The 56658-nt window shown below is 68.7% G+C and carries 48 protein-coding genes, 1 tRNA gene and 6 pseudogenes (1 of these 55 only partly in view); 31 read left to right on the top strand and 24 right to left on the bottom strand.

Features of this window, described 5'->3' with window-relative positions; genetic code table 11:
- Positions 1 to 791, bottom strand: the 5' portion of a protein-coding gene (locus MKL11_RS18000) for an RluA family pseudouridine synthase (RefSeq protein WP_243945774.1). 190 nt of this gene lie to the left of the window's left edge; 791 of the gene's 981 nt are visible here — the first part of the coding sequence; it begins with the start codon at positions 789 to 791; its stop codon lies beyond the left edge, outside the window.
- 106 nt (positions 792 to 897) lie between these two features.
- On the opposite strand from MKL11_RS18000, the gene MKL11_RS17995 reads away from it, so the two are divergent.
- Positions 898 to 973: transfer RNA gene (locus MKL11_RS17995), tRNA-Glu, on the top strand.
- Positions 974 to 1533: 560 nt separating this feature from the next.
- Here MKL11_RS17995 and MKL11_RS17990 read toward each other — a convergent pair.
- The 7 genes and pseudogenes from MKL11_RS17990 to MKL11_RS17960 all read right to left on the bottom strand — a co-directional run.
- Positions 1534 to 1617, bottom strand: a pseudogene (locus tag MKL11_RS17990) (hypothetical protein); the annotation flags it as partial.
- Positions 1614 to 2276: a recombinase family protein gene (locus MKL11_RS33420; RefSeq protein ID WP_243945772.1), complete on the bottom strand. Its 663-nt coding sequence runs from the start codon at positions 2274 to 2276 to the stop codon at positions 1614 to 1616. The gene MKL11_RS33420 and the pseudogene MKL11_RS17990, both read right to left, overlap by 4 nt.
- Positions 2218 to 2553, bottom strand: a complete 336-nt coding sequence (locus MKL11_RS17980) for a hypothetical protein (RefSeq protein WP_243945770.1) — start codon at positions 2551 to 2553, stop codon at positions 2218 to 2220. Before MKL11_RS17980 ends, MKL11_RS33420 begins: the two co-directional genes overlap by 59 nt.
- Positions 2554 to 2631: 78 nt before the next feature.
- Complete coding sequence (locus tag MKL11_RS17975; protein ID WP_243945768.1) at positions 2632 to 3531, bottom strand: NAD(P)-dependent oxidoreductase; 900 nt, start codon at positions 3529 to 3531, stop codon at positions 2632 to 2634.
- A gap of 783 nt (positions 3532 to 4314) precedes the next feature.
- A pseudogene (locus MKL11_RS33595) lies at positions 4315 to 4929 on the bottom strand (FAD-binding oxidoreductase); the annotation flags it as partial.
- A gap of 52 nt (positions 4930 to 4981) precedes the next feature.
- Positions 4982 to 6358, bottom strand: coding sequence for an MFS transporter (locus tag MKL11_RS17965; RefSeq protein ID WP_243945765.1), 1377 nt, complete (start codon positions 6356 to 6358; stop codon positions 4982 to 4984).
- A gap of 230 nt (positions 6359 to 6588) precedes the next feature.
- Positions 6589 to 7206, bottom strand: a complete 618-nt coding sequence (locus tag MKL11_RS17960) for an RraA family protein (protein ID WP_243945763.1) — start codon at positions 7204 to 7206, stop codon at positions 6589 to 6591.
- A 178-nt stretch (positions 7207 to 7384) separates the two neighbouring features.
- On the opposite strand from MKL11_RS17960, the gene MKL11_RS17955 reads away from it, so the two are divergent.
- The gene (locus MKL11_RS17955) at positions 7385 to 8125 is read left to right on the top strand and encodes a GntR family transcriptional regulator (RefSeq protein WP_243945759.1); all 741 of its coding nucleotides are present in this window, start codon (positions 7385 to 7387) and stop codon (positions 8123 to 8125) included.
- Positions 8126 to 8651: 526 nt separating this feature from the next.
- On the opposite strand, the pseudogene MKL11_RS17950 reads toward MKL11_RS17955, so the two are convergent.
- Positions 8652 to 9861 (bottom strand): annotated as a pseudogene (locus MKL11_RS17950) (IS91 family transposase).
- A gap of 13 nt (positions 9862 to 9874) precedes the next feature.
- A complete protein-coding gene (locus MKL11_RS17945; protein ID WP_243945758.1) occupies positions 9875 to 10783 on the bottom strand; it encodes a tyrosine-type recombinase/integrase in 909 nt (302 codons plus the stop codon).
- 873 nt (positions 10784 to 11656) lie between these two features.
- Between MKL11_RS17945 and MKL11_RS33590 the strand changes: the two are divergent.
- From MKL11_RS33590 to MKL11_RS17920, 6 genes and pseudogenes are all read left to right on the top strand, one after another.
- A pseudogene (locus MKL11_RS33590) lies at positions 11657 to 11841 on the top strand (IS3 family transposase); the annotation flags it as partial.
- A gap of 11 nt (positions 11842 to 11852) precedes the next feature.
- A pseudogene (locus MKL11_RS33585) lies at positions 11853 to 12089 on the top strand (IS3 family transposase); the annotation flags it as partial.
- 112 nt (positions 12090 to 12201) lie between these two features.
- Positions 12202 to 13287, top strand: coding sequence for an efflux RND transporter periplasmic adaptor subunit (locus MKL11_RS17935; protein WP_243945757.1), 1086 nt, complete (start codon positions 12202 to 12204; stop codon positions 13285 to 13287).
- Complete coding sequence (locus MKL11_RS17930) at positions 13284 to 16391, top strand: efflux RND transporter permease subunit (RefSeq protein WP_243945754.1); 3108 nt, start codon at positions 13284 to 13286, stop codon at positions 16389 to 16391. Before MKL11_RS17935 ends, MKL11_RS17930 begins: the two co-directional genes overlap by 4 nt.
- 220 nt (positions 16392 to 16611) lie before the next feature.
- Entirely contained in the window at positions 16612 to 17154 is a 543-nt protein-coding gene (locus MKL11_RS17925; RefSeq protein ID WP_243945752.1) for a TetR/AcrR family transcriptional regulator, read from the top strand.
- A gap of 130 nt (positions 17155 to 17284) precedes the next feature.
- Positions 17285 to 17563: a beta-ketoacyl synthase N-terminal-like domain-containing protein gene (locus MKL11_RS17920; RefSeq protein WP_243945750.1), complete on the top strand. Its 279-nt coding sequence runs from the start codon at positions 17285 to 17287 to the stop codon at positions 17561 to 17563.
- A gap of 67 nt (positions 17564 to 17630) precedes the next feature.
- On the opposite strand, the gene atzF is transcribed toward MKL11_RS17920, so the two are convergent.
- Positions 17631 to 19454 (bottom strand): allophanate hydrolase, encoded by a 1824-nt coding sequence (gene atzF, locus MKL11_RS17915; RefSeq protein ID WP_243945747.1) that lies wholly within the window; start codon positions 19452 to 19454, stop codon positions 17631 to 17633.
- An 80-nt stretch (positions 19455 to 19534) separates the two neighbouring features.
- Positions 19535 to 20887 carry a nucleobase:cation symporter-2 family protein gene (locus tag MKL11_RS17910; RefSeq protein ID WP_243945745.1) on the bottom strand — a complete coding sequence of 451 codons (1353 nt, stop codon included), beginning with the start codon at positions 20885 to 20887 and terminating at the stop codon, positions 19535 to 19537.
- 161 nt (positions 20888 to 21048) lie between these two features.
- Here MKL11_RS17910 and MKL11_RS17905 point away from each other — a divergent pair, with 161 nt between their 5' ends.
- Positions 21049 to 21708: a GntR family transcriptional regulator gene (locus tag MKL11_RS17905; protein WP_243945743.1), complete on the top strand. Its 660-nt coding sequence runs from the start codon at positions 21049 to 21051 to the stop codon at positions 21706 to 21708.
- A 45-nt stretch (positions 21709 to 21753) separates the two neighbouring features.
- On the opposite strand, the gene MKL11_RS17900 is transcribed toward MKL11_RS17905, so the two are convergent.
- The 3 genes and pseudogenes from MKL11_RS17900 to MKL11_RS17890 all read right to left on the bottom strand — a co-directional run bounded on the left by MKL11_RS17900 (position 21754) and on the right by MKL11_RS17890 (position 24290).
- A complete protein-coding gene (locus tag MKL11_RS17900; RefSeq protein WP_243945741.1) occupies positions 21754 to 21996 on the bottom strand; it encodes a hypothetical protein in 243 nt (80 codons plus the stop codon).
- An 81-nt stretch (positions 21997 to 22077) separates the two neighbouring features.
- Positions 22078 to 23418 (bottom strand): annotated as a pseudogene (guaD, locus tag MKL11_RS17895) (guanine deaminase).
- A gap of 176 nt (positions 23419 to 23594) precedes the next feature.
- The gene (locus tag MKL11_RS17890) at positions 23595 to 24290 is read right to left on the bottom strand and encodes a cysteine hydrolase family protein (RefSeq protein WP_243945739.1); all 696 of its coding nucleotides are present in this window, start codon (positions 24288 to 24290) and stop codon (positions 23595 to 23597) included.
- Positions 24291 to 24690: 400 nt separating this feature from the next.
- Between MKL11_RS17890 and MKL11_RS17885 the strand changes: the two genes are divergently transcribed.
- From MKL11_RS17885 to MKL11_RS17865, 5 genes are read left to right on the top strand one after another with little or no spacing between them, the layout of a single operon-like run.
- Positions 24691 to 25698 (top strand): hypothetical protein, encoded by a 1008-nt coding sequence (locus tag MKL11_RS17885; RefSeq protein ID WP_243945737.1) that lies wholly within the window; start codon positions 24691 to 24693, stop codon positions 25696 to 25698.
- Positions 25699 to 25728: 30 nt separating this feature from the next.
- Positions 25729 to 27327 carry an ABC transporter ATP-binding protein gene (locus MKL11_RS17880; protein ID WP_243945734.1) on the top strand — a complete coding sequence of 533 codons (1599 nt, stop codon included), beginning with the start codon at positions 25729 to 25731 and terminating at the stop codon, positions 27325 to 27327.
- Positions 27328 to 27342: 15 nt separating this feature from the next.
- Positions 27343 to 28419, top strand: a complete 1077-nt coding sequence (locus MKL11_RS17875; RefSeq protein WP_243945732.1) for an ABC transporter permease — start codon at positions 27343 to 27345, stop codon at positions 28417 to 28419.
- Positions 28416 to 29342: an ABC transporter permease gene (locus MKL11_RS17870; RefSeq protein WP_243945730.1), complete on the top strand. Its 927-nt coding sequence runs from the start codon at positions 28416 to 28418 to the stop codon at positions 29340 to 29342. Before MKL11_RS17875 ends, MKL11_RS17870 begins: the two co-directional genes overlap by 4 nt.
- Before the next feature lie 33 nt (positions 29343 to 29375).
- Positions 29376 to 30437 carry a BMP family ABC transporter substrate-binding protein gene (locus MKL11_RS17865; protein WP_243945728.1) on the top strand — a complete coding sequence of 354 codons (1062 nt, stop codon included), beginning with the start codon at positions 29376 to 29378 and terminating at the stop codon, positions 30435 to 30437.
- Between the two features lie 69 nt (positions 30438 to 30506).
- Here the strand turns inward: MKL11_RS17865 and MKL11_RS17860 are convergent, their stop codons facing one another.
- Entirely contained in the window at positions 30507 to 30773 is a 267-nt protein-coding gene (locus MKL11_RS17860) for a hypothetical protein (protein WP_243945726.1), read from the bottom strand.
- A 366-nt stretch (positions 30774 to 31139) separates the two neighbouring features.
- Positions 31140 to 32024, bottom strand: coding sequence for a 2-oxo-4-hydroxy-4-carboxy-5-ureidoimidazoline decarboxylase (gene uraD, locus MKL11_RS17855; RefSeq protein WP_243945845.1), 885 nt, complete (start codon positions 32022 to 32024; stop codon positions 31140 to 31142).
- 194 nt (positions 32025 to 32218) lie between these two features.
- Between uraD and MKL11_RS17850 the strand changes: the two genes are divergently transcribed.
- The 9 genes from MKL11_RS17850 to MKL11_RS17810 all read left to right on the top strand — a co-directional run bounded on the left by MKL11_RS17850 (position 32219) and on the right by MKL11_RS17810 (position 42116).
- On the top strand, positions 32219 to 33622 hold the full coding sequence (locus tag MKL11_RS17850) for a nucleobase:cation symporter-2 family protein (protein WP_243945724.1): 1404 nt from the start codon (positions 32219 to 32221) through the stop codon (positions 33620 to 33622).
- Positions 33623 to 33654: 32 nt separating this feature from the next.
- Positions 33655 to 34497, top strand: coding sequence for a factor-independent urate hydroxylase (gene pucL / locus MKL11_RS17845; RefSeq protein ID WP_243945722.1), 843 nt, complete (start codon positions 33655 to 33657; stop codon positions 34495 to 34497).
- 364 nt (positions 34498 to 34861) lie between these two features.
- Positions 34862 to 35119 (top strand): hypothetical protein, encoded by a 258-nt coding sequence (locus MKL11_RS17840; RefSeq protein WP_409565877.1) that lies wholly within the window; start codon positions 34862 to 34864, stop codon positions 35117 to 35119.
- 437 nt (positions 35120 to 35556) lie between these two features.
- The gene (locus tag MKL11_RS17835) at positions 35557 to 36669 is read left to right on the top strand and encodes a BMP family ABC transporter substrate-binding protein (RefSeq protein WP_243945720.1); all 1113 of its coding nucleotides are present in this window, start codon (positions 35557 to 35559) and stop codon (positions 36667 to 36669) included.
- 61 nt (positions 36670 to 36730) lie between these two features.
- On the top strand, positions 36731 to 37888 hold the full coding sequence (locus tag MKL11_RS17830) for an ABC transporter permease (protein WP_409565875.1): 1158 nt from the start codon (positions 36731 to 36733) through the stop codon (positions 37886 to 37888).
- Positions 37889 to 37898: 10 nt separating this feature from the next.
- A complete protein-coding gene (locus MKL11_RS17825; protein WP_243945718.1) occupies positions 37899 to 38822 on the top strand; it encodes an ABC transporter permease in 924 nt (307 codons plus the stop codon).
- A gap of 11 nt (positions 38823 to 38833) precedes the next feature.
- Positions 38834 to 39862 (top strand): formamidase, encoded by a 1029-nt coding sequence (locus MKL11_RS17820; protein ID WP_243945716.1) that lies wholly within the window; start codon positions 38834 to 38836, stop codon positions 39860 to 39862.
- Entirely contained in the window at positions 39859 to 40572 is a 714-nt protein-coding gene (locus MKL11_RS17815; protein ID WP_243945714.1) for a cysteine hydrolase family protein, read from the top strand. Before MKL11_RS17820 ends, MKL11_RS17815 begins: the two co-directional genes overlap by 4 nt.
- Before the next feature lie 5 nt (positions 40573 to 40577).
- Positions 40578 to 42116: an ABC transporter ATP-binding protein gene (locus tag MKL11_RS17810; RefSeq protein WP_243945712.1), complete on the top strand. Its 1539-nt coding sequence runs from the start codon at positions 40578 to 40580 to the stop codon at positions 42114 to 42116.
- Between the two features lie 174 nt (positions 42117 to 42290).
- Here MKL11_RS17810 and MKL11_RS17805 read toward each other — a convergent pair whose 3' ends face one another.
- On the bottom strand, positions 42291 to 43277 hold the full coding sequence (locus tag MKL11_RS17805) for a GlxA family transcriptional regulator (RefSeq protein WP_243945704.1): 987 nt from the start codon (positions 43275 to 43277) through the stop codon (positions 42291 to 42293).
- A gap of 171 nt (positions 43278 to 43448) precedes the next feature.
- Here MKL11_RS17805 and solA point away from each other — a divergent pair, with 171 nt between their 5' ends.
- From solA to MKL11_RS17780, 5 genes are all read left to right on the top strand, one after another.
- Positions 43449 to 44618 (top strand): N-methyl-L-tryptophan oxidase, encoded by a 1170-nt coding sequence (gene solA / locus MKL11_RS17800; RefSeq protein WP_243945702.1) that lies wholly within the window; start codon positions 43449 to 43451, stop codon positions 44616 to 44618.
- Between the two features lie 71 nt (positions 44619 to 44689).
- A complete protein-coding gene (locus tag MKL11_RS17795; protein ID WP_243945701.1) occupies positions 44690 to 45523 on the top strand; it encodes a transporter substrate-binding domain-containing protein in 834 nt (277 codons plus the stop codon).
- Positions 45524 to 45560: 37 nt separating this feature from the next.
- On the top strand, positions 45561 to 46310 hold the full coding sequence (locus tag MKL11_RS17790) for an amino acid ABC transporter permease (protein ID WP_243945699.1): 750 nt from the start codon (positions 45561 to 45563) through the stop codon (positions 46308 to 46310).
- Positions 46307 to 47182, top strand: coding sequence for an amino acid ABC transporter permease (locus MKL11_RS17785; RefSeq protein WP_243945697.1), 876 nt, complete (start codon positions 46307 to 46309; stop codon positions 47180 to 47182). The genes MKL11_RS17790 and MKL11_RS17785 overlap by 4 nt, the downstream gene beginning before the upstream one ends.
- Positions 47183 to 47187: 5 nt before the next feature.
- Complete coding sequence (locus MKL11_RS17780; protein WP_279600568.1) at positions 47188 to 47964, top strand: amino acid ABC transporter ATP-binding protein; 777 nt, start codon at positions 47188 to 47190, stop codon at positions 47962 to 47964.
- Between the two features lie 44 nt (positions 47965 to 48008).
- Here MKL11_RS17780 and glnT read toward each other — a convergent pair whose 3' ends face one another.
- The 6 genes from glnT to MKL11_RS17750 all read right to left on the bottom strand — a co-directional run bounded on the left by glnT (position 48009) and on the right by MKL11_RS17750 (position 53413).
- Positions 48009 to 49316 (bottom strand): type III glutamate--ammonia ligase, encoded by a 1308-nt coding sequence (gene glnT / locus MKL11_RS17775; protein ID WP_243945695.1) that lies wholly within the window; start codon positions 49314 to 49316, stop codon positions 48009 to 48011.
- Between the two features lie 72 nt (positions 49317 to 49388).
- Positions 49389 to 50717 carry an FMN-binding glutamate synthase family protein gene (locus MKL11_RS17770; protein ID WP_243945692.1) on the bottom strand — a complete coding sequence of 443 codons (1329 nt, stop codon included), beginning with the start codon at positions 50715 to 50717 and terminating at the stop codon, positions 49389 to 49391.
- Between the two features lie 14 nt (positions 50718 to 50731).
- Positions 50732 to 51418, bottom strand: coding sequence for a GXGXG domain-containing protein (locus tag MKL11_RS17765; RefSeq protein WP_243945690.1), 687 nt, complete (start codon positions 51416 to 51418; stop codon positions 50732 to 50734).
- Positions 51419 to 51454: 36 nt separating this feature from the next.
- The gene (locus tag MKL11_RS17760; RefSeq protein ID WP_243945688.1) at positions 51455 to 52363 is read right to left on the bottom strand and encodes a class II glutamine amidotransferase; all 909 of its coding nucleotides are present in this window, start codon (positions 52361 to 52363) and stop codon (positions 51455 to 51457) included.
- 103 nt (positions 52364 to 52466) lie between these two features.
- A complete protein-coding gene (locus MKL11_RS17755; protein WP_243945686.1) occupies positions 52467 to 53150 on the bottom strand; it encodes a helix-turn-helix domain-containing protein in 684 nt (227 codons plus the stop codon).
- A 65-nt stretch (positions 53151 to 53215) separates the two neighbouring features.
- On the bottom strand, positions 53216 to 53413 hold the full coding sequence (locus tag MKL11_RS17750) for a hypothetical protein (protein WP_243945684.1): 198 nt from the start codon (positions 53411 to 53413) through the stop codon (positions 53216 to 53218).
- Between the two features lie 73 nt (positions 53414 to 53486).
- Here MKL11_RS17750 and MKL11_RS17745 point away from each other — a divergent pair, with 73 nt between their 5' ends.
- The 3 genes from MKL11_RS17745 to MKL11_RS17735 all read left to right on the top strand — a co-directional run bounded on the left by MKL11_RS17745 (position 53487) and on the right by MKL11_RS17735 (position 56365).
- Positions 53487 to 53654 carry a hypothetical protein gene (locus MKL11_RS17745; protein WP_243945682.1) on the top strand — a complete coding sequence of 56 codons (168 nt, stop codon included), beginning with the start codon at positions 53487 to 53489 and terminating at the stop codon, positions 53652 to 53654.
- A gap of 427 nt (positions 53655 to 54081) precedes the next feature.
- Positions 54082 to 55629, top strand: a complete 1548-nt coding sequence (locus MKL11_RS17740; RefSeq protein ID WP_243945680.1) for an integrase family protein — start codon at positions 54082 to 54084, stop codon at positions 55627 to 55629.
- Between the two features lie 175 nt (positions 55630 to 55804).
- Positions 55805 to 56365: a metallophosphoesterase gene (locus MKL11_RS17735; protein WP_243945678.1), complete on the top strand. Its 561-nt coding sequence runs from the start codon at positions 55805 to 55807 to the stop codon at positions 56363 to 56365.
- Positions 56366 to 56658: the final 293 nt, after the last annotated feature.

The following is a 56658-nucleotide window of genomic DNA, read 5'->3' as shown; positions in this document are numbered from 1 at the left end:
CCATAGACCGGGTCTCCGAGAAGCGGATGGCCGCGATGGGCGAGATGGACCCGGATCTGGTGCGTCCGCCCGGTCTCGAGGCGGCAGCGCACCAGGGAAGCCTCCGGATAAGCCGCGGCGACGGCATAATGCGTCACCGCGTGCCGCCCGGACTCGTCGGAGACCACCGCGATCTTCTCGCGGTTGTGCCGCGAGCGGGCGAGGCTGGCCCGGATCATGCCAACGCGCGGCTGCGGCTCGCCCCAGACCACGGCCGCGTAGGCGCGCTCCAGCGGACCCGTCCGGCCGTGATCGGCGAATTGTGCCGTGAGCCCCTGATGGGCCGCGTCGTTCTTGGCGACGACGATCAGGCCACTCGTGTCCTTGTCGAGCCGGTGAACGATGCCTGGCCGGCGCACGCCGCCGATCCCCGACAGGCTCGCGCCGCAATGGGCGATCAAGGCGTTGACCAAGGTTCCGCTCTCGTGGCCCGGCGCCGGATGGACCACTAGGCCCGCCGGCTTGTCGATCACGATGAGGTCGTCGTCTTCATACGCGATCGCCAGGTCCAGGGCCTCGGCGGCCGGTTCCGCATCCGCCGGCAGCGGAAGCTCCAGGACGATCCGTGCCCCCGCGGCGACCTTCATGGCCGGATCGCACGCAGGGGTCCCATCGCGGCGCACCCGCCCGTCGCGCACCAGATCCTGCAGTCGCGCCCGGGACAGGTCCGGGAACAGCGCTACCAGCGCCCGATCGAGCCGGATACCCCCGTCGACCACGGTCCCAACCCGTTCCACGTCGCTTGCGTCCACAACGATTCCTATCCGCGCCCCATCCGCACCGATCCATGCGAAATCTCGAGAGAAGGCCTTGCTCCCCCGGCAGTGCGTGGCTATAGCACCTGCGCGCCGCCGGAAAGCTCCCATCGTCTAGCGGTCTAGGACGTCGCCCTCTCACGGCGAAAACAGGGGTTCGATTCCCCTTGGGAGCGCCATTTCCGTACATAGCTGGGAACACTCGGCACTGCTTTCGAGCTCGCCTCAAGGATGGCCGTTTCCAGGGCTGCCTTTCCCCAACGATGCGGATGACATCCGCCCCGACCTCGACCCGGTCGACGATCGCCTGAAGCCACGCCTTCCGGAACGGGATCTCTCCCGTCGTCACGGTCTCGCGCATCAGACGGCCGAATCGTTCGATGAGCTCCAGAGTGATTTCCGCCGGCGGACGCGCGTCGACGTTGATCCGGTCGAACGCCGCGTTGGCGCGGTCCCACTCCTGTTTCAGCGCCGCAAGACGGTTCCTCAGGATGTCGTCGAGATCGGTCATCCCTTTCTCGATCATTGGGTACAGGCGCTTCAGCTTCTCCTCCGCCCCGGCGACCTCGCGGCGCAGCGCCGCCACCCGCCCGTCGACCTGGATCGCCTTCTCCGCCCTCACTGACCACAGCGAGGCGAGCGTCGCCCGCAGCCGGTCAGGCTGCAACAGCTCCGCCACGAGGTGGTCGGTGACCAGCGTGTCGAGGGTGTCCATCCGGATCGATCGGCCGGTGCAGCGGATCTTGCCTTGCCGGCCGTGGGTCGAGCAACTGTAGTAGCGGTGGACCTGGCCGGACTTCGACGTGCCGGTACGGAGCGTCATAGGGCCGCTGCAGGTCGCCAGTCCGGTGAGCAGGATCGGGCCCGGTCACGACCCGGGCCGGCCGGCGTGGTGCGTGGGTTGTGCGCCTTCAGCGTCGCCTGCACCGCCTCGAACTCGGACAGGGCGATGATCGCCGGCACAGTGATCGGGATCTGCTCCGCCTTCGGTTTCTCGGTCAGCGTCCGCGAGCAGCGCCGGTTGAGCACCCACTCGCCGACACACACGCGGTTGGTCAGGATACCGTGGACCGTCGCGACCCCGAAGCGGGCCCCGGAGCGAGCGCGGTAGCCGCGCTCATTGAGATGGCAGGTGATCGCCTTGACCCCGAGCGGACCGGAGACGTCGTCGCCATAGCGGTAAAGGCGGAACATCAGTGCGACCGTTTCCGCCTCTACGCTGTCGACCGCCAGACGCTTCTTGATCCTGGCCCCGCGCTTCTCGACCTCGACGACGGTGTAGCCGAGTGGCACCGGAGCGCCGTTGTAGAAGCCCTGACGCGCATTCTCCTTCATCGCCCGCAGCACGTGCTTGGCGTTCTCCTTCGACTGGTACGCGTCGAACAGGGCGATCACCTGCCGCATTATCACCTGGGCGGGATCGTCACCGAGTTCCTGGGTGATCGAGATCAGCCGCACGCCGGCCTTGGCAAGGCGGCGCACGCACGATCCGGCTCTGGATCTTGCGGTAGTCCTCAGGGAACGCCTCGGGGTGGAGGACCGGCGCGCCGAGGACCGTCGCCACGCGCTTGTCGAAGAAGTGCATGTGGCAATCGGTGGCGCTGGGAAAGACCGGCGTGCGAGGGCGCTCGGTCCCGGTCAAGTAGGGGTAGGCCTTGGCAGCGACGACACGCCCCGGCAGCGCCGCCGTGAGGGTCAGGCCCGCGCCGGCCGCGAGCAGCTGGCGCTGGTTGACGCCTGAGGCGTGATGAGTCGGCATGTCTCTCTCCCGATATCTTCGTTCGGTCTCAAACAGATCCTCGGTCTTCGAACCGCCTGCTCGAACGTGATCGCGTGGTCAGGCCCTGGCGAGGGCGGCCGCGATCGCATCCATCGCCTCCCTGTGGTTGGCCGGCTCGACGCCCTGGAGCGTCTCCTTCAGCCCGAGGTCGGCCTTCCAGCGCAGGCGGGCGACGATGGCGCGGGCCATGATCGGGTCGACACCAGCGTCGGCCACCGCCTCGGCCGACATCTCCAGCTCCTCGGCCCGCCGCTTGGCGTGGATCACCCCGGAGGGGATCAGGGCCTCGACCGTGTCCATCCACGGGCGCGCCAGCGTCTTGCAGGCGGAGGCCAGCACGATCTCGTCGACGCCGTAGTGCTGGGCGGCGAGCAGCATCTCGTCGGTCAGGGCCTCGATGCCCTTGATCAGCACCGAGCGCAGGATCTTGATGCCCGAGGCCGTGCCCAGGGTCTCGCCGACGCTGGTGATCTGCATCCCGAACGGCACGAGAAGGTCGCGCACGCGCTCGCCGGCCGGGCCGCTGACCAGGATCGGCATCGCGTAGCCGTTCTTCGGCGTCCCCTCGATCGAGCCGTCGCCGAGGAGGGCGCCGCTCCCGGCCAGACGCGCGGCGACGGCCTGCTTGATCTTCGGAGTCGCCGAGGCGAAGTCGATGAAGGTGTGCCGCTCCGTGAGGCAGCCGACGAACGCGGCGGCGCTGTCGAGGGACGCGGATCCCGGCGTCACGCTGACGATCACATCCGCCGCGTCGGCCAGCTCCTGGTTCGAGCGCATCAGGGTCACGCCCGCGTCCCGGGCCCGGCCCTGGATCAGGTCGGCGAACGGGCCGTCGAAGGCGTATCTATCGTAGGCGGCGATGCTGGTGAGGCCCGCCGCGCGCAGGCCGCGCCCGAGGGTGCTGCCGATCTCGCCGTAGCCGACGAAGCCGAGGCGGAATTGCTGGTGTGCCGACATGGTTTGTTTCCCAAACGACGGAGCAGGTGCGGTGAGGCCGCCCGATCAGGCGGCGATCCGGGTCGATCGACCCGGTGGGTGCAGGCAACCGAGCAGGGCCTGGATCGGGTGGGGCAGGCCGACGCCGTCGATCAGCCTGGTTTGCGACCGGCAGGAATAGCCGTCGGCCAGGAGGTGTCCGGCGCAGCCGACATGGGCCGCCCAGCTCAGGCCGTAGATCCACTCGGAAGTGGCCCGGTGCTCGGCATCGTGGCCGTAGGTGCCGGCCATGCCGCAGCAGCCCGAGGGCAGGATCGTCAGGCGGTGGCCGAGGCTGGCGAACACCACGTGCCAATCGCGCAGGGCCGCCGCCGCGTTCGTCCGCTCGGTGCAATGGGGCAACAGCAGGTAGTCCCTGGCCGGGCCGGCGGTGGGCCGGTCCGCGAGCCGCGCGGCCAGCCATTCCTGGACGATCCGGACCGGCGCCGCCGCCCCGGCCCCGAGGGCGGCGACGTATCCTGCACGGCAGGTGAGCGTCATCGACGGATCGAGCCCGACGAGGCCGATGCCGCTCGCGGAAAGCTCCTTGAGCATCCGGGCTTTGCGGCCGGCCTGCCGGGCGAAGGCGCGCAGGAAGCCGTGGACGTGCAGCGGCTTGCCGTTCGGGAGGAACGGCGCCAGCCAGCGCCTGAAGCCGAGATCCGTCAGCAGGCCGAGGAGGGCGAGCACCAGCGGCGTCTCGTAATGCGTCGTGAAGGCGTCCTGCACGAGGACGAGGCTGCGGGCACACTCCGGTGCCGGCCATGCCGACACGACCGCCAGCTCCTCCGCGCCGAGGGGCCGGGAGGTCCAGACCTGCCCGTTGGTTAGGACGCAAGTCAGCGCGCGGACGTGGTCGCGGGTCTTGCCGTAGAGGCACGAGCCCTGGCCGCAGGCGTCGGTGGAGACCATGCCGCCGATGGTCGCCCGGTTCGAGGTCGAGAGTTCGGGCGCGAAGAACAGGCTGTGCGGGGCCAGCGCCCGATTCAGCTGGTCCTTCACCACGCCGGCCTCGACACGCACGGTCTTGGCCGCGACGTAGATCTCGAGGATGCGGTTCATGTGCCGCGAGGTGACGACCATCAGGCCGCCGCTCAGCGATTGCCCGTTGGTCCCGGTGCCGCCGCCGCGCGGGGCGATCCGCATTTCCGAGAAGCGCGGGTCGGCCAGCAGCGTGCCGATCCGGACGAGGTCGTCCCGGTCCCGGGGGAACGCCACCGCCTCGGGCCTGAGCTGATAGATCGAGTTGTCGGTGACCAGAACCGTGCGGTCCGCGATCCCGCCCGTTAGCTCGCCCGCGACCCCCCGGACCCGGAGTTTGGCCAGGAACGATGCGTAGAGCGGCGCGGAGGCGGCCAGATCGGTGAGGGCGGGGATCATGACACGTCGTTCGCTCGGGAGGGGGCCGCCGCCGGAGCGACCGCCCGGCGCGCTAACGGATCGCCGGCGTGCCGGCGGTCTCGACCGGCTCGACCACCAGCAGCATCACGGCGAGCGCCAGCAGCGACGAAGCGCCAAGGAACAGGAACACCGCGTCCCAGCTATAGGCGTCGAGGAGGAGTCCGGTGACGAACGGGAACAGCGCGCCGCCGGCTTGGCCCCCGGTGTTCACCACCGACACGGCCAGGGGATAGGCGTCCTTCGTCGTCAGCCCCGCCGGGTAGACGGTGAAGGACGAGTACCCGACGTTCAGCAGGAAGCCGGTGAGGAACAGCAGGATCGCCAGCGTCACCGGCTCGTTCGGCGCGTGGATCAGCGCGTACATCATGAACACGGTCGAGACCGTGCTGACCAGGATGGTCGGCTTGCGCCGCTTGCCGACGATCCGGTCGGAGAACAGCCCGCCCATGATGTTGCCGAGCACGCCCCCCACGAACGGGGCCGAGGTCACGAACCCGACATTCATCAGCGAGAAGTTCTTGACGCTGGTCAGGTAGGTCGGCAGCCAAGCGAGAATTACGTTGATGATGCCGGTCATCATCAGATAGCCGATGGCGAGCCCCCAGATGTTGCCGGAGCGGAAGGTTTCCCGCGCGGTGGCGATGGGCCGGACCGGCCGCCCCCGGATCACCCGGTCGAGGCGCGCAAAGCGCGGCTTGGCGGGCGCCGTCGGGATCGGGAGCGGCGCGGAACCGCTCGGCCGGCTCGCCGGCTGGCTACCGATATGGGCGGCCTCGGCCGGGGACACGAAGCGGCTGCGGGCCGGCTCGTCCACCACGAGGAAGTACCAGAGCACGGCGAAGACCAGCCCAGGCAGCGCACAGATGAAGAAGACGTATTCCCACCCGAGGGTCGCGATGATCAGCGCGCCGAGCGGCGGCACGATCACCGGGCCGAACTTGGCGGCCGCGAGGAACAGGCCGACCGCGGTGCCCTTTTCCTGGGCGGGGAACCAGCGGTTCATGGTCGAGAGCATCGTCACCGGCAGCGGCGCCTCGGCGAGGCCGAGGGCCAGCCGGTTGAGCTTCATCGCCAGCGCAGAGCCGGTGGTGCCGAGCAGCCCGGTAAACAGTGAGGTCAGGAGCATGAAGATTGGGAAGACGATCCGCGTGCCGAGCCGCTTCACCATCAGGCCCGCCGGGATCTGCATCACCGCGTAGCCCACGAAGAACAGGCTAACGACCGCCCCGGCCTCGGTGTTGGTCATCGCGAATTCCTTCTTCACGAAGGGGAGCACGATGCCGATGTTGGCCCGGTCGGCGGCGGCCAGCGTGTAGACGATGAAGATGAGACCCATGACGACCCAGCGGTATCGGGTCATCCGCTCGGTCACGGGGACCGCCCCCGCTGTGGCTGCGCCTCTGGCCATGACTGTTTCCTCCGATGGCACGCCATGCATCGTCAGAGCACTGTTTGCGTGCTCTCGACCCTTCAGTCGGGATCGTTCATTCGATATGGGCGATCGATTTTTGGCTTGATGTAAAGATTGTTTTATTTTCCGATATTGCCGGCAGATCCCAATGCATGCTTGAGATGACGATCGTTTATAAGTATCGGCCCTGAGGGCGGGAAGCTAAGGATGCATTCCCGCACGCGGAGCTATTTGGCGTAAGCTCCTTTGTACGAACCGTCGCGGACGCTCAGAAGGATTGCCTCCTCCTTTGCCTCCTGCGCTCTGATGGCTCGGATGAGATCATCGGCCACGTCAGGTGAGAACGCCACGACGCCGTCCTCGTCACCCACCACGATATCCCCCGGCTGGACGACCATGCCGCCGATCGAGACCGGCTTGCCCATTTGACCAGGTCCGTTCTTGTAGGGACCGCGATGAATCGTTGCCCGTGCGAAGACCGGAAATTCTGAGCGGGCCAGTACCGCCGTGTCCCGTATCGCGCCATCGATGACGATCCCGGCCGCGCCCCGGCTTCGTGCGATCTCGGCGATGATCTCACCGACGAGAGCTCTTGTCGTATCGCCGCCCCCGTCGATCACCAGGACTTCACCGGGGCTAAAGGCATCCAGGGCTCGATGGATCACTTGGTTGTCGCCGGCGGCGGTTCTGATGGTGAAGGCCGGCCCAGCCATGATCCCCCCGTTGTGGAATGGGCGCAGTCCGAGCGCACCGGGGAGGCGATCCAGGTTGTCGCTGATGACAGCTGTGGCCACGCCCGCAAACATCTGCGCCGGACTTGCCGCTGCGCGCTCTCGATCCGCCATGCCATCCTCCCTAAATTGCCATCAAAATACAATTAAAGTACATTGTGTCAATCTATGCCGGTCATCGCCGGCATATTTCGGGAAAGAGATACAAAAATTGTACATTCAAGTAGGTCGCCTTGCCTGCGTCCCGGATCGTTCGCTAGGGTCGGCCACACAAGCGAAGGGTTGATCGGCCATGGCGGAGGGACAGGACCGCGCGTACGATGTGCTCCGGCTGAGAGTCGTCAGCGGCCACTACGCGCCGGGTTTCCATCTCCGCGAGGAGCCGCTGGCACGCGAGTTCGGGCTGAGCCGTACGCCGATCCGGGCGGCCCTGCGCCGGCTGGTCGACGACGGACTGGCGACGGCGGATGCCGGGCAAGGCATCCATGTCGCGGAATGGAGCGATGCCGACGTCGAGGAGACATTTCGTCTGCGGATCCTGCTTGAGGCCCACGCCGCCGAACTGGCGGTGGCTCGGGGCGGCGGCGCACTGGTCGAGCAGCTGGAGGAGAGCAATCGCAGCATGGCGGCGGCCATCGCCAAGGGCGGAGACGCAGCCATCACCGAAATCCAGGCCATCAACCGCGACTTCCACCGGACCCTGCTGGCCTTCTCGGGCTCGCCCCGGCTGCGCGCGATCCTGGAGCCGATGATCGACATGCCCGTCGTGATCCGGTCCTTCTACCTCTACACGCCGGCGGAGCTCCTTCAGAGCCTCCACCACCACCAGGACATCGTTATCGCGGCCCGCCTGGGGGACGCGGGGCTGGGGCGGCAGGCGATGCAGCTTCACCTCGCCATGTCGCAGGCCCGCGTCCAGATGCATCGGGCGGCGTGGCGACAACCCGCGAGAGAGAAAGGCGGGTCTGGACACACCGAACCGCGCTCCGGACCCGCAGGCCGGCGACCATTGGCGACGATCAACGCGACATAACTGGTCGTCGCGTCGATGACGGCGTGTCGGCGGCGGCCAGGCGGCCTCACCGGCACGTCGCCGGCGACATCGACGATGGCCGGGAGAGCCTCAGCTGACGTGTGCTTCGGCGAAGCCCACGACGGACACCCGATGAATTCGATGGGCGCGAAGCAATCAACTGCTCCCACTCACGCCATGGTCCGCTTCCCCTGCCAGACGTTCCGAAAGCAGACAGTCAGAAATCCTGAAGAGTTTCGGCCGCCGCGAGGCGTACGAGAGTCGTGGATGAACGAACCCGCGGGCTGGCGGGATCTGGTCTATGGGGATTCGGGCTGAGCGTGGTCCCCAGTGGGGGAGCGATGGCGGCCCGACTTCGCCGTTTGCGTGCGTGGAGGCTCCCGGACTGCCGGGTTTCCAGGGCTTGGCGCGGCGAACCAGGGGTCGACGACCGCGTTTGTGAGGCTCATCCTGGCGGTCGGCACACGATGAGGCGTGCCCCGGAGTGCAGCTCCGTGGGTCTTTGGTGACGTCAGGCCATGCCGGGTCATGGCGTCCACGCCCGGTTCGACGTGGGGCGGAAGGGCGGCCCACGGGGCCGATGCCAGCCCGCGAAGGAGCCGAGGATCGTCATCGGACCGCCGCAGCAGGGGCAAGGCGGCCGGGCCTGGCCGGGGCCGTCCGGCGGATCGGGCGCGTCGGCGGTGGGCCGAGGCGGGGCCGGGACGCCGAGGATCGTGCGGATGTGGGCCAGGCCTGCCGTCCGGTTCGAGCCTGTGAGGAGGCCGTAGTGCCGGATGCGATGGAAGCCGCGCGGCAGGACATGAAGCAGGAAGCGCCGGATGAACTCGCTGGCCGACAGGGTCATGATCCGCGGCCGTCCGGCTTCGTCGCGCCGGTAATCCTTGACGCGGAAGCTGACGCGCACCCCGTCGAAGGCGAGGATGCGTCGGCTGGAGATGGCGATGCGGTGGGTGTAGCGCGCCAGATAGGCGAGCACCGCCTTCGGTCCGGCAAGCGGCGGCTTGGCGTAGACCACCCAGCGCTTCCGCCGCACCGGGGCGAGCGCGCGCGAAGGCCCTGGGATCCGAGAGCGGGGCCAGGGTGCCGAAGAAGGCGAGCGTTCCGGCCCCGTGGAGGGCGGCGAGCCCGTCGAGGAACAGGCGGCGGAACAGCAGGCCCAGCACCCGCACCGGCAGGAGGAAGCCGGGGCGCGCGGCGATCCAGCGGGTCCCGTCCGGTAAGAGGCTGCCGCCGGGCACGATCATGTGGACATGGGGGTGATGGGTCATGGCCGAGCCCCAGGTATGGAGCACGGCGGTGAGGCCGATACGGGCGTCGAGGTGCTTCGGGTCGGCGGCGATCCGCATCATGGTGGTGCTCGCCGCCCGGAACAGCAGGTCGTAGACGGCGGCCTTGTTCTGGAAGGCGATGGCGGCGATCTCGGCCGGCAGGGTGAAGACGACGTGGAAGTAGCCGACCGGCAGGAGGTCGGCCTCGCGCGCGGCGGGCCAGTCGCGGGCGGCCGCGCCCTGGCAGCGGGGGCAGTGCCGGTTGCGGCAGGAATTGTAGGCGACGCGCAGGTGGCCGCAGGCGTCGCAGCCCTCGACATGGCCGCCGAGGCTGGCCGTGCAGCATCGCTCGATCGCCGCCATCACCTTCAAGGTGTCCAGGCTCAGATGGCCGGCCTGATCGGCGCGGTAGGTCGGACCGGCGGCGCGGAAGACGTCGGCCAGCTCGATCGCGGCGGCCGTCATGGTGGAGCTCGTCTCAGCCTGGCGCGGGTCCCTGTCTATGGAACAGAGTGAGCCTGTCGAGCGGGCTGGTCACGGCCCGCACCGTCCGGGTGGCGACCTTGGCGGAGAGGGCGGTGGTGTCGAGCCGGCTGTGCCTAAGCAGGACCTGGATGACGCGAATGTCGACGCCGTCCTCCAGGAGATGGGTGGCGAAGGAGTGGCGCAGGGTATGGGGACCGACGCGCATGGGGATCCCGGCCGCGCGCGCCACCTCGACGACGATGCGGTGAAGCTGGCGCGTGCTGATCGGCCGTATGCAGTCCTGCCCGGGGAACAGCCAGCCTGGCGCTGCAGGATAACCCTGCCGGTGTCCCTCGACCCACCAGCGCCGCAGCAGATCCAGGCGATCGGCCGACAGCATGGCGTTGCGGTCACGGCCGCCCTTGCCGCGCTCGATCCGCAGGTGCATGCGGGTCGAGTCGATATCGTCGAACCTGAGCGCGGCGACTTCGGCCACGCGCAGGCCCGCGCCGTAGGCGACCGACAGTGCGGCGAGATGCTTCAGGCAGACCGTGGCATCGAGCAGGCGCCCGACCTCGTCGGCGCTCAGGACGTCGGGCAGGGTGCGGAAATGGTTGAGGCGGACCAGCCTGCGGGCGAGATCGGGTCGGTCGCGCGTGTGGACGACGAAGAAGCGCAGGGCGGAGACGATGGCGTTCATCGTCGGCACGCCGAGGCCGACCTCCTGCTGGGCGATCTGGAAGCGGCGCAGATCGTCGCCGGTCGCGGTATCGGGTGATCGCCGCAGGAAGGTGGCCAGCCGCCCGATGTCGCGGATGTAGTTGCGCTGCGTCGCCCGGGAGAACCAGGGCAGGCTCATGTCGTCGATCAGGCGCTGGCGCAGCGAACCGCCGGCAGCGGCGGGAACGGCATGGACGGTCATGGGATGGCTCCGCTCGAAGGGAGCCGGGATCGTCCGCGCGGGCCTGGCGACGCTCGATCGGCGCCGGGCGCTCGGGTCAATCCGAAAACCTCGGAGCTGCCACCCCTCCCGCGCGAGCGGGTTCGTTCATCCACCCAACCCAATCGTGGATCTCTGCTGCGTCGACAGTCGGGAAGCGGACCCTCCCGGGACGCACATTGGCTGGCAGACGACCGCGGAACGTCACCGTGCGACTGGTTCCGTAGCGTGCCATTATGCGAATGGGCCGCCCCAGCCGTCACGGTGAATGTCCGCTATGGAGGAGCGTCCGGGGCTCCATGGATGAACGGGATGGGGGCAAAGCCACATGTTAGGTTTCGAGTGTTTGGCTGAGGCTTGGTCAAGTCGTACAATGCTGCAAGGTTTTATCTGATGAAATCTCTTCAAAAACCATCTTCCGATTTCAACGATGTAGTTGTTCGCAGTTTCATTCCCCTTGGTGCGCCACTGGCGCGTTCTCAGCGAGCTTTGTCAAAGACTTAGCAGAAATGGGACCCAAGCCCGCATCCGCGGTGGGACCACGCTGCCTCTTGGCATGGCGCTCCCAGGCGCTGTCAGCGAGGCCTGCGCGCTGGGTTTCCCGGGTAGACCGCTCGACCTCCTCAAGCGTCTGGTGGCCGGTCACGGTCATGAGTTCGTGTGGCGTGCAGCCCCGTTCGGCCAGCCGCGCCGCGGTCGCTTTGCGCCGGCGATGAGCCGAGCAATGCGGCAGAGCATGCTTATCGCCGCAATCGGGGTGGATCCGAGCAAGTCTTTGACCCTGACCCATCAGACGGGTCCGCGCTGAGCGCGAGTTTTTTGGGCATCCTGAACCCTGAAAGAAGGTGGATGCTACAGATCCTCCGGCTCAAGCAACTTGAGGACTGGAACAGCAAGCTCAAGCAGCTGGTCGCGAACCTGACGCTGGACCGCTCGATGCTGCAAGATCTGCTCAAGGATCAGTGGTGAGGGCCGCCGCTCGCTGCGAGGTCGCCGGTCACCTGCAGGTGGCCCATGACGTCAGCGAGCTTCGGGCCTGCTGCTGCGGTGAGAAGGCTGGGAGGTGAATCACAAGCGCACCGACCGGATCTACCGCGACGAGGGGTCGTCGATCCGGTCCAAGCTGCCCAACCGCAGGCTGGCCTGGTGCTATCGACAGGGGCGACCGGCCAACGGTGGACCCAACGAGGTCCGAACCATGGACATCATGTCCGACCGCATCATCGAAGGACGTCCGTTCCGGATCCTGACAGTCGTCGACGGCAACACGCGTGAGGCGTTCAAGCTCCTCAGCCCCACGCCCGATCATAGCTCCGTTCGGCCATTGACGACCCAGTTCACGCGCAATAGATGATGAACATCATTTTTATTCCTGATGGGTTGCAGTGGGGAGCTCGGCGATGGACGCGCGATGGATGCTCGGGCTTTCCGCATTGGCCCTCGCGGGATGTTCGCCGGCAGAGACGGCAGTTCCTACGGAGCCGCCGCTGGTCCAGATCGTCGAGGTCGCCCCGGGAACGGCTGGGATCACGCGCTACACCGGCGTCGTCCGTGCCAGAACGGAGAGCAACCTCGGCTTCCGCGTCGGCGGCAAGATCTTCGAGCGCCTCGTCGACCCGGGTGACCACGTCCGGCTCGGGCAGCCGTTGATGCGCCTCGACCGAACCGACTTCACACTGGCACTCAACGCGGCGCGCGCCTCCGTCGAGGCGGCCCGGGCGCAGATGATCAAGGCCAAGGCCGACGAGGAGCGCAGCCGCAAGCTCGTCGGGGACGGCTGGACCTCGAAACAGACCTACGACCAGAACAAGGCCGCCGCGGACGCAGCCATCGCCCAGTTCGCCAACGTGGAGGCCCAGGCGAGCCAAGTCTCCAACCAGGCGGGCTATTCGGAGCTCCAGGCCGATGCCGACGGCGTCGTGATGGAGGTTCCGACCGAGCCGGGACAGGTGGTCGCCGCCGGCCAGACCGTGGTCAAGCTGGCGCGTGACGGGGCTCGCGAGGCGGAGGTCTTCCTGCCGGAGGCGAGCCGACGTCTGGCGCGGGGCTCCGCCTCGGCGACCCTCTACGCAGAGGGCGAGACGACCTATCCGGCACGGTTGCGCGAATTGTCCGCCACCGCCGATCCCGCCACGCGGACGTACCGAGCACGCTACATCCTCTCGGCCGGCGGCGAGGATGCGCCGCTCGGAGCGACCGTGACGCTGCGGCTCAGGCCGGCAGATGCTGGGCGCATCGCGGCGGTCGACGTGCCGCTCGGGGCCCTGTTCGATGTCGGGCACGGCTCGGAGGTCTGGAAGTTCGACACCGAGACCAGGACCGTCACGGCCCAGCCGGTCGCCGTCGCCCGCCTGTCCGAGGAAGGTGCCGAGGTCGTGGCCGGGCTCAGCCCGGGCGACCGCATCGTGTCGCTCGGCGCCCATCTCCTCAAGGCCGGCCAGACGGTGCGCCAGGCCCCCCCGAGCCTGACGGGAGTCGCGCGATGACCGGCTTCAACCTCTCCGCCCTGGCGGTCCGGGAGCGGGCCGTCACACTGTTCCTGATCATCGCGGTAACGGCCGCCGGCTTCTTCGCCTTTCAGAAACTCGGCCGTGCCGAAGATCCGGCTTTTACCGTGAAGACGATGGCCGTCTCCGCCGCGTGGCCCGGCGCCACGACCTCGGAGATCCAGCGGCAGGTCGCCGACCCGCTGGAGAAGCGCCTGCAGGAACTCGTCTACTACGACCGCGTCGAGACGACGGTCCGGCCCGGCCTCATGCTGATGAAGGTTCACTTCAAGGACAGCATGCCGCCGGCCAAACTACAGTCGGAGTTCTACCAGGCACGCAAGAAGTTGTCCGACCAAGCCTCCACATTGCCGCGCGGGGTGATGGGACCGCTGTTCAACGACGAGTTCTCGGACGTCTATTTCGCGCTCTATGCACTCCAGGCCCGCGGCCTGCCACAACGGCATCTCGTTCTGCGGGCCGAGGACTTGCGCCAGCGCCTGCTGCGTGTCCCTGGCATCGAGAAGATCAACATCCTCGGCGAGCAGGCGCAGAAGATCTTCGTCGAGATCTCCTACCAGCGTCTCGCCACCCTCGGCATCACCGGTCAGCAACTGCTGTCCGCCCTGGCGAACCAGAACGACGTGACGCCGGCCGGTTTCGTCGAGACCGCCGGCCCCCGGGTCTACCTGCGCCTCGACGGTGCCATCGATGGCCTGGACGCGATCCGGAACCTGCCGGTGGCGGTCGGCGACCGCAGCCTCAAGCTCGGCGACATCGCCGAGGTCAAGCGCGGCTATGAGGATCCGAAGGTCTTCGCGATCCGCAATGACGGCGAGCCGGCGCTGATGCTCGGCCTCGTGATGAAGCCCGGCTTCAACGGCCTGGCGCTCGGCGAGGCCTTGAACGCCGAGGAGGTGGCGATCCACCACGAACTGCCGACGGGCATCGAGTTCACGAAGATCACCGATCAGGCCAAGGTGATCGGCGACGCCATCCACGAGTTCATGGTCAAGTTCTTCACGGCGCTGTCCGTGGTGATCGTGGTCAGCCTCGTCGCCCTCGGGTTCAGGGTCGGCATCGTCGTGGCGCTCGCGGTCCCGATCACCCTCGCGGCCGTGTTCGTAGTGATGATGGTCACCGGCCGCGACTTCGACCGCATCACCCTCGGGGCCCTGATCATCTCCCTCGGCCTTCTCGTGGACGACGCCATCATCGCCATCGAGATGATGGTGGTGCGCATGGAGGAAGGGGCAGACCGCATCGAGGCGGCCACCCATGCCTGGAGTGCCACCGCCGCGCCGATGCTCACCGGCACGCTCGTCACCATCGCGGGATTCCTGCCCGTGGGCTTCGCCGCTTCGACGGCGGGCGAATACGCCGGCAACATCTTCTGGGTGGTCGGCTTCTCGTTGATCATCTCCTGGATCGTGGCCGTGACCTTCACGCCCTATCTGGGCGTCAAGCTGCTTCCGAACATCAAGCGCGTCGCGGGCGGCCACGAGGCGATCTACGCGACGAAGAACTACCAGCGCCTGCGCCGGGTCGTTCGGGCCTCTGTCGATCACAAGTGGACGGCGGCGGGCATCACCGTGGTGCTGTTCGCGCTCGCAGTGGTCGGGATGGGCAAGGTCGAGAAGCAGTTCTTCCCGAACTCGGAGCGCCCGGAACTCATCGTCGAGGTGACCCTGCCCACAGGTTCGGCCTTCGCGAATACGGAGGCCAGCGTCCGGAAGGTCGAGGCGGCCATCCGCGAGCTGCCCGAGGCGCGCGAGATCACGAGCTACATCGGACAGGGGATGCCGCGCTTCGTACTCTCGTTCGATCCCGAGTTGCCCGATCCCGCCTTCGCGCAGATCGTCGTCCAGACCCCCGATGCGGCCGCGCGCGACGCGCTCCGGCTCAAGGTCCGCAAGCTCGTGAATGACGGGCTCTTTCCCGAAGCGCGTGTGCGAGTCCTGCAGATCGTGTTCGGGCCGCCGATCCGCTTCCCCGTTGCGTTCCGGGTGGTCGGGCCGGACGCCGACGTGATCCGCGGTATCGCCGCCGAGGTCGCCGCGGCGATGGCCTCCAATCCGAACATGCGCCTCGTGCATCTGGACTGGGGCGACAAGACACCGAGCCTGCACCTCGTCCTCGATCAGGAGCGCCTGCGGCTGATCGGCCTGACCCCGAAGGAAGCCGGGCAACAGCTGCAGAGCTACCTCAACGGCACGCCTGCGACGCAGGTGCGCGAGAACCTGCGCTCGGTCGATGTCCTGCTGCGCAGCCCCGGCCCGGAGCGGCGCTCGCTCGGCGACATCGGCGACCTGACGCTCGCCACCCATGACGGCCGCCAAGTGCCGCTCTCCCAGGTTGCCCACCTGGAGAGTCGCAACGAGGACGCGGTGCTCAAGCGTTACAACCGTGAGACCTACATTCGCGTGCAGGGCGACGTGCTCGACGGCAGGCAGCCGCCTGACATCCACGCGCAGGTCGTCCCCCTGCTCGACCCGATCAAGGCCAAGCTGCCGCCGGGATACCGCATCGACACGGCCGGCGCCGTCGAGGAGAGCGCCAAGGCCATGAACGCTTTGGTGGCGGTGTTCCCGATCATGCTGATCGTGACGCTGACGGTCATCATGATCCAGGTTCGCTCATTCTCGACCATGTTCATGGTGTTCGCCACGGCGCCTCTGGGCCTCGTCGGGGCGGCGCCGACGCTGCTGTTGTTTCACCAGCCGTTCGGCTTCAACGCGATCCTCGGGCTGATCGCGCTGTCCGGCATCCTGATGCGCAACACCCTGATCCTGGTAGACCAGATCCACCACGACCGCGCCTCGGGCCTGTCCGACTACGATGCCATCGTCGAGTCGACGGTTCGGCGGGCGCGCCCCGTCATCCTCACGGCTGCCGCCGCGATGCTGGCCTTCATCCCGCTGACCCACTCGGTGTTCTGGGGGGCCCTGGCCTACGTCCTGATCGGCGGCGTCGGGGTCGGGACCCTGTTGACCCTGCTGTTCCTGCCCGCGCTCTACGCCCTTTGGTTCCGGGTGGCACGGGCGCCGAGGGCTGCCGACGTCGCATCGGGTGCCGGCAAGATGCCGCTCCCGGTCAAGTCTTGACGCCGCGTAAGTGGTTCGTGTCCCGCCCGAGGGACATCCAAGGATCGCGCGCCGGGTTGACCGGGCGCGCGGTACGACGACCGGCCTGCGCTCCAGCCCCCGTGCGCAGGCCGGTCGCCTGTCGTCTCCCGATGCTCTCGCGGGACTGCCGGAGAGGCTGCCCTTCTTTAGATGACGCAATGCATCTATATAGGATGTCGGAAGGTCGAAGGATCAGGGTATGCCGAGAGTTTCCCAGGAGCAGGCCAAGCTCAACCGTCAGCGCGTCGTGGAGGTCGCGGCGGCCCTGTTCCGTGAGCGCGGCCTGCACGGCGTCGGCGTCGCCGACATCATGGCCTCGGCCGGCCTGACCCATGGCGGCTTCTACGGCCAGTTCGCCAACAAGGACGCCCTGGCAGCCGAAGCGTTCGACTCCGCGCTCGGTGAGGATCGGCGTGGAGACGTGGACGCGATCATCGCGAACTACCTCTCCGTTAAACACGTCCAGACGCCCGGGAAGGGTTGCCCCCTCGCGGCCCTCGCCAACGACATCTCCCGGGAAGCGCCGGGCAGCCCCGTCCGAGCCCGGTTCACCCAGGGCGTCGAGCGTCTGGCCTCGATCCTCGCCAACCTCACGCCGAGGGCTTCGCGGGAGCGCCGTCGACAAAAGTCCCTCGCGACGCTGTCGACGCTCGTCGGAGCCGTCGTCCTGGCACGAGCCGTCGATGACGAGGCGCTGGCGAACGACCTGCTTCAGGCGGCGCATTCCGCGGTTGCCGGCTGACATTCCCGGGCAAGGCGCCGGACCCACGGAGCATGCACCCTGATCGACCGATCCGAGGCCGTGAGACCGCGATCCGAATGTTTCGCGCGCCGTCACGCGGCGCCCTTCACGATGCGACAGATCGATGTCGATGCGTGAGCCGATCGTAATCACCGGAATGGGCGTGGTCTCCCCACTCGGCTGCAGCGTCGAGGGGATGTGGCGCCGCCTGATCGCCTCCGAGTCCGGCCTGAGGCGCCTGCCCGACGACATCGTCCCCGATATCGAGGCCAAGGTGGGCGGGATCGTCCCGCAGAAGGACGAGAATCCCGACGGCTTCGATCCGGATGCCCTCATTCCGGCTGACGCACGGCGCAGATCCTCCTCGGTCAAACGAAGATCGAGAGAACGGACGGCGCCTCGGTGTTGAGGAAGGGCGCATCATTCGCCTGAAAAACGTCGGCTGAGGAAAAGCTATTTCCTCAGGCATGTAGTCATCACACGACCTGCTGAGCCTCGAGATAGCGACGCCATCCACCGTACTCGGTGATGTCTTGTGCTGCGCTCAGGCTCTCCGCCTCGGCCAAAAACCCCTTTGGGGTCGTTCCATCCGAGAGCCGCAAGGTCCCGATCGTGAGTGGCATCGGGACGGCCGCCACGAAGGCACCGAACCCGGCGGCGGGAAGCGCCCAGACCTCCGTCTCGATCGGTGCGCCCATACCAGGCGCGACCCGAACCAGGCCCGGCCGCGCCGGCGGACCGCCCGGAAGGGCGTGGAGCCGATACTCCGCACGCGTCCTGACTGCGCGCAGGAAGCGCGCGCCGTGACCGACGAGCTCGGCGTTCAGCGGCAGCCCGGACATATGCGCTCCGACCACGGCGATCTCGATCTCGTCATCCTGGGCACGCGCGACATGCGTCTGCCCTGCCGTCTCAAAGGACGCGGGCACGGTGCTGACCCCGAGTCTCAGGTCCGCCGCCGCGTGCAGCCGTGCGCCGAGGTCGGCGATCAGACCGTCTGCGCCGCGCGGCGCGATCAGCGTCACGCCCGAGGGGAACCCATCGCCGCGGAAGCGTCCCGGCACCGCGAGCGCGCAGAGATCCAGCAAGTTCACGAAATTGGTGTAGGTGCCCAGCTCGCTGTTGGGGCCGATCGGGTCGGCGGCCAGATCGGCGATCCTGCGGGGCCGCGGGTAGGTCGGTACCATCAGCACGTCGATCCGCGTCCAGACTCGCTCGGCCGCGCGGCGCAGCTCTGCCAAGCGGTAGAGACCCGCGAAGGCGTCGGCTGCCGAGCGCGTCGTCGCCGATGCGATGATCGCGCGCGTCGTCGGATGGAGCGCCTCGGGCTGCGCCTCGATGAAGGCGCGGATCGCCTGGTAGCGCTCGGCGACCCAGGGACCCGCGTAGAGGAGGTCCGCGACCGCCATGAACGGCGCCAGGTCGATCGGCACCGTCTCGTCGCCCAGCACGGTCCCGAGATCCGTCAGCGCGGCCACGAAGGCCGCCTCCGAGAGAGTGTCGCCGCCGAAATGCCGGCTTGCTCCGTCCGGTACGCCCACGCGCAGCCCGGGCGGGCACGCGCCAGGCCGCGGCGGGACCGGCAAGGCGCGGGAGAACGGGTCGTCGGGATCGTAGCCGAGCATCACCCGGTAGACCGCATCGGCATCCCCGACGGTCCCGGCAAACACGGACAAGGTGTCGAGGGTGCGGCAGGCCGGCACCATGCCGCGCGTCGAGATGCTGCCGAGGGACGGCTTCAGGCCCACGACGTTGTTGAGGCCGGCCGGGACGCGGCCGGATCCCGCCGTGTCGGTGCCGATCGCGAAGGTGACCAGGCCGTGCGCCACCGAGACGGCCGAGCCCGACGAGGAGCCTCCCGGGACCATGGCCGGGTCGAAGGCGTTCCTCGGGACGGCGTAGGGGGTCCGAATACCGACGAGGCCGGTCGCGAACTGGTCCAGGTTGTTCTTGCCGATCAGGATGGCGCCGGCTGCGATCAGTCGCGCGATCGCCGGTGCGGTCGCCGCCGGCAGGTAGGCGAAGGCGGGGCAGGCGGCGGTCGTCGCAAACCCGGCGACATCGATGTTGTCCTTGACGGCGAAGGGCACGCCCCAGAGCGGCTTTGCGACCGGGTCGAAGGCCCCGAGCGCCCGGGCGGCCGCCCGGGCCTGTGCCTCCGGCACGAGCGCGAGAAACAGGCCGGGATCGTCGACTTCCGCGATCCGCCGGTAGGTCTCGGCGATCACGGTCTCGGGTGCGAGACCCTCGGCATAGGCCGCATGCAGTGCGGGCAGCGTCGGGAAGGAAGGAACCGGCATGTGCGCTCTCCAGTGAAGGATGGCCTGCAGGCGTCCCCGAGACGGGATTCCGCCCCGAAGACGCTCGGAATGGTGCCCGTTCAGATGTGGCTGGCGCCCTGCGCCGCGAGCACGGCGTCCTCGTTCGCCTCGTCTTCGGTCGTGCGGTTGAAATACGCGTTCAGGAGCACGGCCGCGATCGCAGTCAGGATGATGCCGTCGCCGAAGATCGGCTTCAATTCCGCGGGGAAGATCCGGAAGAAGTTCGGCGAGACGATCGGGATCAGACCGAAGCCGATCGAAATCGCCACGACGATCGTATTGTGCGGCGCCTTGGCGTAGTCGACGCTCTTCAGGATCTTGATGCCGGTGGCGGCGACCATCCCGAACATGATGAAGCCGGCCCCGCCGAGCACGCATTGAGGCACCGAGGCGACGATGAAGGCGAGCTTGGGCACGAGGCCCAGGGCCAGCATGATCACGCCGCCCGCCGCGCAGACCCAGCGGCTGTAGACGTTCGTCACGCCGACCAGCCCGATGTTCTGCGAGTAGGACACGTACGGGAAGGTGTTGAAGAGGCCGCCGATCAGGGTGCCGAGGGAGTCGGCGCGCAGGCCGCGCTTGATGTCCTCGGGACCGACCGCACGGCCGGTCATCGCCCCCAGCGCCAGGAACATGCCCGTGGCCTCGATGAACACGATCGTCATCACGAGGCACATCGTCAGGCACGGGATCAGGTCGAAGGTCGGGACACCGAACTGGAGCGGCAGCACGATGCGCAGCCAGGGCTCCGCCTGGATGCCGGAGAAGTCGGTCCAGCCCAGCGCGATGGTGACGAGGTAACCGGCGGTCACGCCGAGCAGGACGGCCATATTGGCCAGGAAGCCGGTCCCGAAGCGGATGATCAAGAGGATCACGGCCAGGACGAGACCCGCCACCGCGAGATAGCCGCCGGCGCCGAAATCGGCCGCCGCAGCCCCGCCACCGGCCCAGTTCACACCGACGCGCATGAGCACGACACCGATCATCGTGATGATCGTGCCCGTGACCACGGCCGGGAAGAAGCGCAGCACGTGCCTGACGAACGGCGCAACGCACAGCCCGAACACACCGCCGACGATCACCGCGCCGTAGATGCCGTTGAGCCCGACGCCGGGCATGGCGGCCATCGCGAGCATCGGCGAGATCGAGACGGCGGTCACGCCCATGATGACCGGCAGGCGAATGCCGAAGGGCCCGAAGCCGATCGTCTGCACCAGCGTCGCGATCCCGCAGGCGAACAGGTCCGCGTTGATCAGCAGGGCGATCTGATCCTTGGGCAGCTTGAGGGCTGCGCCGAGGATGAGCGGCACGGCCACCGCGTTGGCGTACATGACCAGGACGTGCTGCAGGCCGAGCGCGAACAGGCGCGGCGCGGGCAGGACTTCATCGACGGGGTGCACGGGCTCGGCCATGGTCATCTCCAACGGCATGCGACCTCGCGATTTTGCATGCAGTTTTTGATTTCCGCATGCCAAAATGTTGTGCGGCATTGCACAAATCACGAATGCATGCCGTGCTTGCGTTGGGCAGGTGCCGGATCGATGATCATCCGCGACGTGAACGAGACCGTGAGATGACGTCTTCGAACAAGCAGACGCAGACGGACAAGCTGGCCGCGGAGATCGGCGATGCGATCCTCTCCGGCGTGCTCGCACCGGGTACACGTCTCGACGAGCATGGACTGGCGGAGCAATACGCGGTCTCGCGGACGCCGGTCCGGGAGGCGATTCGCTCCCTGGCCGCCACGGGTCTGGTCGAACTGAGACCGCGACGGAGCGCCGTCGTCGCCGAGATCACGCCCGCGCAACTCGAGGTCATGTTCGTCGCCATGGGCGAGCTGGAGGCGACCTGCGCCCGGCTGTCGGCGATGAGCATGACGCCGATCGAACGCAGGCGCCTCCAGAACCAGCACGAGCGCATGGGCGCGCTCGTCGAGAGCGACGATGTCGCCGGGTTCATCGAGGCGAACCTGACCTTCCACGCCCTGATCTACGCGGGCAGCCACAACGGCATCCTGGCGGATATGGCCGTCGGCCTGCGCCGGCGCCTCGACCCCTATCGTCGCGCCCAGTTCCGCAGTCCCGGACGCCTGCCGCGCTCGCAGGCCGAGCACGAGCGCATCATGCAGGCAATCGTGTCAGGCGATGCCGCGGCTGCGCATGCGGCCATGCTGAACCATGTCAGCCTGGTGGAAGACACGTTCATCGGTCTCACCGCGACGCGGGCCGCCTGATACGGTCGGGAGGACCCGGCTGCAGCAGCTTGGGAATCCAATTCCTCAGGAGTTGAGCCGCCTCGGTATCGCACGGCCGCGACAGGCGGCGCGGTATTGCTGGCGCGGCAGGCCGCGCATGTTGCGCCGGTCCGCCTCCTGCGTGCAGGCGGTCTTGCGATCGGCCTTGTTCAGCTCCCGGGTGCCGGAGGACGGCACGTCGGTCGGCGCGGGCGCGGTGTAGCTTTGCGCAAGCGCCGCACCCGGAAGGGCGACGAGAAGGGCGAGCACGAGATACAGCCGGCGCATGATCTTCCCTATGAGCGACAGCCAAGCTGAAGCAAGCGCCGCGCCAAGATGAATACTGACGGACGGAGCGCGGTCGCCCGTTCAGGCCATGGCGTCCGGCGCGGGATAGCGCAGAGGGTCGCCCGGGCGACGATTGTCGTAGACGCATTCCCCCGCCACCCAGGTGGCGCGGACCGTGCGGTGGTCCCCCAGCGTCATCAGCACGAACAGGAGTTCCTCGATGCCGCCGCAGGTGCCGGTGCGGAAGCCGAGAAGCGGTGTGGCCGCGAGGTCGAGCACGCAGAGGTCGGCGTCATGGCCTGGCGCGATCCGCCCGATCCGGTCGTCGAGGCGGAGGGCTTCGGCGCCGCCCAGGGTGGCAAGCCAGAACGCCCGGACCGCATCGAGCTTGGTGCCCCGCAGGGCCGCGACCTTGTAGGCTTCCCCCAGCGTCTTGAGCAGAGAGAGAGTGGTGCCCGCGCCGACATCGGTGCCGAGCCCGACCCGCACGGGGCGCTTCGGATCGAGGGCGTCGAACAGCCGGAACAGGCCGCTGCCCAGGAAGCCGTTCGAGGTCGGGCAATGGGCGAGCGCCGCCCCGCTGGAATGGCAGGTGCAGAAATCGGCCTCGCTCACGTGGATCGCGTGGCCGAGGACCGAGCGCGGACCGACGAGGCCGGCATGGGCGTAGACGTCGAGGTAGCTCTTCCGCTCAGGAAACAGCTCTCTGACCCAGGCGATCTCGTTGGTGTTCTCGCAGAGATGCGTCTGAAGGAAGAGGTCGTCGTGTTCCCGCAGGAGTGCGCCGGCCGCATCAAGCTGCGCCTCGGTGCAACTCGGTGCGAAGCGCGGCGTGACGCAGTAATGCTGCCGACCGCGTCCGTGCCAGCGCGTGATCAGCGCAATGCTCTCGTCGTAGCCGCGCTGGGCCGTATCCAGGAGCGCCGCCGGGGCGTTGCGGTCCATCAGCACCTTGCCGGCGATCATGCGCGTCTTGAAGCGCTCTGACTCGGCGAAGAACGCCTAGACCGAGCTGGGATGCACCGTGCAATACACCACCGCCGTGGTGGTGCCAGCGGCCAGGATCTCGCGGAAGAACAGCTTGGCGACCGCTTCCGCATGCGCCGCGTCGGCGAACTGAAGCTCGGCCGGAAAGGTGTACTTGTCGAGCCAGGCGAGCAGTTGCTCACCGTAGGAGGCGATCATCTGCAACTGCGGGTAATGGACGTGGGTGTCGATCAGTCCCGGCAGGATCAGGGCGTTCTCGTACGTCACGACCTCGACGCCGGCGGGGAGCATGCCCGCGAGCTGCGCATAGGGGCCGAAGGCCGTGATGCGCCCGTCCTCCATGAGGATGAGCGCATCGGCGACGTGTTCGAGGCAGTCCTCGCTCAGGAACGGGTTGCCCCGCAGGCTGACGGCCTGCCCGCGGATCGCTTTCATCGCGCTTCCTCCACGTGCGCCGCCGGTCCCGGCGCATGCGAACCGGACGAAAGTCGCGATCGACCGGGCCACGAGCGTCCTGTCCTGCGCTTGAGCCCTCGATCAGCGAGCCCACGCGATCCGAACGCCGCGCATCGTCCCGGCAGGCGTAGCAATATGCCTGCCGGGACGGAGGCTCATGGCGGTGCCGATCCGTCGAGGGCGGCGATGACGGCGGCGGACTCGGCGACCCAGCCGAAGATCCCGCCCTGCGCCTTGATCATCGCCAGCCCAGCGGTGTGGAAGTCCGGGATATACGAGCCGCAGGCGTCCGCGACGACGGCGCAGCGGTAGCCGCGATCGTTGGCCTCGCGCACGGTGGTGTGGACGCAGACCTCGGTGGTCACGCCGCAGACGAGGAGGGTGTCGATGCGCCGGGCGCTCAGGATGCCGGCGAGGTCGGTGGCGTAGAAGGCGCCCTTGCCGGGTTTGTCGATGATCGGCTCGCCGGGTTCGGGCCGCAGGTCCGGGATGATGTCATGGCCGGCCTCGCCGCGGATCAGGATCCGGCCCATCGGGCCCGGATCGCCGATGCGGGCGGACGGCCGGCCGCGGGCGAGCTTGGCCGGCGGGGCATCCGACAGGTCCGGCCGGTGGCCTTCGCGCGTGTGCACCACCAGTAGCCCGGCGCGGCGGGCTGCCGCGAGCACCGCCCGCGCCGGCGGGACCGCTTTGGCCAGGAGCGAGACGTCGTTACCGAGGCTCGCCCCGAAGCCCCCAGGCTGGAGGAAGTCGCGCTGCATGTCGATGATCACCAGCGCCGTGCCCGCAGGCTCGAACGCGAGCGGCGAGGGCTCGGCTGCGAGGCAGCGGGTCACCGTGGCCGTGGTCATGGAGCGTGCCCTCGGGGGAGCGCCCGAATCATCGGCGTCCCGGGGGAATGATGCTGTGTGCGGACGGGAAATGCATGCGCGTACACCAGGTCAAGCCCACCACGCGCGGATCGCCATCGCCCTGACGCCGTATCGGCGCCCTAGTCAGGGACCGTGCAGAATGGCAGCGCATGCGGAACAAGGCCGCTTCGTTGCTTGGCCGATCCTGGCAGCGAGGACCGTACGACCGCCCGGCGGACGATCACCGAGGCCCGCCGTGCCCTCGGGCGGATCGCGTCCGCCAGTCCGGCGCCTGTTGCATTTTTATGACGCGTGCGGCCGGCGGCACGCTGAGCCCGAGCGTTGGCATATCGGTTGCGGCCGCTCTCCCGATGCTTTGCGAAGCCGGGGGACCGAGACGATGTTCAGGCGCGGACTCGCGGCGGCTTTAGTGCCAGCCTTGATGATCGGGGCCGCGCATGCGGCAGACCTTGAAGCCGGGAAGAAGGATAAGGCGCCCGAAGCGGCGGCCGTGGCCGATGTGCCGTTCTTCCTCTTTGCCGACACGCAGGTCAGCTATCGCTACCAGTTCCCGACGGTCTCGCCCGGCGTCCAGATCCAGCGGGCGGACGGCAGCTTCGTCTCCCGGGAGGCGCCCAAGCAGATCCTCAACATCGCGCATGCCGATGCCTGGGCCTACGGCACCAACTTCTTCTCCCTCGACATCCTGAAGTCGGGCTCGCAGTTCCCGGCGGGCACCACCAACCCGCCGGGCAGCGTCGGCTCGCCGGCCTTCTCCGATTACGGCAATACCGAAGCCTACGGCCTGTACCGCGGCACCCTCAGCCTGAACGCGCTTACCGGCACCAAGGCGTTCACGATTCCCGGACTCGTCAAGGACGTGTCGCTCGCCTTCGGCTTCGACGCCAATTCGCAGAACGATGCGTTCGGCTCGAAGAAGCGCGATATCGTCGGCGGCCTGAACTTCTCCTTCGACGTGCCGGCGGGATTCCTCAATCTCAGCACGCACGTCTACAAGGAATGGAACCGCAACGGTTTCAACCTCCAGCCGGATCGCGACCAGAGCTTCGACGCCGTTCCGGAATTCGAGCTCGTCTACAACTTCCCGCTGACGTTCACCGGGCTGCCGCTCAGCCTGACCGGGTTCAACAACATCGTGTTGCCGAAGGGACGCGGCGTGCGCAACGTCGCGGACTTCCAGTACAACCCGCCGCGCGGCCTCGAATTCCTCTCGCGCACGAACCTCGTGCTCGATCTCGGCAAGCTGATCTACGACCAGCCGAACAAGGTCGATGTCTTCATCGGCTTCCAGTACTGGCTGAACAAATTCGGCAACGTGGAGACCACGACCTTCAAGGGGACCGAGGAGAAGAGCTTCCTGGCGGGGTTCGCCTTCCACGTCTTCTGAGGCGCTGTCTCGGCATCGCGGAGGGGCTGGATGACGATCGCGGCGACTGAGCCGACGCCCGCCTCGGGCGATCCGAGGCCGCTGTTCGGCGCCTACGGCATCGTGAAGCGCTTCGGCGCCTTCATCGCCAACGACCGCATCGATCTCGAGATCCGGGCCGGCGAGATCCATGCCCTGCTCGGCGAGAACGGGGCCGGCAAATCCACGCTGATGAAGATCCTCTACGGCCTCCTGGAGCCGACGGAGGGCGTCGTCACGCATCGCGGCGAGACGGTGAGGCTCGCCAGCCCGGAGGCGGCCCGCCGGCTCGGCATCGGCATGGTGTTCCAGCACTTTTCACTGTGCGAGAACCTGACGGTCGCCGAGAACATCGCCCTCGTGATGGGCAAGGGCCTCGGCCGCAGGGCGCTCGCTGACCGGATCGCGGCCCTCGGCCGGACCTATGGCCTGCACCTCGACCTGGATCGCCCGGTCTGGTCGCTGTCGGCGGGGGAGCGTCAGCGCATCGAGATCGTGCGCTGCCTGCTCCAGGACCCGAAGCTCGTGATCCTCGACGAGCCGACGTCGGTGCTCACGCCCGGCGAAGCGGAGAACCTGTTCGCCGTGCTGGAGCGCCTGCGGGACGAGGGCCGGGCGCTGCTCTACATCTCGCACCGGCTCGACGAGGTGCGCCGCCTCTGCGCCCGCGCCACGATCCTGCGCGGCGGCCGGGTCGTCGGCGCCTGCGATCCGCGGACGGAGAGCGCCGGCTCCCTCGCCGCCATGATGGTCGGCGAGGAGGTCCGCGCGCTGACACGCGCGGCGGCCCCCGCACGGTCGCCGCTGGCGGGACCGGAGCGCCTGCGCCTCGACCGGCTGTCGCTGCCCGCCCCCGGCCTGCACGCCACTGGCCTGCGCGACATCTCGCTCGGCGTCCGGGGCGGCGAGATCTTCGGCATCGCAGGGATCGCGGGCAACGGCCAGTCGGAACTGTTCGCGGCGCTCTCGGGGGAGGCCCGCGCGCCGGAGGACGGCGCCGTCTGCATCGACGGGACACCCGCCGGCCGCCTCGACATCAACGCGCGGCGGCGTCTCGGAGCCGCTTTCGTGCCCGAGGAGCGCAACGGCCACGCCGCGGCGCCCGGCCTGAGCCTTTCGGAGAACGCCGTGCTCTCCCGATACGCGACCGCCTCGCTCACGCGCTTCGGGCTCGTACGCCGGGCCGCGGCTCGGGCGCTGGCGGCCCGGGTGATCGAGGCGTTCGATGTTCGCAAGACCGGCCCGGACCCGGCCGCCGGCACCCTGTCGGGGGGCAACCTGCAGAAGTTCGTCGTCGGACGCGAGATCCTGGCCGAGCCCGGGGTGCTCGTGGTCGATCAGCCGACCTGGGGCGTCGACGCGGCGGCAGCCGCGCGCATCCGCCAAGCGCTGATCGACCTCGCCGCGCGCGGGAGCGCCATCCTGGTGATCAGTCAGGACCTCGACGAACTGTTCGCGATCGCCGGCTCCATCGCGGTCCTCCAGGCCGGCACCCTGTCGCGGGCCGTGCCGCGCGCCGAGACCTCCCGCGAGGCGGTGGGCCTGCTGATGGGCGGCCACCCGGTCGTCCCGCCCGGCCGCATCCGCGAAGGCGCGGCCCATGCAACGTAACCACGCGACGTAACCATGCGCCTTGACCTCGTGCCGCGCGCCGGCCGCTCGCCGCTCGCCGCCATCCTCGCGCCGGCCCTGTCCTTCCTCGCCGCCGTGCTGCTCGGCGGCGTGGCCGTCGCCCTGCTCGGCGTCTCGCCGACGGCGGCTTTTGCGGCCTACTTCATCGCGCCGCTGTCCGAGCTGTGGTCCCTGCAGGAGATCGCCCTGAAGGCCGCGCCGCTCGCCCTGATCGCGACGGGTCTGGCCTTCTGCTACCGGGCGAACCTGTGGAATATCGGTGCCGAGGGCCAGTTCGTGGTCGGGGGCCTCGCCGGCGGCTGCGTCGCCCTCGCCACCCAGGGCAGCGCGGGCTTCATCCTGTGGATCCTGCCGGCGATGCTCGTCGGCGGAACGCTCGCCGGCATCGCCTACGCGATGATCCCGGCTGTGCTGAAGGTCCGGCTCGGCGTCTCCGAGATCCTGACCAGCCTGATGCTGGTCTACGTCGCGGAACTACTCCTCGACTACATGGCCCGGGGCCCGTTGCGCGACCCGGCCGGATACAATTTCCCACAGAGCGTCCCTTTCGATGCCGCCGCGCGCCTGCCCTACCTGATGGAGGGGGAAACCCTGCATGCGGGCGTGCTCGTCGCCTTCGCGTCCGTCGTTCTGGCCACGATCGTCCTCGGGCGGACCCTGTTCGGGTTCGAGGTGCGGGTCGTCGGGGCGAGCCCCCGCGCCGCCCGGTTCGCCGGCTTCAGCGAGGCCCGCCTGACGCTCGCCGCCTTCGCCGTCTCGGGCGGGGCGGCGGGGCTCGCGGGGATCGCGGAAGTCGCCGGCAAGATCGGCCAGCTCCAGCCGACGATCTCGCCGGGCTACGGCTTCACGGCGATCATCGTCGCCTTTCTCGGGCGGCTCTCGCCCCCTGGCATCCTCGTCGCCGCCCTCGTGATCGCGCTCACCACGATCGGCGGCGAGGGCGCGCAGATCGACCTCAGGCTTCCCCTCGACCTGACGCGGGCCTTCCAGGGCTTGTTGCTCGCCTTCGTCCTGGGGGCGGACGTCCTGACCCGCTTCAAGGTCCGCCTCGTCCCGGGAGGTGCGCGATGACCCTCGACATGGTCCAGATGATCCTGGTGACGGTGCTGACGGCGGCGACCCCGCTGATCATCGCCGCGATCGGCGAGCTGGTGGTCGAGCGTGCGGGCGTGCTCAACCTCGGCGTCGAGGGCATGATGATCTGCGGGGCGGCCGTCGGCTTCGCCGCCGCTATCGAGACCGGCTCGACCCTCCTGGGCGCCCTGGCCGGCGCCGGCGCCGGATTGGGGCTGGCGGCCCTGTTCGGGCTGCTAACCGTCGGGCTCGCGGCCAACCAGGTCGCATCCGGTCTCGCGCTCACGATTCTCGGGCTCGGCCTGTCGGGGCTCGTCGGCGCCCCGTATGTCGGCCTGAAGCGGGATCCCGCACCGCATCTCGAGATCCCCGTCCTGAGCGACCTGCCCGGGATCGGCCGGCTCCTGTTCGGCCAGGACGCCTTCGTGTACGCGGGCCTGGCCCTGACCTGCGCCGTCTCGTGGTTCCTGTGGCGGACGCGGGGCGGCCTGATCCTGCGCGCGATCGGCGACGACCACACCGCCACCCACGCCCTCGGCCTGCCGGTGCGCCAGCTGCGCTTCCTGGCCGTGCTGTTCGGGGGCGCCTGTGCCGGGCTCGCCGGCTCCTACCTGTCGCTGGCCTACACCCCGTTCTGGGCCCCCGCGATGACCGCGGGCCGCGGCTGGATCGCCCTGGCGCTCGTCGTCTTCGCCTCGTGGCGGCCGGCGCGGCTGGTGGCCGGGGCGATCCTGTTCGGAGGCGCCACGGTGCTGCAGCTCCATGCCCAGGCGGCGAGCATCGGCCTGCCCGGACAGGCGCTCTCGGCGCTTCCCTACGTTGCGACGATCGTCGCCCTCGTCCTGCTGTCCCTCGGGCGGCGGCAGGGCGGTTCGCTCGCACCCGCCGCCCTGGGGCGCGACTTCACCCCGCACCGCTAGCGGTGCCGTCCACCGGAGAGGACACGAGTGACCATGCGACATTCCTTCTGCGCCGGCCTCGGCGCAATCCTTCTCCTGCTCGGCCCGGCACAGGCCGAGGGCAAGCTCAAGGTGGGCTTCGTTTATGTCGGGCCGGTGGCCGATTACGGCTACTCGTTCCAGCACGACCTGAGCCGCAAGGCCCTGGCCGAGGCTATGCCCGACACGGTCGAGACCACCTACCTGGAGAACGTGCCCGAGGCCGACAGCGAGCGGGCGATCGAGAAGCTCGCGCGCTCCGGCATGGGCCTGATCTTCACCACGTCGTTCGGCTTCATGGAGCCGACCCTGAAGGTCGCCAGGAAATTCCCGAATGTGAAGTTCGAGCACGCCACCGGCTACAAGCGCGCGGCCAACGTCTCGACCTACTCGGCCCGGTTCTACGAGGGCCGGTACGTCTGCGGGAAGATCGCGGCCAAGCTGTCGAAGACCGGGACGGTCGGCTACATCGCGTCCTTCCCGATCCCCGAGGTGGTGAGCGGAATCAACGCCTTCATGCTCGGCGCGCAGTCGGTCAACCCGAACGTGAAGGTGAAGATCGTCTGGGTGAACACCTGGTTCGACCCGGGCAAGGAGGCCGAGGCCGCCAAGGCCCTGTTGGCGCAGGGCGCCGACATCCTGACCCAGCACACGGATTCGGCCGCCCCGCTGCAGGAGGCCGAGAAGCAGGGCAAGCTCGGCTTCGGGCAATCCTCCGACCAGTACCGCTTCGCCCCGAAGGCCCAGCTCACGTCGATCGTCGACGACTGGAACGGCTACGTGATCAGCGAGGCCAAGGCCGTGCTCGACGGCTCGTGGAAGAGCCACGACACCTGGGGCGGGATCAAGGACGGCTTGGTCGTGCTCGCCCCCTTCACCAACATGCCCGCCGACGTAAAGGCCATGGCCGAGGACACCGTGAAGGCGATCGCGGCGGGCCGGACACACCCCTTCGCCGGTCCGGTGACGAAGCAGGACGGGACCGTCGCGGTCAAGGACGGCGAGACCGCCCCCGATCCGATGATCCTCGGCATGAACTGGTACGTGAAGGGCATCGACGACAAGCTGCCCCAGTAGGGCGACCGGCACCGCAGGTTCACGCCGATCCCGACGCGGCTCGGGATCGGCGCCGTTCAATGCGGGCCGTCAGCGGCTGGCGGGCGCCTCGCCGGCGCTGGGCGGCGGCATGGCCGGCTCCTCGACGGCGACCCCGCCGCGGCTCGGCGGAACCTCGACGGCGTCACCCGACCGGATCGATTCAGTCTCGTTGCGCGGTCCGGCGAGGCCTTCCGTGCCGCCCGGCGCGGTGGAGGGATCGCGCCCGGCCGGCGCGCTGTAGGATTGCGCCGAGGCGGCGCCGGCAGCGCCGAGAAGCCCGCAGAGGGCCAGTATGACGGCCGTTGTCTTTCGCATGATCGCCTCGTTCCCGATGAATTCTGTAATCGGAACGAATGGTGCAGGCGTCCGCTGGTTCCGCCGTGTCAGCGCCGATGGTATCGATGCCTATGGAAGAGGCGAAAACCGCGGCGGCGGGCCCCGCGACCGCGCAGGCCGCCGGGCGCCGTGATGCTCGGTTGCCCCGCCGGAGGTGTCAGGGTGCCCTGCGCCGCCGCCTGCGGCGGGATTGCAGGCAGGCCACCCTCGAAGCGGGCTCCCAGGCCGAGCCAGGCGCCCGCTGCCAGCACCGCGATCGCTCCCAGGCGGACGATCCGCATCCAGTCCGCTCCTGAAGTCTCGACGGGGCCCGCCGCCTCCGCCGCAAACCCCGTGCCGCGGGCCTCAGCTGCCCCGGTAGGTCTGAAAGCTCCACGGGGTCGCGACCAGCGGCACGTGGTAATGCGCCTCCGGCTCGGCCACACCGAAGCGCAGGGGCACCACGTCGAGAAAGGCCGGCCGCGGCAGGTCGATCCCGAGCCGGCGGTGGTAATCGCCGAGCGCGAAGCGAAGCTCGTAGATGGCGATCGGAACCGGGCGTCCGCCGATCAGCGGCGCGTCGGTGCGGCCGTCGGCATTGGTATGCGCGCGTGCGACGCGCGCGGCCTCCGTCTCCGAGACGATCTCGACCAGCTCGACGGCGACCCCCGCGGCCGGCTTGCCCAGCATCGTGTCGAGCACGTGGGTGGAGATCCGGCCGGTGGTGCGCAATGTACCGTCCCCCTCGACCAGGGCGCCGAGGCGGATGGCGGCGATGCGGAAGACCTCGACCTGCGCCGTGCGGAACTCGGTCTCCGGATCGGAGGCGAGGCGATCCTCGAAGGCGGCCATGAGCGAGGCGCGGCCATGGCGCTTCACGCAGAGGATGAAGGGGATGCCGAACCGGCTCCGGTAGGCGGCATTCATCGCCGCGAAGCGCGCATATTCCGCATCCGAGAGCCGGTCGAGGCCGGCCGCCGCCTGCTCCGCGACCGAGTCGGGCGCGATGGCGCCGTCGCGGGCGGCGCGGCCGGCGAGCTCGGGATGGCCGGCCAGCAAGGCGTGGCGCGTCGCCTCCGGCGCGGCTTCGACCACCGCGCACATCGCCGCGTGGAGCGCGGCGACGGTGCCGAACGGGCGCCGCGCCGCGGCGGCCCAGGCGACCCAGGGCGCGTGCTCGAACACCGCCCCCAGCGCCGCGACGAAGTCGGTCTCCGGCATGCCGTCGAGATCTGCGAGGGAAAACGTCATCGCGCCCGCACCGTCCCATTCCAGGGTGATCGTAAAGCAGGCAACGGGCCACACGCCAGAGATCGACCGGTCGCCGCCGCCGCCCTGGCGGGCGTCGAAACGGGGGCGTGGCATATGGCTTGCGCATCTCAGGTCCTGGCGCATCGGGCCGCGATCCGGCTGTCGGCCTACTGCGCCTCGGGAGAGTCTCCACGATGTCGCGCGCCGTCCGGTCAGAGCCTTCCGCAGCCTCGGGTCCCGTCCCGCTCGGGCCGGCCACCGCGCCCGTGGGCCGGGTCGGCCCTCTCGCCCTCGGCCTGCTCGGGCTCCAGCACGTGCTGGTGATGTATGCGGGCGCGGTGGCGGTGCCGCTCATCGTGGGGCGGGCGCTGAAGCTGGCGCCGGAGCAGGTGGCGATGCTGGTGAGCGCCGACCTGTTCGCCGGAGGCCTCGCCACCCTGGTCCAGAGCTGGGGGCTGCCCGGGATCGGCGTGCGGATGCCGGTGATGATGGGCGTCACCTTCGCGGCGGTCACGCCGATGATCGCCATGGGGAGCAATCCCGAGATCGGGCTCGCCGGCATCTACGGCGCGGTGATCGCCGCGGGCCTGTTCGCGCTCCTCGTCGCGCCGCTGGTCGGGCGTCTGCTGCCGCTGTTCCCGCCGGTGGTGACGGGCACCATCATCCTGGTGATCGGCATCTCGCTAATGCGGGTCGGCGTGAACTGGGCGGCCGGCGGGGTCGGAAACCCGGCCTACGGCGCGCCCGTCTACCTGGCCATCGCGGCCTTCGTCCTCTGCGTGATCCTGGCGATCACCCGATACGGCACCGGCTTCGTCAGCTCGGCCTCGGTGCTGATCGGCATCATCGTCGGCATGGTCGTGGCCGGCTTCTTCGGGCTGGTCGATCTCGGCCACGTGGCGAGCGCGCCGTGGTTCGACGTGGTGCGCCCCTTCGCGTTCGGCTGGCCGAGCTTCGATCCCGTCTCGATGGTCACGCTGAGCATCGTGATGATCGTCGTGATGATCGAGTCAACTGGCATGTTCCTCGCCCTCAGCGAGATCTGCGCCGATCCGGTCGACGAGGCGCGCCTGACCCGGGGCCTGCGCGGCGACGGCCTCGGCACCGTGATCGGCGGCATCTTCAACACCTTCCCGTACACCTCTTTCTCGCAGAATATCGGCCTCGTCGGGGTCACCGGCGTGCGCACGCACTACGTCGCGGTGGTCGGCGGGCTCATCATGCTGGGCCTCGGGCTGGTTCCCAAGCTCGCCGCCCTGGTCGAGGCCGTGCCGCAATGCGTCCTCGGGGGCGCGGGGCTCGTGATGTTCGGCATGGTCGGGGCGACCGGCACGCGCATCCTCGGCGCCGTCGATTTCGCCAACAACCGCAACAACCTGTTCGTGGTCGCGGTCTCGGTGGGCTTCGGGATGATCCCCCTGGTGGCGCCGGGCTTCTTCCGGCAGATGCCCCAGGCGCTGCATCCGCTGCTCGAATCCGGCATCCTGCTCTGCGCGCTCTCGGCGGTGCTCCTGAACCTGTTCTTCAACGGGCTCGGCAGCACGGAGGACGCGCGCGAGGCCGCCATCCGCCAAGCCAAGACCGCAGAGGCGCATTGAGAGACGCCTGCGGCCCCTTTCCGGAGATTCCCATGGCCCTGACGGCATCGCGATACGGCAAGGGCCGGGTGCGGGTGATGCGCCTGACCCGCGACGGCGACCACCACACCCCGCGCGAACTGACGCTCACGGTCCTGATGAAGGGGGGATTCGACGCCGCCTGGGCTGCGGGCGACAACCGGGCCTGCGTGGCCACCGACAGCGTGAAGAACATCGTCAACGTCACCGCAGCGAAGAACCTGTCGCTCGACAAGGAGGCGTTCGCCGAGGCCGTGGCCAAGGTCTTCCTCGACACCTATCCGCAGGTGGAGGAGGTCGCGATCGAGGCCACGGAGACGCGGTGGCTGCGCCAGGAGATCGGTGGCGCCCCGCACGGCCACACCTTCACCCTCGACGGCAACGGCTTCGGCTATGTCGGGCTCGCGGCGAGCCGGGGCGGGTCTGTGCTGCGCTCGGGCCTGCGCGGATTCACCTTCATGAAGACCACGCAATCGGGCTGGGCCGATTTCGTCGACGATGCCTACCGGACGCTGCCCGACACGACCGACCGCATCGCCGCCACCAGCATGGACGCGACCTGGACCTGGGCCCGTGAACCGATCGACTACGCCGCCGCCAACGCCAAGATTCTGTCGCTCCTGATCCAGGTGTTCGGCACCACCTACAGCCACGGCGTCCAGGACAGCATGTACCGGATGGGCGAGGCGGCGCTGGCCGCCGTGCCGGAGATCGACGCGATCGGCTTCGCGATGCCGAACAAGCATTACATACCGATCAATCTGCAGCCGTTCGGCCTGGAGAACCCGGGCAGTGTGTTCCTGCCCACGGACGAGCCGCACGGGCAGATCGAGGCGACGATCCGCCGGACGGGTTGAGGCGCCCAGCCACGCTGGACCGGGCCGAACACCGCGTCGCCCCGCAGAGCGAGGCGGCTTTCGGCGCCCACAGCATCGGCGATTGCTCGGGCCAAGCTGGTATGTGCTAGCGAAAGAACCGTGCCACCAGACCGACCGTGGCAACAAATCCGGTCTCTCCAGACAAGTCATTGCATATAAAGCTTTTTTTTCGATAGCCCGGTCGTCCGCCTGTCTGGCCGACCTCGGGGCCGGCAGCCGCGTCGTGCGCAAGCGCACAAATAGCGGACAGCCGGTGTTGTTTTATTCGGCAGCGCTGCACAGTTTTGACGCCACGGAAGGCGGCCGGGCCCCGTCCGGCACCTTCGCCATCGGATCTCGCGTCATGACCACCCGCATCCTCCTCGGAGCCGTTCTCGGCCTCACGCTGTCCACCGCCGCGTTCGCGCAGAGCTACACCGCCCCCGCCGGGATCCCCGCCACCACCGCGCCGGGCGGCCTGGAAGGGCGCGCGGCCCTACCCAATCTCATGAACGACCGCGGGCGCGCGGTCGGCATCGGTCGGTCCTACGAGACCACGGACGATCTGGTCACCGGTGCCTTGCGCCGCCCGCATCAGACCGACACGGGCGGGGCGCGCTGAGGGCAGCCGCCGACACACGACGCGACGCAGAATCCGGATACCGGGCGATCCCTTCACGGTCGCAGAGCCCGGATTCACGCGAGCGCCGCGTGGGTGGGCCTGACGGCCGCACGCCTCGCGTTGGTCCAGAAACAGGACCACTCAACGCCGCCCGATGCGTTCCCGCCTTGGTCGACGTTCGTTGTTCTCGACCGCCGTTCGACTCTACGGCAGGTCTCCAATGAAGGCTTCCCGGTTGAATCGCCGGCCAGCAACAGCAACGCACGCGTGGCGCGCGATAGCGCACGACCCGACTGATTCTTGTGCGTCCGCGCAGGTCCGTATCGGTCCGTGTAGCAGCAATCGTCGCAGCGAATGCTGAAAATATCGGCTTCACCGTCTGTCTAGCGAAGCTCTAGATTGGCTCGCGTCATCGACCGGATGACGCGAGCAAGCGGATGCCCGTGGCAGATCTTCCCTTCACGCGCAGGCGTCTTCTCGGCACGGGTGCCCTCCTGGGGCTCGGCGTCGCCACGGCGTCCCGCGCACGCGCGGCCGACCCCCTGACCGTCGGCGTCATCTATGTCGGCCCAAAGGACGATTACGGATACAATCAGGCGCATGCCCAGGCCGCGAAGGCGTTGAAGGGCCTGCCCGGCGTCGAGATCACCGAGGAGGAACGCGTCCCCGAGACGAACGCCGTCGAGAAGACCATGGAGAGCATGATCAATCTCGACGGGGCGACGCTGCTGCTCCCGACCTCCTTCGGCTATTACAGCCCCTATCTTCTGGCCGAGGCGAAGAAGAACCCGAAGATCCAGTTTCGCCATTGCGGCGGCCTCTGGACCGACAAGGATCCCAAGAACGCCGGCTCCTACTTCGGCTACATCGCGCAGGGGCAGTACCTGAACGGCGTCGTGGCCGCCCATGCGTCGAAATCGAAGACGATCGGCTTCGTGGCGGCCAAGCCGATCCCGCAGGTGCTCAACAACGTCAACGCCTTCCTGCTCGGCGCCCAGAGCGTCGACCCGGCGATGACCTGCCAGGTGATCTTCACCGGCGAGTGGTCACTCGCGGTCAAGGAGGCGGAGGCGACCAACGCCCTGATCGACGGCGGCGCCGACGTGATCACCTGCCATGTCGACAGCCCGAAGGTGGTGGTCGAGACCGCCGCGCGCCGCGGCGCCTTCGTGTGCGGCTACCACGTCGACCAGTCGCCGCTGGCGCCGCAGAAATACCTAACCGGCGCCGAGTGGAACTGGCTGCCGATCTACAAGGGCTTCATCGAGGCGATGCAGGCCGGCAGGACGCCCGAGAACTTCGTGCGTGGCGGCCTCGCCGACGGCTACGTCAAGATGAGCCCCTACGGGCCCGGCGTCGGCGACGCGGCCCGCAGGAACGCCGACGCGGTCAAGGCCGAGATGCTCAAGGGCGGCTACGCGATCATCAAGGGCCCGCTCAAGGACAATGCCGGCAAGGAGGTCCTGCCGGCGGGCAAGACCTACCCGGAGAAGGCGGCGGAGCTGGAGAGCACGAACTACCTCGTCGCCGGGGTGAAGGGCTCGGTTTGAGGCGTCCTGGCACGGTTTCTGCCGGCCGTTCGGCGCCGACCTATCCGGAGGACCCTGAGACGTGGTCGCGGACACAGCCCCATCGAGCCTGACCGTCGCGCCATCGCGCTCCTCGGCCTCCCTCTGCATCCGCGCGTGGCTGGCGCGCCGTTCGGAGGCGGTGGCGATCCCCGTCGGAGCCGCCGCGCTCGGCTTCCTGCTGTTCGGACTGTTCCTCGCGGCGCTGGGCAAGTCGCCGGTGCAACTCGTCGACATCGTCTGGCGAGGCGGGTTCGGCTCTCCCTTCGCCCTCGGCAACAGCCTGCAGCGGGCGGCGCCCCTGCTGTTCGCCGCGCTCTGCGTCGCCTTGCCCGCCCGGCTCGGCCTCGTGGTGATCGGCGGCGAGGGCGCGATCGTGCTGGGGGGCCTCGCCGCCGCCGCCGCGGCACAGCCGCTGGCCGCACTGCCGGCCCTGCTGGCGGTGCCGCTGATGGCCTGCGCCGCCGCCCTGGTCGGCGCCGTCTGGATCGGCTCGGTCGGCTGGCTCCAGGCCTATCGCGGGGTGAACGCCACGATCTCCAGCCTGCTCCTGTCGTATATCGCGATCGCGCTCGCCAACCACCTGATCGAGGGGCCGCTGCGCGACCCGACCAGCCTCAACAAGCCCTCGACCCTTCCCGTGGGCGATGCGTTCATGCTCGGGCCGATGCCGGTGATCGGCGTGCATTGGGGCCTCGGCTGCGGCGTGATCGCCTGCCTGATCGCCTATGGGCTGATGGACCGCACGACGCTGGGCTTCGCCGCGCGGATCGCGGGCGGCAACGTCCGCGCGGCCCAGATCCAGGGGCTGCCGGTCGGCCGCCTCATCGTCGGCTTCACCGCGCTGGGGGGCGCCTTCGCGGCGCTGGCGGGCTTCTTCGAGGTCGTGGCCGTCCAGGGCACCGCCAACGGCACCCTGGCCGCAGGCTACGGCTACACCGGCATCCTCGTCGCCTTCCTGGCCCGGCAGAACCCGATCGCGATCGTACCGGTGGCCTTCCTGCTCGGTGGCATCGAGGCGTCCTCCGGGCTGATCCAGCGGCGGATGCAGCTGCCCGACGCCACCGTGCTCGTGCTCGAAGGCCTGCTGTTCCTGATCGTGCTGATGAGCGAGACGCTCTACGGCCGGTTCAAGCTGTTCAACCCGCATCTCTGGGCCGAGAAGCGCGCGCCTGCGCCCCCAAGCCCGGTTCTGGCATGAGGATCGCTGAATGAGCGACGGGCTCGGCCTCTGGACGGTGCCGCTGGCGGTGGTCGGCGGCGCGATCCGCGTCTCGACGCCGTTCCTATTCGTGAGCCTCGGCGAGACGATCACCGAGCGCTCGGGCCGGATCAACCTCGGACTGGAGGGGACGCTCGTCTTCGGCGCCATGGCGGCCTATGCCACCGCCGTGATGACGGGCTCGCCCTGGGCCGGCGTCGCGGTGGCCGGGCTCGCGGGCGGCCTGTTCGGCCTGCTGCACGGCTTCGTCTGCAAGTTCCCCCGGGTCAACGACGTCGCGATCGGTATCGCGCTGATGCTGTTCGGGTCGGGGCTCGCCTTCTTCCTCGGCAAGCCATTCATCCAGCCCTCGGCCCCGCCGCTGCCGGCGATCGGTTTCGGTGCGTGGTCGGACCTGCCGCAGGTCCAGGCGGCGCTCCGCGTCAACGTGCTGTTCCTGATCGGCGCCGCGCTGTCCGTCGCCCTGTGGTGGGGCCTGCGCAACACGCGGGCCGGACTGGTCCTGCGCGTCGTCGGCGACAGCGCGGACGCGGCCCGCGCCATGGGCTACGACGTCGACCATGTCCGGCTGCTCGCCACCGGCCTCGGCGGCGTGCTGGCCGGCATCGGGGGTGCCTACCTCTCGCTCTACTATCCGGGCTCCTGGAACGAGGGCGTCTCGTCCGGCCAGGGCCTGATGGCGGTGGCGCTGGTGATCTTCGCCCGCTGGAACCCGCTGGCCTGCTTCGGCGCCGCCCTGCTGTTCGGCGGGGCGGGGGCGCTTGGCCCGGCGCTGCAATCGGTCGGCGTCTCGCAGGGCTACTACCTGTTCTACGCCGCCCCCTACGTGCTCACCCTCGCCCTCCTGGTCGCCACCTCGTCGCCCGACCGGGCCCTGGCCGGCGCCCCGGGCGAATTGTCCCTGTCGAAGTGAGGAGCGTCGCGATGAACGGGCTCGGCGGACTGAACAAGTCTCCCAACGGCGTCGTGATCGGGCTCGTCCAGCTCCAGCTGCCGCGGATCGCCACGAAGGCCGACCTCGCCGCCCAGACCGACCGCATCGTCGCCCTGGTCGCCAAGGCGCGGGCCAACCTCGCGACAATGGACCTCGTCGTTTTCCCCGAATACGCGCTGCACGGCCTGTCGATGGACACCGATCCGGAGATCCTGTGCCGTCTCGACGGTCCCGAGGTCGCGGCCTTCAAGCAGGCCTGCATCGATAGCCGGATCTGGGGTTGCTTCTCCATCATGGAGGCCAACCCGGACGGCAGCCCGTTCAATGCCGGGCTGATCATCGACGATGCCGGGGCGGTGAAGCTCTATTACCGCAAGATGCACCCGTGGGTGCCGGTCGAGCCCTGGGAGCCCGGAGACATCGGCATCCCGGTCATCGAGGGTCCCCGGGGTGCCAGGATCGCGCTGATCATCTGCCACGACGGCATGTTCCCGGAAATGGCGCGCGAATGCGCCTACAAGGGCGCCGAGATCATGATCCGCACGGCCGGCTACACGGCGCCGATCCGGGAATCCTGGCGCTTCACCAACCAGTCGAACGCCTTCTGCAACCTGATGATCACCGCCAGCGTCTGCATGTGCGGCTCGGACGGCGCCTTCGACTCGATGGGCGAGGGCATGATCTGCAACTTCGACGGGTCGGTGATCGCCCACGGCACCACGGGCCGCGTCAACGAGATCATCACGGCGGAGGTGCGGCCCGACCTCGTGCGCGAGGCGCGCATCCACTGGGGCGTCGAGAACAACATCTACCAGCTCGGCCATCGCGGCTACACGGCCGTGAAGGGCGGCGCCCGGGACTGCCCCTACACCTATATGCACGACCTCGCCGCGGGCCGGTACGCGCTGCCGTGGGAGGAAGCGGTGAAGGTCGTCGACGGCACGGGCTGCGGCTTCCCGGCGCCGACCCGCTCCTACGGCGCGGCGCAGACGCCGGCTTCGCGGGAGGCGGCGGAGTGAGCGCGGCCCCACGCCCCGGCGAGGCGTCCGCCGGCACCTACGCGGCGGCCGAGCCCTATCCCTGGCCCTATGACGGCGACCTGCGCCCCGGGAACACGGCGCTGGTCATCATCGACATGCAGACCGATTTCTGCGGGCCGGGGGGCTATGTCGACGCCATGGGCTACGACCTCGCGCTCACCCGCGCTCCGATCGGCCCGATCGCGGACCTGCTCGCCGCGGCGCGGGCCCACGGCTACCACGTGATCCACACGCGCGAGGGCCACCGCCCGGACCTTGCGGACCTGCCCGCCAACAAGCGCTGGCGGTCGCGCCGGATCGGGGCCGGAATCGGTGATCCCGGCCCGTGCGGCCGGGTGCTGGTGCGCGGCGAGCCCGGCTGGGAGATCATCGCCGAGCTGGCGCCGCTGCCCGGCGAGCCGGTCATCGACAAGCCCGGCAAGGGCTCGTTCTGTGCCACCGACCTGGAGCTGATCCTCAACCAGCGCGGCATCCGCAACCTAATCCTGACCGGCATCACCACCGATGTCTGCGTCCACACCACGATGCGCGAGGCCAATGACCGCGGCTTCGAGTGCGTGATCGTCTCCGACGGCACCGCCGCCACCGATCGCGGCAACCACGAGGCGGCGCTGCGGATGGTGACGATGCAGGGCGGCGTCTTCGGAGCGGTCGCCGCCTCCGCGGCGATCCTCCAGGCGATGGGGTGAGGGCGATGGACGCCACCACGCCCGGCGCCATCGGCGTCGAGACGATCGGCATGACGAAGCGCTTCGGCGCCTTCGCGGCCCTCGACGACGTGTCGATGAAGATCGAGGCCGGCGGCTTCCACGCCCTGCTCGGCGAGAACGGCGCCGGCAAGTCGACGCTGGTCAAGTGCGTGATGGGCTTCTACGCGCCGACCGCCGGCAGCGTCCTGGTCGACGGGCGCGAGGCCGAGATCACCAACCCCAAGGGCGCGCAGGCGAACGGCCTCGGCATGGTCTACCAGCACTTCACGCTGGTGCCCTCCCTGACGGGGGCCGAGAACCTCGTGATCAGCCGCGCCGACGCCCCGGCGATCCTCGACTGGAAGGCCGAGCGCGCGGCGCTCTCGGCCTTCATGGCCGGGATGCCGTTCCGGCTGAACCTCGACCGGCCGGTGGCGGAACTCGCCGCGGGCGAGAAGCAGAAGCTGGAGATCGTCAAGCAGCTCTATCTCAAGGCTCGCTTCCTGATCCTCGACGAGCCGACCTCGGTGCTCACGCCCGACGAGGCGGAGGAGGTGCTGGGGCTCCTGCGCGCCATGACCGACCGCGGCGCCCTCACCGTGCTGATGATCAGCCACAAGTTCCGCGAGGTCGAGACCTTCGCCCGCTCGCTGAGCGTCCTGCGCCGCGGCAGGCTGGTGGGCGGCGGCGCGGTCGGCGACCTCTCGCGCGACGACATGGCCGCGATGATGATCGGGGAGCGGGTCGTGCGCCCGGTCGCGGCCCGGATCGGCGCGCCGGACGCGGGCCGCGAGATCCTGCGCATCGAGGACCTCGACGCCTCCGACGCCTCGGGCCTGCGCCGCATCGCGATCGCGGACCTGCGCGTCCGGGCGCGGGAGATCGTCGGCATCGCGGGCGTCTCCGGCAACGGCCAGAAGGAGCTCGCCGACGTGCTCGGCGGCCAGATCCGCGCAGCCGGCGGGCGCGTCGCGGTGGCCGGCGAGCCCTATACCGGCCGGCGCGCGCAGAGCCGGGCGCGGCGCGTGCGCTTCATCCCGGAGGAGCCTCTGCGCAACGCCTGCGCCCCGCGGATGTCGGTGGCGGAGAATCTCGCCTTCCGCGCCTTCGACCGGCGTGGCGAGGACCCGTCCGGACCGCCGACCCTGTGGCTCGACAGGGGGGCGATGACCCGTCGCGCCAAGGATCTGATCGCGCGCTTCAAGGTGAAGACCGCCTCCTCCGAGGCGCCGATCGCGACCCTGTCGGGGGGCAACGTGCAGCGCGCGGTGCTCGCGCGCGAGTTGACCGACCCGGTCGATCTCCTGATCGTGGTCAACCCCTGCTTCGGCCTCGACTTCGCGGCGGTGTCGGAGATCCGCACCCGGATCGTGGCCGCCCGCAACGCCGGTGCGGCGGTGCTCCTGATCAGCGAAGACCTCGACGAGATCCTGGAACTGTCGGACCGGATCGTCGTGATGTCGGACGGGCGCTTGGTCTACGAGACGGCAGCCGCGACGGCCGAGATCGGAACGATCGGCCGGCACATGGCCGGTCACCATTGAGGCGCGGGGGGCGCCGCCCGATCTTTCGATTTTCTCGAACGTGTCGATCGATGCTTTTCGGGTTTTCGTGGGGTTGGGACGGACCATCTTGACGGCATCAATGGCAACTGTTGAGGCCCCATTTCTATCGTTTCGATGCGGGCGGGGCTCTCCAGATGTTTGACTGAGCAAGCTTCATCGTTCCGCGGATGGGCTGCAGCCGAAATGCGACCGGTAGCTGCGCGAGAAATGGGCCGCGCTCGAGAAGCCGCAGGCCGTCGCAATCTCCCCGATCCTGAGCGGGCTCTGACGCAGCAGGCGCCGGCCATGGGCGAGGCGGATGGCTCGGTATTGGGCCGAGAAGCTCAGGCCTCGCTTGTCGAGGAAGAGGCGGTCGAGGTGACGCGCGCTGACCGCAGCGAGGCGAGCCATGGCTTGGCGACCGAGCGGCGCCTCGACGGTCTTCTCCATCGTTTCGATGACGGTGAGCAAGGCCGGATGATGGACGCCGTAGCGCTCAGCCGTCGAGGCGCGCTGCGGGTCATCCGCGGCACTGACCGCCGTGTGGAGGAACCAGTCCGAGACTCGGCGCGCGAATGCTGCCCCCATGCGCTCGGCCATTAACGTGTAGGCCATGTCGAGGGGGGCGACGCCGCCGCCGCAGGTCAGGCGATCGGCATCGGCGACGTAGCGCGCGCTCGTGAGGCGTGCATCCGGGAACGCCTCGACCGTGGCACCCGCGTACTCCCAATGGACCGTGAAGGCGCGATCCGCCAGCAACCCCGCCGCGGCCATCAGGTAGGGGCCGCCCGAGATGCCGCCGATCCGAACGCCGAACCGGGCCAAGCGCCGCAAAGCGGCGTGGATCGCGGGCTTGTCCCACCCGGTCGGCTCGCCGCCTGCGCAGACGAAGACGATGTGTAGGCGCCCGCGCTCGCGCGGCAGGCCCTCGGTGGGGATTTCCGCCCCGGACGAGGACACGACCCGGCCTTCGGTCTCGCCGAAGTAGCGCAGCCGGTAGAGGGCGCGGCCGGCCAGGTGATTGGCGGCCCGGAATGGCTCGGAGGCCGACGCGAACGACATCAGCGCGAAGCCCGGCACCAGGATGAAGCCGATCTCCTGCAGCCGGTCCCCCGGTGGGGAAGATGCCTCGTTCGATGTCGGCGCGTCCTGTTGGCTCATCCGTGAAAGAAACCGTCTGTGACGGTCAAGCGCAACAACCAGGGCGCGTCATTCTCATGGCACGCTACCTTTTGGCCCGAGATCGCACAGGATGCCCGGATCCACCATCCCACCCTCGTCTCAGGATAAGGCCGAATCGCATCGCTGCGTCGGCCTGCGGGAGCATAAGCAATGACAGGGCGGGTCGACGTTGCGGTCCTGGGCCTCGGGGCCATGGGCAGTGCCGTCCTGTACCAGCTGGCCAAGCGCGGGGCCGCGGTGATCGGGCTCGACCGCTTCGCGCCGCCGCACGCGCTCGGGTCGAGCCACGGCGAGACGCGGATCACGCGCCAGGCCGTCGGCGAGGGGAGCGACTACGTCCCCTTCGTCACCGCCGCGCATCGGATCTGGCGGGAATTGGAAGCGGAAACGGGCGAGACCCTGCTGAACGCCTGCGGCGCCCTGGTCATGGCCCCCGGTCACGGTGTCTCGTCCCACCACGGCAAGCCGGACTTCGTCGGCCGCTCGATCAGCGCGGCGCAGGGTGCCGGGATCGCGCACGAGGTGCTCGACGGGGCGGAGGTCACCCGCCGCTTCCCGCAATTCCTGAACCTCGCCGGCGACGAGAACGCCTATTACGAGCCGGGCGGCGGTTACGTGTTCCCGGAGCGCTGCATCGCGGCGCAGCTCACCCGTGCAGCCGCGCTGGGAGCCGAGATCCGGACCGGCTGCGAGGTTCTGGCGCTATGGCAGGACGAGTCCGGCGTCCACATCGAGACCGCCGACGGCGTGATCCTGGCCGATCGCGCCGTGGTCGCCGCCGGCGCCTGGACCGCGCCCCTGCTCGGCCGGCCGTTCGACCGGCTGCTGACGGTCCGGCGCCAGCTCCTGCACTGGTACGCCCTGGCGGACGAAGCCGCGTATGGGCCGCGCTCGCCCGTCTTCATCTGGATGTACGGGACGGACGACACGGACTACCTCTACGGCTTCCCGCCCATGGCGGGACAGCGCTCTATCAAGGTCGCGACCGAGCAGTACGGCACCGCCACCACCGCCGACGCGGTCGAGCGCCGGGTCGATCCGTCGGAATCCGACGCGATGTACCGGTTGCGGGTCGAGAACCGGCTGGCCGGCGCCATCCCGGAGGTCGTGCGGGCCGCGGCCTGCGTCTACACGGTGACCCCCGATCGCGGCTTCATCATCGACCGGCATCCCGCGATGGATCGGATGCTCGTGGTCTCCGCCTGCTCAGGGCACGGCTTCAAGCATTCGGCGGGCATTGGCGAGGCCGTCGCCGCGGACCTCTCCGGGGGCGCCGGGCGACCCGATCTCACGCCGTTCGCGCTCGCACGCTTCGGTTGATCCGCGGGCCTATGGCTCGTGGATTGCTACAAACCATGCCAAGATCAGAATACCCGCGCAGGACCGAGCCGATGCGACAGACGATCCGCACTTTCCTGACTGCCGGTGCCCTGGCCGCGATCTCGGCCCTCACAGTGCCCGGTCCGGCCGCAGCCGCGGACGGCGTCGAGGCGATCAAGCAGCGCGGGACGCTGATCGTCGGCGTGAAAGCGGACTACAAGCCCTTCGGGTTCCGCGATCCGAGCGGCACGATCATCGGGCTCGAGCCCGATCTCGCTGCCGACTTGGCCAAGCGCCTCGGCGTGAAGCTCGAACTGGTGCCGGTGGTCTCCGCCAACCGGATCGAGTTCCTGCAGCAGGGCAAGGTCGATCTGCTGATCGCGACGCTCTCGGACAAGCCGGAGCGCCGCCGGGTCGTGCAGGCCATCGACCCGCAATACTATTCCGACTTCGTCAACGTGCTGCTGCCCAAGACCTCCGGCATCACCGACTGGGCCCAGTTGAAGGGCAAGCCGCTCTGCGCGACCTCGGGGGCTTGGTACAACAAGGATGTCGCCCGCACCTACGGGGCGGAGATCGTCGCCTTCGACGGCTCCGAGAAGCCGCTCTTCGCGCTCAAGCAGGGCAACTGCCTCGGCTACGTCTACGACCAGAGCATGCTCCAGGGTAAGCTGCTCGACGACGACTGGAAGTCCGGCTACGCCCTGCCCCTCAAGGGGATCCTCGACGCGCCGTGGATGATGGCGGTCGCGCAGGGCAACACCACGCTGCAGACGATGGTCGAGGACGCGACCAAGGACTGGATGAAGACCGGCTTCATCGTCGCCGGTGAGAGGAAGTGGGGCATCGAGCCCACCGCCTACTCGAAGGCGATGCACGAGAAGTACAAGAACGCGACCAACTGATGCGCGTCCGTTCGACGAGCCGGGACGTCCGTCCGCGATGATCGAGGCGGTCCAGGCCTGGTTCCAGCGTCTCTATGAGACGACCGGCTTCAACTTCACGGTCTTCTACGACCCGTATGACTGGGAACGCTACGTCGCCGGCCTGCGGATGACGCTGCTGCTCGGGATCAGCACGATCCTGATCAGCCTCGTGATCGGCGCGGTCGGGGCGCTGCTGCAGCGCGGGCCGTCGCGCCTTCTGCGGGGGATAGTCAACGGCTTCGTCGTGGTGTTCCGCAACACGCCGCCGCTCGTGCAGATCTTCTTCTTCTACTTCGGCCTCGGCACGCTCCTGCCGGACGTGCGCTCGGCCGACGGGTTGCGGGCCCCGATCCTCGACAACGTGCAATGGGCGATCGTCTCGCTCGCGCTGTTTGCGGGCGCGTTCAACGTCGAGATCTTCCGCTCCGGCATCGAGGCCGTGCCCAAGACGACCGTCGAGGCCGCCGAGGCGCTGGGCTACACCCGGTTCAAGGCCTACCGCCACGTCGTGCTGCCGCTTGCGCTCCGCGTCTGCCTGCCGGCGCTGAACAACAACCTGATCAATCTCTTGAAGACCACGACGCTCGCCTACGCGATCGCGGTTCCCGAAACGCTCTACGCGGTCAAGCAGATCTGGTCGGAATCGCAGAACGTCCTCGAGATGATGCTGGTGTTGCTGGCGACCTACGCGGTGCTCGTCGGGGTGCTCGTGTGGATCATGCACCGCTGGGAGCGCGCCCTGCGCATCCCCGGATACGGCCGATGAGCGCTTCGGATCGAACCGGCCTGCGTGCCGACGTGCGTCCGGAAAGTTGCCCGACTGATCTGCCGGTCCTCTTGCCGTTCGCGCTTGCCGAGGGCCACCCGCCGGCACGCCTGCGCCCCGTCCATGGCTGGCTGCTATGTGGCGTTGCCGTCGTCACCTTCCCGGCCTGGGCGCAGGGCGCGGCCGTGGCGCCGTCTCCGCTGGATGTGGTCATCAAGTGGGCGCCGCTCCTGCTCACGGGCTTCGCCTTCAACGTCGCGATCTCGCTGATGGCGATGGCGATCGGCACGTTCGCCGGCATCGGGCTCGGGCTGGCCATGCTCGCTGAAGGAGTGGTGCTGCGCCGCATCGCATGGTCGATCACGCAGGTCTTCCGCAACGTGCCCTGGCTGGTGCTGTTGTTCTTCGTGATGTTCTTGGTGCCGTTCCAGGTCACGGTGTTCGGACTCCGCGTGCCGCTGCCCGACTGGGTGAAGGCGACGTTCGGCTTCAGCCTGCCGGTCATGGCCAACGTCGCCGAGATCGTGCGCGGCGCCGTGCGCTCGGTGCCGAACACGCAATGGGAGGCGGCCGAATCCCTGGCCTTCACCCGGCGGCAGACGCTGTGGCGCATCATCCTGCCGCAGTGCGCGAAGCGAATGCTGCCGCCCTGGATGAACGTCTATGCGCTCATCGCGATGGCCACCGTGCAGGCCTCGATTGTCGGAGTCACCGAGATGCTGACACTGACCGCGCAGGTGCACGCGGCCGAAGGCGGGCGCCCGGAACTGTTCGCGCCGCTCTACGGCTTCGCTATGCTCTGCTTCTTTCTCTACTGCTACCCGATCGATCGCCTGACCGCCGTCCTGGAACGCCGCTTCGAGACCCGTTGAGCATGATGCCCGCGCCCCCGGACAGCGACCCATCCGCGGGCTGGACGCCCAATCAGCCGATCGTCCGCCTCGTCGACGTGCACAAGTCCTTCGGGACGTTCGAGGTGCTGAAGGGCGTCAGCTTCGACGTGCGCCAGGGCGAGGTGATCTGCATCATCGGACCCTCCGGCTCCGGCAAGTCGACGCTAATCCGCTGCGTCAACGCGCTGGTGCCGGTCACCGCGGGCTCGATCCTGGTCGAGGGCATAGAGGTCACCGATCCGCGCCTCGACAAGCTGGCGCTGCGCCGCAAGGTCGGGATGGTGTTCCAGCAGTACAATCTGTTCCCGCACAAGACCGCGCTGCAGAACGTGATGATGGCCCCGATCCACGTCCTCGGCCAGGACCGCCGCGAGGTCGAGGCCCGCGCCCGCGCCCTGCTCGCCAAGGTCCGGCTGGCCGGCAAGGAGGATGCGTATCCTGGCGAACTGTCCGGCGGCCAGCAGCAGCGTGTGGCCATCGCGCGCTCGCTGGCGATGCGGCCCGACGTGATGCTGTTCGACGAGGTCACCGCCGCCCTCGATCCGGAGACGGTCAAGGAGGTGCTGGTCACGATCCGCGAACTGGCCGAGGAGGGCATGACCTGCATGCTCGTCACGCACGAGATGAACTTCGCGCGCGACGTGGCCGACCACATCTACTTCACCGATCGCGGCGTGATCGTCGAGCACGGGCCGCCGGCGACGTTCTTCGCCTCCGCGCAGGACGAGCGCACCCGCCGCTTCCTCTCGCAGGTTCTCTGACGGCCCTCTAGGAAAGCGATCCGGCTTTAGCCGCGCCCGCCGCGTCAGATATCGAGCGTGGTCTCGCGCTCCCAGGCGGTGAAATGGGCGCAGTAGCTGTCCCACTCGCCCCGTTTCAGCTTGAGGTAGGCGGAGGAGAAGGCACTCCCCATGTTCGACTTCAGGGCCTCGTCGGCCTCGAAGGCGCGCAGGGCGTCCAGAAGGTTGAGTGGCAGGCGCGGGGCGCCAGTGACCGTGTGACCTTCCCGGTACATGTCGACATCGCTATGCGGCCCGGGATCGGTCGCATTCGCCAGCCCGTCGAGGCCCGCGGCGAGGATAGCCGCCTGGAGCAGGTAGGGATTGGCCGCGCCGTCGGGGAGCCGTAGCTCGAACCGGCCCGGCCCGGGCACCCGCACCATGTGGGTGCGGTTGTTGCCGGTCCAGGTCACGGCGTTGGGCGCCCAGGTCGCCCCCGAGATCGTGCGCGGCGCGTTGATGCGCTTGTACGAATTGACCGTTGGGTTGGTGATCGCGGCGAGCGCCGGGGCGTGCCGCATGATCCCGCCGAGGAAATGCCGCCCCCGGGCCGACAGGCCGAAGGGCATGTCCGGATCCGCAAAGGCGTTCTCCGTCCCCGCCAAGTTCCACACCGAGACGTGGCAGTGGCAGCCGTTGCCGGTCAGCCCCGGGAACGGCTTCGGCATGAAGGTCGCCCGCAGGCCGTGCCGCTCGGCCACCGACCGGACCATGAACTTGAAGAAGGCGTGCTTGTCGGCGGTGGCGAGGGCGTCGTCGTACTCCCAGTTCATCTCGAACTGGCCGTTCGCGTCCTCGTGGTCGTTCTGGTAGGGCTTCCAGCCGAGCGCCAGCATGTGGTCGCAGATCTCGGCGATCACGTCGTAGCGGCGCATCAGCGCCTGCTGGTCGTAGCAGGATTTTTCCGCGCGGTCGTTGTGATCTGAGATCGCCGCCCCATCCGGCGCCAGCAGGAAGAACTCCGCCTCGACGCCGGTTTTGACCCGCAGACCCTCGGCAGCGGCCCGGGCCACGAGCCGCTTCAGCACCACCCGGGGTGCCTGGCCGACGGGGGCATCCTCCATGGTGCAATCAGCCGCGACCCAGGCCACGTCCGGCTTCCAGGGCAGGTGGATCACCGAGGCGGCATCCGGCATCGCGAACAGGTCGGGATGGGCCGGGGTCAGATCGAGCCACGTGGCGAAGCCCGCGAAGCCGGCTCCGTCCCGCTGCATGTCCCCGATCGCCTGCGCCGGCACCAGCTTGGCGCGCTGGCAGCCAAACAGGTCCGTGTAGGAGATCATGAAGTACTTCACGCCGTGCTCGGCGGCGTAGGCGGAAAGGTCGGTCGTCACGGCAGCCCCCTGAGCGCGGATCGGTGGGAGCCGGCCGCGCCCCACCCGGCGCGGCCGGCAGGGTCGAAGGGCCTAGAAGCCGGCTTTGCCCGGGTACCAATCGGTGCCGGCGAGCGGCACGCGGGCCATGGCAGCGGCCTCAAGGGTCAGCGCCACGAGGTCCTCCGGCTCCAGATTGTGCAGGTGGTTGTGGCCGCAGGCGCGGGCGATCGTCTGCGCCTCCAGGGTCATCACCTTCAGATAGTTGGCCAGACGCCTGCCGGCGCGCACCGGGTCGAGGCGGGCCATCAACTCGGGATCCTGCGTGGTGATGCCCGCGGGGTCGCGGCCTTCGTGCCAGTCGTCGTAGGCGCCCGCGGTCGAACCGAGCTTGCGGTATTCCTCCTCGTAGGCCGGATCGTTGTCGCCGATGGCGACCAGGGCGGCGGTACCGATCGAGACCGCGTCCGCCCCGAGCGCGATGGCCTTGGCGACGTCCGCGCCGGAGCGGATGCCCCCGGAGATCACGAGCTGCACCGTGCGGTGCAGGCCGAGATCCTGCAGCGCCTGCACGGCGGGCCGGATGCAGGCCAGCGTCGGTTGGCCGACATGCTCGATGAACACGTCCTGGGTCGCCGCCGTACCGCCCTGCATACCGTCGAGCACGACCACGTCGGCGCCGGCTTTCGCGGCGAGGGCAGTGTCGTAATAGGGCCGCACCCCGCCGACCTTCACGTAGATCGGCTTCTCCCAGTCGCTGATCTCGCGCAATTCTCCGAGCTTGATCTCTAGGTCGTCGGGGCCGGTCCAGTCCGGGTGGCGGCAGGCGGAGCGCTGGTCGATCCCCTTGGGCAGGTCGCGCATGGCGGCGACCCGGTCGGAGATCTTCTGGCCGAGCAGCATGCCGCCGCCACCGGGCTTCGCGCCCTGGCCGACCACCACCTCAATGGCGTCGGCGCGCCGGAGGTCCCGGGGGTTCATGCCGTACCGGGAGGGCAGGTACTGGTAGACGAGGATCTCGGAATGGCCGCGCTCCTCGTCGGTCATGCCGCCGTCGCCCGTGGTGGTGGAGGTGCCGGCCAGGCTCGCGCCGCGGCCGAGCGCCTCCTTGGCGTTGGCCGACAGGGATCCGAAGCTCATGCCGGCGATGGTGATCGGGATCTTCAGCGCAATCGGCTTCTTCGCAAAGCGCGTGCCGAGGGTGACCCCAGTTCCGCAGGTCTCCCGGTAGCCCTCCAGGGGATAGCGCGACATCGAGGCGCCGAGGAACAGCAGGTCATCGAGATGCGGCAGCTTGCGCTTCGTGCCGCCGCCGCGGATGTCGTAGATGCCCGTGGCCGCCGCCCGGCGGATCTCTGCGAGGGTGTGGTCGTCGAAGGTCGCCGACTTGCGCGGCGGCATCGGCGGGTTCTGGTAGGTCATGCCCGGGCTCCCGCTCAGTAGGCGTCGGCGTTGTCGATGTTGAAGCTGTAGAGCCGGCGTGCCGAGCCGTAGCGGCGGAACTCCTCCGGCCGGGCGTCCGTGACTCCGGCCCGGTCCAACAGGACCGCGAGGTGCTCCAGATGCTCGGGGCGCATCGCCTTCTCGACGCAGTCGGCCCCGAGGCTCTTCACGGTGCCGCGCACGAACAGCTTCGCCTCGTAGAGCGAATCGCCCAGCGCCTCGCCGGCATCGCCGAGGACCACGAGGGAGCCGGACTGCCCCATGAAGGCCGACATGTGCCCGATCGAGCCGTGCACGACGATGTCGATCCCCTTCATCGAGATGCCGCAGCGCGAGGCCGCGTTGCCCTTGATGACGAGCAGGCCGCCGCGGCCCGTGGCGCCGGCATATTGCGAGGCGTCGCCCTCAATCACCACGGTGCCGGACATCATGTTCTCGGCCACGCCCGGGCCGGCCGAACCTTGCACCGTCACGGTGCCGCCGTCGTTCATGCCGGCGCAGTAATAGCCCACGGCCCCCCGCACCGTGACGGTGACGGGACCGTCGATGCCGACCGCCACCGCGTGCTGGCCCCGGGGGTTCAGCACCTCGAAGGCGGTGTCGTTGGCGCCGGTGGCGACGCCGTGGAGGGCCTGGTTCAGATCGCGCAGCGGCATGGCCGCCAAGTCGAAGACGGGCATCGGGAGGATCCGTGACGAGAGGTCGGCGGGGGCTGCTCAGGCGGCCTGCCGCTGGTCCCAGAAATAGACGGTCGCGGGCTCGGGCTCCCAGACGCGGGCGGCCTCGATCCCCGGCAGGCCGACGAGGGCCCGGTACTCCGAGCCGAAGGCGACGTAGCGGTCGGTCTCGGCCATGATCGCGGGCTTGCAGGCGATCGGGTCGCGCAGCACGCCGAAGCCGGATTTCGTTCCGACCACGAAGGTGAAGAAGCCGTCGAGATCCTGCAGCGCCCCGGCGAGCGCCGCGCCAAGGTTTTTGCCCCGGGCCATCGCGGTGGTGAGGTAGGCGGCCGCGACCTCCGAATCGTTCTGGGTCTCGAACGCCATGCCGTTGCGCACCAGGGCTCGGCGCAGGTTGTTGTGGTTCGATAGCGAGCCGTTATGGACGAGGCATTGGTCGGCGCCCGTCGAGAACGGGTGGGCGCCCATCGTGGTCACCGCCGATTCCGTCGCCATCCGGGTGTGGCCGATGCCGTGGGTGCCGGACATTGTGGCGACGCCGAAGCGCTCCACCACGTCCTTCGGCAGGCCGACCTCCTTGTAGATCTCGACGCTCTCGCCCGCGCCCATCACGCGTAGGCTCGGTGAGAGGCCCTTCAACGCGGCTCGCGTCGCGTCGAGCCGGTCGATCGCGACGGTGATCACCGCATGCGTGCTCTTCACCGCCACGCGCGCGGTGCCGCCGGAGACCCCCGCGAGGCGCCGCTCCAGCCCAGCGAAATCCGCCTCGGGCCGGTCCGACTGGGTTGTGATCTTTGAGAGGCCTGGGACCGGCGCGCCGTAGATCGCGAGGCCCGCCGAATCTGGCCCCCGATCCGTCATGGTGACGAGCATGGTCGCGAGGAGAGCCCCGAGCTGCGGCTCCAGGGCGGGGTCCTTCAGGAACAATCCGACGATGCCGCACATGGCATCACCTCCGTAGCGGGTTCGCCCGGAGCATAGGCGGCTCTCGTTCCAGAAATCAACCTTCAAGAAATAAAATTTCTTCTCGAGAATAGATGGTCGGAGGTCAGCCCGCGCCGCCGGAATTCGGATAGGCGATCACCGAGAGGTAGCGGGCCGGCAGCACGCGCAGCTCCGCCGGCCCATGGGGCGCGTCGGCGTCGAAAAACAGGCTGTCGCCCGGCTGCATATGGAAATGCCGGTCCCCGTGCCGGTACAGGACCTCGCCCTCCAGCATGTAGAGGAGCTCCATCCCGGCGTGCTGGAAGGTGGGGAACACATCGGAATCAGTCGTCAGCGTGATCAGGTACGGCTCGACTGTGACCCCGCTGGTGTTCTCGTGAATGTGGCCGAGCAGGTTGTACTGGTGCCCGGCCCGCGTACCGCGCCGTTCCAGCTCGATCCCCTCTCCGGCCTTCACGAAGACCGCATTGCGGACCTCCTCGTAACCGCGGAAGAAGCCGGTGATCGGCATCCCGAGGGACCGCGCGAGCAGCTGCAGCGTCGTCAGCGACGGCGAGATGTTGCCGTTCTCGATCTTGGACAGCATGCCGGGCGACAGGCCCGTGGTCGCGGCGAGGTCGGCGGAGGTGATGCCCAGGCGCTTCCGGCGCTCGCGCACCGCGTGGCCGATCGCCCGTTCGAGGTTGTTCTCGCGCGGCTCGCGGACGGCGTGCGGATCCTGAGACAGGACCGTTTCACCTGCTCGTCCAGGGGCCTCCCCCGCTCGGTTCGAAGAGCCTGAAGGCATGGCTGATCCTCCCCTCGGTGATCGCTGGCTCCAGCCACGCGGCCCCGGGGCGCCGTGCCGTGGCATCAGACGCCTGTCAACGGGACGAACTTCGACCCGTCCAGGAACCGCGAGAACTGGAAAGCCATCGGATCGACCATCGGGCGGCCACTGGTCGCGGGGTCGGCAGCCAATCGCCCGGCCCCGAGCCCCGGGCCGAAGCAGCGCCCGGAAACGCCGGTCGCGACGATGAGACCGGGGCGCTTCTCCACCGGCGAGATCACCGGGACGGCATCCGGCGCCGCCGTCGCTCGCGATGATCCCGGCCGCAGCCCCGGAGCATAAGGCGTTGACGCGGTGCGCGAATTCCGAGGTGAGACCTGGACGCTCAGTGGATTCCGCGCGTCGTGGCGGCCGATCCGGTTGCGGCTGGAAGAGGCCGGGAAGGTCGAGCCCGGGCTCACCTTGTACGGGCTCCGGCACAGGCTGGCGGTGGTGCTGCGCAAGATCGGGCACGACGAATGAGCCATCGCGAACGCGCGGGGTCGGGCAACGATCGAGATAGCGCTGCACTGCGAAGGGGGCAGATCGGGCGCCGAAAACGCGGACGCTGGTAGTGATGCTTGACGCTGAGTTTGCCCGCAGGAGCGCGAGCAAGCGTCTAACCGAGGCCGGAAAAATGTCGAACCGGGAAGCGGAGCAACCGGCCGATATAAATGAAATCAAAGGGTTGAATGGTAGCGAGGGAGGGATTTGAACCCCCGACACAAGGATTATGATTTCTATTGTTCCACCCACGCAGCTCGAGTTTGAGCCCGGAATGATCCCGGGTGGGATCACGAAAATGCCAGCAAAACCAGGCAATTGCGTTAACGGAGGGGCAACTCGCTCTGTCGTAGAGAGGCATGGAGATCTCGGGCTCCGCAGCCCGAGAGAAGCCCGAGTTACTCCCATGTCCGTACGTCTGTCCAAGAGCCACGTCGACAAGGCCCTCCGCGATGTCGCTGACGGCGGCCGGACATACGACATCATCGATTCCCAGCAACCCGGCCTCCTGCTCCGCGTCGGGCCGCGGGGCGCGAGGTGGGCGTTCAAGATCATCCGGAAGCGGACGACGTTCAGGATGACGCTCGGGTCGCCGCCAGGCCTGACGCTCGACGAGGCCCGGTCCATCGTCGCGGAGGCGCAGCGCCACATCGCCAACCGCACCGACGAGCCGGGCGACCGGTTCCTTGAGGATCAGCTCATCCGCCTTGGGAAGCTTCCGCCCAGACCTGCGGCCCAACCGCGAGACCCGGCCATGGTCGCTGGGATGATGGAAGTCGTCGGAGACACCCCCTTCTGGAAGTGGGAGGCGGCGCGCGAGGCATATCTCGCCGAGGTGAAGAGGACGCTGCGCGAGGCGACGTGGAAGGACTACGGCGCGAAGCTCCACCTCGCCGAGCTCGATGTCCTCGCCGGGCGCAAGGTGCGCCGCATCACGCTGGAGGACCTCGCCGAGATCGTGGCCGCCGTCCATTCAAGCGGGCGTGAGACGCACGCCGTGAATCTCGCGAGCGCGCTCCGTCCCCTATGGCGATGGCTCTGGAAGCCGCACGTGCGGAAGTCCAGCGGCCTCGGCGTCGAGGGAATCGGCGCGGACATGTCGAAGCTCTGTGCCCCGCCCCGCACCCCGGGCGTGAAGGTCCGGGCGAACGGCAAGGTGGCGGGCCGCTACGTCGGGGCGCCGGGCGAGATCGGGACGGTCATCGCGGTGGCGCGCTCGGGCGTGCTCGACCCCACGGTGTCGCTGAGCCTCGAACTGCTCACCCTGACGGCGCAGCGCCGGCGCCCGATCGCTGACGCGCGGGTCGAGGATTTCGTCCCGTGGATCGAGACGCCCGGCTGGGGCTGCTGGTCGATGGCTCCGGCTCACCGCAAGACGGCCGACAAGCGATCAGACCAGAGCCGGCACGCGATCCCGCTGCCGCCGGCCCTTTGGAGCCGCGTCCAGGCACAGCTGCTCCGGAGCGCCGCGGCCGGGACGCCTTACCTGTTCCCGCAAATCCGGGCCTGGAAGCTCGGGGATGCCGTCGACGGCCACATGAGCGACAGCGCGCTCAATCATCGCCTTCTCGATATCGGTGTCCGTGCGAGCCCCCACGACCTGCGGCGCGGGTTCTCCACGCACGGGCAAAAGCAGCTCCGCATCCCGCGCGCCGACGTGAAGCTCGTGATGGATCACGCCGAGGGCATCGCCAGCACCGACACGCTGGAAGGGCACTACACCGACGACGACCGCCTCGATCTGAAGGGTCCCGTCATGGAGAAGTGGGTCGCGTGGTGCGAGGCGCAGGCCGCGATCGCTGCGGCTGCCCTTCCCCCGCTCAACCAGCTGGCGGCCGAAATCGCCGCCCGGCGCCGGGCGCGCGAGAAGGACGGCAAGGCCAAGACCGCCGCGAGGAAGGCGGCGGAGGCCAAGGTTGAGGAGAGCGAGAAACCCTTCGACCTCGCCGCGTAGCCCAGGCGTTTTGAAACCACGATCCCGGGATTCTATTGTCCCGGGATCCGCCCTCTGGCACGGTCGCCATGAGCAGGAGAGCCACCCCGTGAAAGCATTGAGCGCCCCGAACCCGACGACGTGATCCCGGAGCGCTAACGGCCCTGCCTCGCCTCCAAGTATTCGGAGGCTATCGATGAAGACCTATCTCACATCGGACACGCATTTCGGTCATGCTGGCATGATGTCGGCGCGCATGACACGACCACGTTCGTTCACGTCCGTAGAGGCGATGAACGAAACCATGATCCAGAACTGGAACAATAGGGTCCGTAAGGACGACGAGGTCTACCATCTCGGGGACTTCGCCTATGGGGCATCGGCGCAGATGTGCCGAAAGGTATTCGCTCGACTGAATGGCCGGAAGCATCTCATCCTCGGCAACCACGACGCCGGCAGGACGACGAGTCTTCCCTGGTACTCCCAGCAGCAGATGGCGGAGCCCGTGATCGAGGGCGTGCGCATCGTCCTCTGTCACTACGGTCTCCGGACGTGGAACGGCATGCACAAGGGCGCGATCCACGCCTACGGGCACTCCCACGGGAGCCTGCCCGGGACGGCTCGGTCCTGCGACGTCGGCGTCGATGATTGGGCCTACCTGCCCGTCACGGTCTCCGAGATCCTGGAACACCTCGCGGAGAATGCCGCCCTGGAGCACGGGCCGGCCGCGACCGCCGCGCTGGCCGAGGCCGCGTAGACGGGCTGGTAAGGGGCGGCCTGCTACGCGAGGGGATGCCCTGGCGTATGCGCACCATCAAACCTCTAAGCCACCGCTTCCACGTCCACTCCGAGAGGACGAGGCCGAACCTCAAGGTCGAGGCATGCCGAATCCCGGCGTGGACGGAATACTTGTCAAAAGGCGTTGGAATGGGGTTCATCCGCACTTTCGGTGCTGGCGAGCCTTCGTACGGCCAAGCTCTACGGGTCGACCTCAGGCGGCATGGAGGACACGCTGGCGCAGAAGATCGAACTTCGCGCGGCCGTACATGC

Origin of the sequence: Methylobacterium sp. J-077 (assembly GCF_022829365.1) — a bacterium.
Taxonomy (GTDB): domain Bacteria; phylum Pseudomonadota; class Alphaproteobacteria; order Rhizobiales; family Beijerinckiaceae; genus Methylobacterium.
The sequence above is the reverse complement of the archived record's forward strand: the minus strand, read 5'-3'. Positions and strand labels throughout refer to the sequence as shown.

Excerpts from the sequence above, each read along its gene's own strand:
- MKL11_RS17980 (WP_243945770.1), bottom strand. The coding sequence starts at position 2,553 with ATGCCGACTCATCACGCCTCAGGCGTCAACCAGCGCCAGCTGCTCGCG.
- MKL11_RS17975 (WP_243945768.1), bottom strand. The coding sequence starts at position 3,531 with ATGTCGGCACACCAGCAATTCCGCCTCGGCTTCGTCGGCTACGGCGAG.
- MKL11_RS17965 (WP_243945765.1), bottom strand. The coding sequence starts at position 6,358 with ATGGCCAGAGGCGCAGCCACAGCGGGGGCGGTCCCCGTGACCGAGCGG.
- MKL11_RS17960 (WP_243945763.1), bottom strand. The coding sequence starts at position 7,206 with ATGGCGGATCGAGAGCGCGCAGCGGCAAGTCCGGCGCAGATGTTTGCG.
- MKL11_RS17955 (WP_243945759.1), top strand. The coding sequence starts at position 7,385 with ATGGCGGAGGGACAGGACCGCGCGTACGATGTGCTCCGGCTGAGAGTC.
- MKL11_RS17945 (WP_243945758.1), bottom strand. The coding sequence starts at position 10,783 with ATGACCGTCCATGCCGTTCCCGCCGCTGCCGGCGGTTCGCTGCGCCAG.
- MKL11_RS17935 (WP_243945757.1), top strand. The coding sequence starts at position 12,202 with ATGGACGCGCGATGGATGCTCGGGCTTTCCGCATTGGCCCTCGCGGGA.
- MKL11_RS17930 (WP_243945754.1), top strand. The coding sequence starts at position 13,284 with ATGACCGGCTTCAACCTCTCCGCCCTGGCGGTCCGGGAGCGGGCCGTC.
- MKL11_RS17925 (WP_243945752.1), top strand. The coding sequence starts at position 16,612 with ATGCCGAGAGTTTCCCAGGAGCAGGCCAAGCTCAACCGTCAGCGCGTC.
- MKL11_RS17920 (WP_243945750.1), top strand. The coding sequence starts at position 17,285 with ATGCGTGAGCCGATCGTAATCACCGGAATGGGCGTGGTCTCCCCACTC.
- atzF (WP_243945747.1), bottom strand. The coding sequence starts at position 19,454 with ATGCCGGTTCCTTCCTTCCCGACGCTGCCCGCACTGCATGCGGCCTAT.
- MKL11_RS17910 (WP_243945745.1), bottom strand. The coding sequence starts at position 20,887 with ATGGCCGAGCCCGTGCACCCCGTCGATGAAGTCCTGCCCGCGCCGCGC.
- MKL11_RS17905 (WP_243945743.1), top strand. The coding sequence starts at position 21,049 with ATGACGTCTTCGAACAAGCAGACGCAGACGGACAAGCTGGCCGCGGAG.
- MKL11_RS17900 (WP_243945741.1), bottom strand. The coding sequence starts at position 21,996 with ATGCGCCGGCTGTATCTCGTGCTCGCCCTTCTCGTCGCCCTTCCGGGT.
- MKL11_RS17890 (WP_243945739.1), bottom strand. The coding sequence starts at position 24,290 with ATGACCACGGCCACGGTGACCCGCTGCCTCGCAGCCGAGCCCTCGCCG.
- MKL11_RS17885 (WP_243945737.1), top strand. The coding sequence starts at position 24,691 with ATGTTCAGGCGCGGACTCGCGGCGGCTTTAGTGCCAGCCTTGATGATC.
- MKL11_RS17880 (WP_243945734.1), top strand. The coding sequence starts at position 25,729 with ATGACGATCGCGGCGACTGAGCCGACGCCCGCCTCGGGCGATCCGAGG.
- MKL11_RS17875 (WP_243945732.1), top strand. The coding sequence starts at position 27,343 with ATGCGCCTTGACCTCGTGCCGCGCGCCGGCCGCTCGCCGCTCGCCGCC.
- MKL11_RS17870 (WP_243945730.1), top strand. The coding sequence starts at position 28,416 with ATGACCCTCGACATGGTCCAGATGATCCTGGTGACGGTGCTGACGGCG.
- MKL11_RS17865 (WP_243945728.1), top strand. The coding sequence starts at position 29,376 with ATGCGACATTCCTTCTGCGCCGGCCTCGGCGCAATCCTTCTCCTGCTC.
- MKL11_RS17860 (WP_243945726.1), bottom strand. The coding sequence starts at position 30,773 with ATGCGAAAGACAACGGCCGTCATACTGGCCCTCTGCGGGCTTCTCGGC.
- uraD (WP_243945845.1), bottom strand. The coding sequence starts at position 32,024 with ATGACGTTTTCCCTCGCAGATCTCGACGGCATGCCGGAGACCGACTTC.
- MKL11_RS17850 (WP_243945724.1), top strand. The coding sequence starts at position 32,219 with ATGTCGCGCGCCGTCCGGTCAGAGCCTTCCGCAGCCTCGGGTCCCGTC.
- pucL (WP_243945722.1), top strand. The coding sequence starts at position 33,655 with ATGGCCCTGACGGCATCGCGATACGGCAAGGGCCGGGTGCGGGTGATG.
- MKL11_RS17840 (WP_409565877.1), top strand. The coding sequence starts at position 34,862 with ATGACCACCCGCATCCTCCTCGGAGCCGTTCTCGGCCTCACGCTGTCC.
- MKL11_RS17835 (WP_243945720.1), top strand. The coding sequence starts at position 35,557 with ATGCCCGTGGCAGATCTTCCCTTCACGCGCAGGCGTCTTCTCGGCACG.
- MKL11_RS17825 (WP_243945718.1), top strand. The coding sequence starts at position 37,899 with ATGAGCGACGGGCTCGGCCTCTGGACGGTGCCGCTGGCGGTGGTCGGC.
- MKL11_RS17820 (WP_243945716.1), top strand. The coding sequence starts at position 38,834 with ATGAACGGGCTCGGCGGACTGAACAAGTCTCCCAACGGCGTCGTGATC.
- MKL11_RS17810 (WP_243945712.1), top strand. The coding sequence starts at position 40,578 with ATGGACGCCACCACGCCCGGCGCCATCGGCGTCGAGACGATCGGCATG.
- MKL11_RS17805 (WP_243945704.1), bottom strand. The coding sequence starts at position 43,277 with ATGAGCCAACAGGACGCGCCGACATCGAACGAGGCATCTTCCCCACCG.
- solA (WP_243945702.1), top strand. The coding sequence starts at position 43,449 with ATGACAGGGCGGGTCGACGTTGCGGTCCTGGGCCTCGGGGCCATGGGC.
- MKL11_RS17795 (WP_243945701.1), top strand. The coding sequence starts at position 44,690 with ATGCGACAGACGATCCGCACTTTCCTGACTGCCGGTGCCCTGGCCGCG.
- MKL11_RS17790 (WP_243945699.1), top strand. The coding sequence starts at position 45,561 with ATGATCGAGGCGGTCCAGGCCTGGTTCCAGCGTCTCTATGAGACGACC.
- MKL11_RS17785 (WP_243945697.1), top strand. The coding sequence starts at position 46,307 with ATGAGCGCTTCGGATCGAACCGGCCTGCGTGCCGACGTGCGTCCGGAA.
- MKL11_RS17780 (WP_279600568.1), top strand. The coding sequence starts at position 47,188 with ATGCCCGCGCCCCCGGACAGCGACCCATCCGCGGGCTGGACGCCCAAT.
- MKL11_RS17770 (WP_243945692.1), bottom strand. The coding sequence starts at position 50,717 with ATGACCTACCAGAACCCGCCGATGCCGCCGCGCAAGTCGGCGACCTTC.
- MKL11_RS17765 (WP_243945690.1), bottom strand. The coding sequence starts at position 51,418 with ATGCCCGTCTTCGACTTGGCGGCCATGCCGCTGCGCGATCTGAACCAG.
- MKL11_RS17760 (WP_243945688.1), bottom strand. The coding sequence starts at position 52,363 with ATGTGCGGCATCGTCGGATTGTTCCTGAAGGACCCCGCCCTGGAGCCG.
- MKL11_RS17755 (WP_243945686.1), bottom strand. The coding sequence starts at position 53,150 with ATGCCTTCAGGCTCTTCGAACCGAGCGGGGGAGGCCCCTGGACGAGCA.
- MKL11_RS17740 (WP_243945680.1), top strand. The coding sequence starts at position 54,082 with ATGTCCGTACGTCTGTCCAAGAGCCACGTCGACAAGGCCCTCCGCGAT.
- MKL11_RS17735 (WP_243945678.1), top strand. The coding sequence starts at position 55,805 with ATGAAGACCTATCTCACATCGGACACGCATTTCGGTCATGCTGGCATG.